This is a genomic window from uncultured Dialister sp., from assembly GCA_900314595.1.
Classification (GTDB): domain Bacteria; phylum Bacillota; class Negativicutes; order Veillonellales; family Dialisteraceae; genus Dialister.
In genome coordinates this window covers 57672-102299 of record OMVW01000005.1, presented here as the reverse complement: position 1 = coordinate 102299, position 44628 = coordinate 57672, and the positions used below count along the sequence as shown (strand labels likewise).

Annotated in this window: 34 protein-coding genes (1 of these 34 cut by a window edge); 28 read left to right on the top strand and 6 right to left on the bottom strand. The window is 49.1% G+C overall.

The annotated features are described in order from the left end of the window. Nucleotides 1–228 precede the first annotated feature (228 nt). The 6 genes from QZN42_RS03475 to QZN42_RS03450 all read left to right on the top strand — a co-directional run bounded on the left by QZN42_RS03475 (nucleotide 229) and on the right by QZN42_RS03450 (nucleotide 8333). Nucleotides 229–1164, top strand: coding sequence for a ketopantoate reductase family protein (locus QZN42_RS03475; RefSeq protein ID WP_296954341.1), 936 nt, complete (start codon nucleotides 229–231; stop codon nucleotides 1162–1164). After that, nucleotides 1161–2102, top strand: a complete 942-nt coding sequence (locus QZN42_RS03470; RefSeq protein ID WP_296954340.1) for a TIM barrel protein — start codon at nucleotides 1161–1163, stop codon at nucleotides 2100–2102. Before QZN42_RS03475 ends, QZN42_RS03470 begins: the two co-directional genes overlap by 4 nt. Nucleotides 2103–2246: 144 nt before the next feature. Beyond that, nucleotides 2247–4550 (top strand): ferrous iron transport protein B, encoded by a 2304-nt coding sequence (gene feoB / locus QZN42_RS03465; protein WP_296954339.1) that lies wholly within the window; start codon nucleotides 2247–2249, stop codon nucleotides 4548–4550. Nucleotides 4551–5242: 692 nt separating this feature from the next. Continuing rightward, a complete protein-coding gene (locus tag QZN42_RS03460; protein WP_296954338.1) occupies nucleotides 5243–6409 on the top strand; it encodes an ABC transporter substrate-binding protein in 1167 nt (388 codons plus the stop codon). A gap of 348 nt (nucleotides 6410–6757) precedes the next feature. Further along, nucleotides 6758–8020: a DNA repair protein gene (locus QZN42_RS03455; protein WP_296954337.1), complete on the top strand. Its 1263-nt coding sequence runs from the start codon at nucleotides 6758–6760 to the stop codon at nucleotides 8018–8020. After that, complete coding sequence (locus QZN42_RS03450) at nucleotides 8013–8333, top strand: YolD-like family protein (protein ID WP_296954336.1); 321 nt, start codon at nucleotides 8013–8015, stop codon at nucleotides 8331–8333. Before QZN42_RS03455 ends, QZN42_RS03450 begins: the two co-directional genes overlap by 8 nt. A gap of 392 nt (nucleotides 8334–8725) precedes the next feature. On the opposite strand, the gene QZN42_RS03445 is transcribed toward QZN42_RS03450, so the two are convergent. Both QZN42_RS03445 and nifJ read right to left on the bottom strand, forming a co-directional pair. Further along, on the bottom strand, nucleotides 8726–9184 hold the full coding sequence (locus QZN42_RS03445) for a hypothetical protein (RefSeq protein ID WP_296954335.1): 459 nt from the start codon (nucleotides 9182–9184) through the stop codon (nucleotides 8726–8728). Between the two features lie 316 nt (nucleotides 9185–9500). Beyond that, the gene (gene nifJ / locus QZN42_RS03440; RefSeq protein WP_296954342.1) at nucleotides 9501–13013 is read right to left on the bottom strand and encodes a pyruvate:ferredoxin (flavodoxin) oxidoreductase; all 3513 of its coding nucleotides are present in this window, start codon (nucleotides 13011–13013) and stop codon (nucleotides 9501–9503) included. A 398-nt stretch (nucleotides 13014–13411) separates the two neighbouring features. On the opposite strand from nifJ, the gene QZN42_RS03435 reads away from it, so the two are divergent. The 7 genes from QZN42_RS03435 (at nucleotide 13412) to QZN42_RS03405 (ending at nucleotide 22139) form a co-directional block, all read left to right on the top strand. Beyond that, entirely contained in the window at nucleotides 13412–14335 is a 924-nt protein-coding gene (locus QZN42_RS03435) for a LysR family transcriptional regulator (RefSeq protein ID WP_296954334.1), read from the top strand. Between the two features lie 6 nt (nucleotides 14336–14341). After that, the gene (locus QZN42_RS03430; protein WP_296954333.1) at nucleotides 14342–14629 is read left to right on the top strand and encodes a hypothetical protein; all 288 of its coding nucleotides are present in this window, start codon (nucleotides 14342–14344) and stop codon (nucleotides 14627–14629) included. 218 nt (nucleotides 14630–14847) lie between these two features. Then, nucleotides 14848–15675 carry a diadenylate cyclase CdaA gene (cdaA, locus tag QZN42_RS03425; protein WP_296954332.1) on the top strand — a complete coding sequence of 276 codons (828 nt, stop codon included), beginning with the start codon at nucleotides 14848–14850 and terminating at the stop codon, nucleotides 15673–15675. After that, nucleotides 15672–16592, top strand: coding sequence for a YbbR-like domain-containing protein (locus QZN42_RS03420; protein WP_296954331.1), 921 nt, complete (start codon nucleotides 15672–15674; stop codon nucleotides 16590–16592). Before cdaA ends, QZN42_RS03420 begins: the two co-directional genes overlap by 4 nt. A gap of 131 nt (nucleotides 16593–16723) precedes the next feature. Beyond that, complete coding sequence (gene glmM / locus QZN42_RS03415; protein ID WP_296954330.1) at nucleotides 16724–18073, top strand: phosphoglucosamine mutase; 1350 nt, start codon at nucleotides 16724–16726, stop codon at nucleotides 18071–18073. Between the two features lie 331 nt (nucleotides 18074–18404). After that, nucleotides 18405–20564 (top strand): TonB-dependent receptor, encoded by a 2160-nt coding sequence (locus QZN42_RS03410; protein ID WP_296954329.1) that lies wholly within the window; start codon nucleotides 18405–18407, stop codon nucleotides 20562–20564. A 114-nt stretch (nucleotides 20565–20678) separates the two neighbouring features. Continuing rightward, a complete protein-coding gene (locus tag QZN42_RS03405; protein ID WP_296954328.1) occupies nucleotides 20679–22139 on the top strand; it encodes a WG repeat-containing protein in 1461 nt (486 codons plus the stop codon). Between the two features lie 55 nt (nucleotides 22140–22194). On the opposite strand, the gene QZN42_RS03400 is transcribed toward QZN42_RS03405, so the two are convergent. Further along, nucleotides 22195–23169: a diacylglycerol kinase family protein gene (locus tag QZN42_RS03400; protein ID WP_296954327.1), complete on the bottom strand. Its 975-nt coding sequence runs from the start codon at nucleotides 23167–23169 to the stop codon at nucleotides 22195–22197. Nucleotides 23170–23386: 217 nt separating this feature from the next. Between QZN42_RS03400 and QZN42_RS03395 the strand changes: the two genes are divergently transcribed. Then, nucleotides 23387–24547: an alanine--tRNA ligase-related protein gene (locus QZN42_RS03395; RefSeq protein ID WP_296954326.1), complete on the top strand. Its 1161-nt coding sequence runs from the start codon at nucleotides 23387–23389 to the stop codon at nucleotides 24545–24547. Between the two features lie 228 nt (nucleotides 24548–24775). On the opposite strand, the gene QZN42_RS03390 is transcribed toward QZN42_RS03395, so the two are convergent. Next, nucleotides 24776–25627, bottom strand: a complete 852-nt coding sequence (locus QZN42_RS03390; RefSeq protein WP_296954325.1) for a DMT family transporter — start codon at nucleotides 25625–25627, stop codon at nucleotides 24776–24778. A 101-nt stretch (nucleotides 25628–25728) separates the two neighbouring features. On the opposite strand from QZN42_RS03390, the gene QZN42_RS03385 reads away from it, so the two are divergent. The 7 genes from QZN42_RS03385 to QZN42_RS03355 all read left to right on the top strand — a co-directional run bounded on the left by QZN42_RS03385 (nucleotide 25729) and on the right by QZN42_RS03355 (nucleotide 33860). Beyond that, the gene (locus QZN42_RS03385) at nucleotides 25729–26244 is read left to right on the top strand and encodes a flavin reductase (protein WP_296954324.1); all 516 of its coding nucleotides are present in this window, start codon (nucleotides 25729–25731) and stop codon (nucleotides 26242–26244) included. A gap of 420 nt (nucleotides 26245–26664) precedes the next feature. Beyond that, complete coding sequence (locus tag QZN42_RS03380) at nucleotides 26665–28170, top strand: efflux transporter outer membrane subunit (RefSeq protein WP_296954323.1); 1506 nt, start codon at nucleotides 26665–26667, stop codon at nucleotides 28168–28170. An 18-nt stretch (nucleotides 28171–28188) separates the two neighbouring features. Next, nucleotides 28189–29205, top strand: a complete 1017-nt coding sequence (locus QZN42_RS03375) for an efflux RND transporter periplasmic adaptor subunit (protein ID WP_296954322.1) — start codon at nucleotides 28189–28191, stop codon at nucleotides 29203–29205. Between the two features lie 6 nt (nucleotides 29206–29211). Next, nucleotides 29212–30960, top strand: a complete 1749-nt coding sequence (locus QZN42_RS03370) for an ATP-binding cassette domain-containing protein (RefSeq protein ID WP_296954321.1) — start codon at nucleotides 29212–29214, stop codon at nucleotides 30958–30960. Then, on the top strand, nucleotides 30957–32066 hold the full coding sequence (locus QZN42_RS03365) for an ABC transporter permease (RefSeq protein ID WP_296954320.1): 1110 nt from the start codon (nucleotides 30957–30959) through the stop codon (nucleotides 32064–32066). Before QZN42_RS03370 ends, QZN42_RS03365 begins: the two co-directional genes overlap by 4 nt. Further along, nucleotides 32063–33181: an ABC transporter permease gene (locus QZN42_RS03360; RefSeq protein WP_296954319.1), complete on the top strand. Its 1119-nt coding sequence runs from the start codon at nucleotides 32063–32065 to the stop codon at nucleotides 33179–33181. The genes QZN42_RS03365 and QZN42_RS03360 overlap by 4 nt, the downstream gene beginning before the upstream one ends. A gap of 13 nt (nucleotides 33182–33194) precedes the next feature. Then, nucleotides 33195–33860: a TetR/AcrR family transcriptional regulator gene (locus QZN42_RS03355; protein WP_296954318.1), complete on the top strand. Its 666-nt coding sequence runs from the start codon at nucleotides 33195–33197 to the stop codon at nucleotides 33858–33860. Between the two features lie 113 nt (nucleotides 33861–33973). Here the strand turns inward: QZN42_RS03355 and speC (QZN42_RS03350) are convergent, their stop codons facing one another. Next, on the bottom strand, nucleotides 33974–36139 hold the full coding sequence (gene speC / locus QZN42_RS03350; protein ID WP_296954317.1) for an ornithine decarboxylase: 2166 nt from the start codon (nucleotides 36137–36139) through the stop codon (nucleotides 33974–33976). A gap of 557 nt (nucleotides 36140–36696) precedes the next feature. On the opposite strand from speC (QZN42_RS03350), the gene QZN42_RS03345 reads away from it, so the two are divergent. The 7 genes from QZN42_RS03345 to QZN42_RS03315 all read left to right on the top strand — a co-directional run bounded on the left by QZN42_RS03345 (nucleotide 36697) and on the right by QZN42_RS03315 (nucleotide 43568). Further along, nucleotides 36697–36978 carry a hypothetical protein gene (locus QZN42_RS03345; RefSeq protein ID WP_296954316.1) on the top strand — a complete coding sequence of 94 codons (282 nt, stop codon included), beginning with the start codon at nucleotides 36697–36699 and terminating at the stop codon, nucleotides 36976–36978. A gap of 159 nt (nucleotides 36979–37137) precedes the next feature. After that, nucleotides 37138–38769 carry an MATE family efflux transporter gene (locus QZN42_RS03340; protein ID WP_296954315.1) on the top strand — a complete coding sequence of 544 codons (1632 nt, stop codon included), beginning with the start codon at nucleotides 37138–37140 and terminating at the stop codon, nucleotides 38767–38769. Nucleotides 38770–38981: 212 nt separating this feature from the next. Next, nucleotides 38982–39791 (top strand): basic amino acid ABC transporter substrate-binding protein, encoded by an 810-nt coding sequence (locus QZN42_RS03335; protein WP_296954314.1) that lies wholly within the window; start codon nucleotides 38982–38984, stop codon nucleotides 39789–39791. A gap of 8 nt (nucleotides 39792–39799) precedes the next feature. Further along, nucleotides 39800–40447, top strand: a complete 648-nt coding sequence (locus QZN42_RS03330) for an amino acid ABC transporter permease (RefSeq protein ID WP_296954313.1) — start codon at nucleotides 39800–39802, stop codon at nucleotides 40445–40447. A gap of 219 nt (nucleotides 40448–40666) precedes the next feature. Then, nucleotides 40667–41884 carry an FprA family A-type flavoprotein gene (locus QZN42_RS03325; protein WP_296954312.1) on the top strand — a complete coding sequence of 406 codons (1218 nt, stop codon included), beginning with the start codon at nucleotides 40667–40669 and terminating at the stop codon, nucleotides 41882–41884. 2 nt (nucleotides 41885–41886) lie between these two features. Further along, nucleotides 41887–42963, top strand: a complete 1077-nt coding sequence (locus QZN42_RS03320) for an efflux RND transporter periplasmic adaptor subunit (RefSeq protein WP_296954311.1) — start codon at nucleotides 41887–41889, stop codon at nucleotides 42961–42963. Beyond that, the gene (locus QZN42_RS03315; protein ID WP_296954310.1) at nucleotides 42960–43568 is read left to right on the top strand and encodes a DNA-3-methyladenine glycosylase; all 609 of its coding nucleotides are present in this window, start codon (nucleotides 42960–42962) and stop codon (nucleotides 43566–43568) included. The genes QZN42_RS03320 and QZN42_RS03315 overlap by 4 nt, the downstream gene beginning before the upstream one ends. Before the next feature lie 130 nt (nucleotides 43569–43698). Here QZN42_RS03315 and speC (QZN42_RS03310) read toward each other — a convergent pair whose 3' ends face one another. Beyond that, nucleotides 43699–44628: the 3' portion of an ornithine decarboxylase gene (gene speC, locus QZN42_RS03310; protein WP_296954309.1), read on the bottom strand. The gene runs 1227 nt beyond the window's last position; only the last 930 of its 2157 coding nucleotides appear in the window; its start codon lies off the right edge, out of view; its stop codon occupies nucleotides 43699–43701.

Sequence of the window (44628 nt, the reverse complement as noted above, 5' to 3'; positions counted from 1 at the left end):
AGGAAGAAGACGTAGAAGGGGACTTATTTGACCCGTTCACGGGTCGCAAGCAATAATATGCAAGTGACAGAAGCACAAGCGCGTTAACGCGCAGCCGGTGATAAAAGGCCCTTGTGGCCGCATGTGAAGAACCACCAGCTATGCTGGTGGATTTCTTTTTTTTCATTTGACAGGGAAGACTTCCTATTTTAAAGTAAATTTATATATAACGGATATGGGAGGTGCGATATGAAGATACTTGTATTTGGCATCGGCGGCATCGGCGGCTTTGTGGGCGGGGCCCTGGCGAGGGTTCATAAAGAGACGTATTTCTATGCAAGGGGAAAAAATCTGGAAGCCATCCGGGCCCATGGACTTTCTGTCAAATCGAAGATGCTTGGAAATTTCAATGTCCGTCCAAAACTGGTGAGCCATGATCCGGCAGAACTGGGGAAAATGGACGTGATCCTTCTTTCCTGCAAGGGAAACGGGATCAAAGAGGCATGCCGGGAAATGGGGCCCATGATTAAGTCGGATACGGTGGTGGTGCCTCTTCTGAACGGGGTGCTTGTATCAGATCTGATGGAAAAGTGGCTGCCTCCCTGCCTTCTGGCGGATGGCACGATCCGTGTATTCTCCCATCTGGAAGGGCCGGGAGTGGTGGTACAGACGGCCGGTTTCAATCAGATCGTGATGGGCATGAAAGAGGGGCCTGCGCCAGAAGCCTTGAAAGAGGCGGCCGTTCTTCTGAATGAAAGCGGTATCCCCACGGAAGTGACCGATGACATCCGTCTGGACAGCTGGGCCAAGTATGCCATGATGGGGACCAATTCCTGCCTTTTCTGCTATTTCGACGGACCTGCGGGGAAGGTGAAATCGTCTCCGGGATTTGAGGAGGCTCTTCATGGGGCCATTCGGGAGATGATTTCTGTGGCCGCAGCCAAAGGAGTGCATCTTCGGGATGACTATGAGGAATGGCATGTGAATTTCTTTAAAAGTCTTTCCGATGATACCATGACTTCTCTGTATCGGGATCTTGATAGCGGTAAAAAAGCAGATGATACGGAAGTCCATATGATTCTGGGCCGCATGGCAGCCATGGGGAAGGAAACAGGCGTCCCGGTGCCGTATTTCACAGAAGCTTATAAGCGGGCTCTGGCAAAGGCGGCGAAAAATAATCCATGAAGCAGACTGTCAGTCATTACATGATGTCGGATGACCGGATTTCCGGTTTAAAAGAAATTCTGGACCGCCTTGGACTGGATGGCATCGAAAATCTCATTTATGGCCGAAAGCCTTCTTCGCATCCGGCCGATTCGGTGACGGTGGGCTGCCATCTGGCTTACTGGCCGGTATGGATGGATTTTTATCTGGGAAATAAAGAAAGTCTGGCGGAGGATTTTCCCACAAAGGAATCCATAGTCGAGAATTTCGGCGGCGAAACGGTGGAAGACTGGCTTGGGATGATTGGTGACAATATCCGTGCGGCCCTGGCAGAGAAGCCGGAGTACCTGGTGTGGCATGTGGCCCATTGCAGGAATAAGGAAATATGGACCCGCAGGTTTCATTACACCAGCCGGGAAGTACTTGAAAAAACGGCGGAAGTTTACAGACCGGCAGCCCATGTGGTACCGCCGGATGTGCTGGTGCTTTTTGAAAATATTTTCTGGCCGGGCCTGTACAAACTGGATCCGGCGGAGGTGGACTATTTCTTCAGCCTTCTACCCGGAGACAATGTGGGCATCATGCTGGATACGAGCCACCTCATGGCGGCTAATCCGGACCTCACGTCCGAGTCGGACGGAGCTGATTATATCTGTTCCGTTGTAAACCGGCTGGGGAGCCTCAAATCGCTGATTAAGGGGATTCACCTCTCCTGCTCTTTGTCCGGGGAGTATCAGCGGCAGACGGCGGGGAAAATTCCCAAAGCGGTGAGTGAAGAAACCATACGGAATCATATTATTTCCATAGACCAGCACCGGCCGTTTGAGACGGATGCGGCAAAAAGGATTGTGGACTGCGTAGAACCTCTTTATGTGACTCATGAGCTTTTCGGGGATGATTTTTCCATTCCTGAGGAAAAAGTGCGGCGGCAGATGCGCGCCATGGGAAATTTTATATGAATCCTGTACGGCACAGGCCGGCCGTGGTACCATACATAATAATAACAACAGAACCTGCTCTCTTTTATGAGAGCTTTCTTTTTATCGGGAGAGGACATGACTTTAAATGAATTAGGGGAAGGAAAGTCGGCCAATTTATAGACGGTGGGCGGTGAAGGAGCACTCAGGCAGCATTTTCCGGATATGGGCCTCATTCCGGGAGCAGAGGTGACTTTCATCAAATTTGCCCCGCTGGGGGACCCTATGGAACTCATGGTGCAGGGGTATGAACTGACGCTGCGCATTGAGGATGCAAAAAAGATTGAAATCGTTGATATAAGGGATGCGAGCCCTTCGCCAAAAAAGATTCCCCGGCTGAAGGCTGTCAATCATCCGGGGCTCGGGGAACCGGGAAAATTCCATGATGAATCTTCCTATCATGATGCAAAACCTCTCACCGGAAAGCTGACTTTTGCACTGGCAGGCAACCAGAACTGCGGCAAGACTACTCTTTTCAACCAGCTTACAGGGGCCAATCAGCATGTGGGGAATTTCCCGGGAGTTACAGTGGACCGGAAAAGCGGGACCATCAAGGGTCACCCGGACTGTGAAGTGGTGGACCTGCCGGGGATTTATTCCCTTTCTCCCTATACGAGCGAAGAAATCGTTTCCCGCCAGTTTATCCTTGACGAAAAGCCGAGTGCCATCATCAATATCGTGGATGCCACAAATCTGGAACGAAACCTGTACCTCACCATGCAGCTTATGGAGCTCGATATACCTATGGTCCTGGCCCTCAATATGATGGATGAGGTGGAGAAGAATGGGGGAAGTATCTTAATCAATGAAATGGAGCAGATCCTCCAGATTCCGGTCATTCCTATTTCCGCCACGAAGAACCAGGGGGTCCAGGAGCTCATAACTCATGCCATTCATGTGGCCAGATATCAGGAAAAGCCGGGAATTCGGGATTTCTGCGGACCGGAAGACCACAAAGGTGCCGTTCACCGGGCCCTTCACGGCATTATGCACCTCATAGAGGACCACGCGAAGGCATCGGGCATTCCTATCCGCTTTGCAGCAGGAAAGCTGGTGGAAGGGGACAAGCTGGTGGAAGATGCTTTAAAGCTGGATAGTAATGAAATCGATATGATGGGTCATATCATTAAACAGCTGGAAGAGGAAAGGGGTCTCGACCGGTCGGCAGCTATGGCGGATATGCGTTTCCTCTTTATCCGCCGGCTCTGTGAACGGACTGTAGTGAAACCGGCAGAAAGTCTGGAACACGCCAGAAGCCGGAAGATGGACAGGCTTCTTACGGGGAAATACACGGCCATTCCCATTTTCATCCTCATCATGGGTCTCGTTTTTTACCTGACTTTTAATGTGATCGGCGCGTTTTTTCAGGATCTTCTGGCAGAGGGGATTGAAACGCTTACAGGAATGGTGGACGAATCCCTTACTGCTGCCGGCGTCAATGAAGCAGTCAAATCGCTGGTGGTAGACGGGATTTTTACCGGTGTAGGCTCGGTTCTGTCCTTTATTCCTATCATCATGGTGCTTTTCTTCTTCCTTTCCCTTTTGGAAGATGGCGGATACATGGCCCGGGTGGCTTTCGTCATGGATAAACTTCTCCGGAAAATCGGTCTCTCCGGACGAAGCATCGTACCCATGCTGATCGGTTTTGGCTGTTCTGTGCCGGCGGTCATGTCTTCCCGTACTCTCCCTTCGGAAAGGGACCGCAAAATGACGACCATGCTCATTCCATTCATGAGCTGTTCCGCCAAAGTGCCTATTTATGCTTTCTTTACGGCCGCTTTCTTCCCTGAAAAAGGCGGGCTTATCATGACCATCCTGTACCTCACGGGTATCCTGGCGGCCATTATAGTGGCACTCCTTTCAAAAAACACTTTTTTCAAAGGGGAAGCAGTGCCTTTCGTCATGGAACTTCCGAACTACAGACTTCCGGGAGCAAAGAATGTGGGACGGCTCGTATGGGATAAGGGAAAGGATTTCCTGCAGCGCGCCTTTACGGTGATTTTCGTAGGAACCTTGATTGTCTGGTTCCTCCAGAGTTTTGATCTGACCCTTAATATGGTGGAAGACAGCAAAGACAGCATCCTTGCCCTCCTGGGCGGCTGGATCGCGCCGGTATTTTCACCACTGGGCTTTGGAGACTGGAAAGTGGCAACCTCCCTCATCTGCGGCTTTATGGCCAAGGAAAGCGTAGTGGCTACCCTCTCTGTTCTGTATGGCGGAACGGCCGGCATTGAATCGTCGCTGACAGGATTTTCCGTATTTACCCTTCTTATTTTCTGCCTCCTCTATACGCCCTGCATCGCCACCATTGCCACGGTAAAAAGGGAAAACGGCAGCCGCTGGGCCATTCAGATGGTCGTTTTCCAGTGCGTTGTGGCCTGGATTGTTTCCTTTATCATCCATACGGCAGGGCTGGCGCTGGGAATGTAAGCTTAAAAGTGAGAAGTGAAAAGTGGTAAGTGTTAAGTGATAAGTGAAGATGGGCGCCAAAATAAAAGGGCGCCCATTTTGCGTGGGTGCTCTTAGACATTAGTCCCTCTCCCATATCGAATTTGTTTTTTAAAAATCATCCATTACAGGCCACAGGCCCGTGCGCGGAGCGCACTATATAAGATTGGCCGGTGAAACCGGCCATATCCGCCACTTACCACTTCACACTTATCACTGAATGAAAATTATTTCATAAAAAGGTCTTGACAATAAAGAGTTCATAGGCTATTATATTGACATCGTCAGATAACCAAACAATCTGAAAAGCCAGGATCGAGACAAAAGGTCTGTTGTTTAATCTTCAGAGAGCCGGTGTATGGTGTGAACCGGTAGATGGCAGCATTCATAATATCCCTCGAGAGCTCTTTCACTGAACTAAGTAAGTGCGAGCGTTCATTCACGTTACGAATAGGACTACAGAGTATAATGTAGGGTGGTACCGCGATTTCGCCCCTATCTTCTTTTGAAGGTAGGGGCTCTTATATTTCCGGTGCCAGACTTGAAGTCCGTAAGTGATAAGTGGGAGTGGTACCGCGCTCATGCGCCTCCGCTGATGGGAACATCGGTGGAGGCTTTTTCTATGGCTCATTCAGATTGCTGGGAATTTAATTTTTTTGAAAGAGGGAAGAACTATGCAGAAGAAATGGTTAAAAGGTATGGCAGCAGCTATGGCTGCATGTGCAGTAGTCGGTGTTTTTGCAGGCTGCGGCGGTGGAGAAAAGAAAGCAGCAGCATCCGGTGCAGCTGCCGGCGGACAGACTGTTAAACTCGGTTTCGTTACCGCTTACACAGGCCCTGGCGCTGCTTACGGCGTAGCTATGAAGGAAGGCGTGGATCTGGCTGTTGAAGAAATCAACAAGAATCCGAATACCAAAGTCAAGATCGACCTGAAGACTTATGATACCAAGCTCGTCAAGGCAGAAGCCATCAATGCATTCAAGAAGTGCATTGAACAGGATAAAGTCCTTGCTATCGAAGGACCGATGACCTCCGGTGAAATGTTTGCGGCAGGCCCGATTGCCCAGCAGTCCAAAGTCGTTGCTTTCGGTACCGGTACCACAGCACCGGGAATCACTGATATCGGTGATTATATTTTCAGAAACGCAATTCCGGGCAAACTGGCTATTCCGGTTACCATGAAGAAAGCTCATGACAAACTGGGCTTCAAGAAAGTCGCTCTCATGTACTCCAACAACAACGACCAGATGGTGGGCGAATCCAAGATTTACCAGGAACTGTACAAAGAAATGGGCCTGGAAGTAGTCGATGTGGAAACCTTTGCCGATAAAGATACCGATTTCTCCGCACAGCTTACAAAGATTCAGGCTTCCAACCCCGATGTCATCTGCGTAGCAGGTCTCTATCAGGAAGGTGCCCTCATCGTCAAGAAGGCAAGAGAAATGGGCCTGAACCAGCCAATCGTCGGCAACAACGGCTTCAACAGCCCGGCTTATATCCAGCAGGGCGGCGCTGCTGCTGACGGTACGCTCGTGGCAACTCCGTGGGATGCTGAAAGAAAGACTGATAAAGCACAGAACTTCAGAAAAGCATTCGTCGCTAAATACGGCCATGAACCGGATCAGTTCGCTGCCCAGGCCTATGATGCCATGTATGTACTCCATCAGGCAGTTGAACAGTCCGGCACTACTACCGACCGCAAGAAATTCCGTGATACCCTGGCCAAGATTAAAGACTTCGAAGGCGCTACCGGCAAATTCGAATTCGACCAGAACCGCGATCCGAAGATGGATCTCGCCGTACTCCAGGTTAAAGGCGGCAAATGGGTTCCGTTTGCTTGATCGGGCGGCCTGATTTTCAGAAGTAACTACCCTCCCGGGGAAGGCATTTTTAAAAGATGCCAGGGCAGGTGGTTTCTTCCTTCCTTCAGCCGACCGTGACTGCTTTGCAGGGCTGAAAGATGGAACGGGTGGATGACCACCCGAAATAAATAATGGGGGGCAGACCGGGAGAGGAATATTTCCTTCACCGGAATGCCGGATAGTTTTTCCCACACGAAGAGCAATGCATCCCTACGCATTGCTCTTTTGTGTTGGGGAAATTCTAATGAAATACGTCTTGATTATACAGAACAATTATTCTATAATAACTACAGAACATTTATTTGAATTTCAACCGGTGGAGGGCCTATGGAGAATAAAGTCTATATGTGTATCGACCTGAAAAGCTTCTATGCCTCCGTAGAATGTGCGTCCCGGGGGCTGGATCCATTTGAAACGGATCTGGTAGTGGCAGATCCTACGAGGGGCCCCGGGGCCCTTTGCCTGGCCGTGAGTCCCGCACTGAAGGAAAAAGGGGTCAGGAACCGATGCCGGCTTTATGAAATCCCATCAAAGTTCAAATTCATCATCGCACCTCCCCACATGCGGATGTACATGGAAGTATCTGCCGATATTTACAAGACCTATCTGAAATATTTCGCAAAGGAAGACGTCTATGCCTATTCCATCGATGAATGTTTCATCCATGTGACACCCTACCTTTCCCTTTATAGAAGGGATGGCCTTGGCATCGCGCAGATGGCCATGGATGCGGTGTATAAAAGGACAGGCATCTGCGCCACCGCCGGGGTGGGGACCAATTTATTTCTTGCCAAAATAGGCATGGATATCCTGGCCAAACATCTTCCCACGCACATCGCTTACCTTGATGAAGCCCTTTTCAGGGAAAAAATGTGGCATCACCGGCCCATTACAGACGTGTGGAACATAGGAGGCGGTATTGCGGCAAGGCTTGCGAAATACGGGGCTTACGATCTTCACGGCATTACACTCCTTCCTGAGAAACTGCTGTATAGGGAATTCGGGGTCAATGCGGAATACCTCATCGACCATGCCTGGGGCAGGGAATCCTGCACCATTGCCGATATCCACGCCTACCGGCCGGGCGGGCGGTCTCTCAGCAACGGGCAGGTGCTTTTTGAAGATTACACCTATGAAGACGCGGCGCTTCTCGTCTTTGAAATGGCAGAAACACTGATTCAGCAGCTTTTGGATGAACACCTGGTGACGAAGGGCATTTCCCTCTATGTGGGGTACTCGGGAAGACCCCGTATGGGAAGCGCCGGCACGAGAAGGCTTCCCGCCTGGACCGATGTGCCGGAAGATATATGGAAAGCTTTTGACAAACTTTATGAAGAAAAAGTCGTTCCCGGGCTGGGCATCCGCACCATCAATCTATCTGTCAATGACGTGGTGCCTGCAGGAAGCGTACCCAGGTATTTCTCCCTTTTCCGGCCGGAGGCGGCAGAGGAAAAGCAGAAAAATGTGGAACGGGTAATGATTGAAGTGAAAAAGAAATTTGGAAAGAACGCACTTCTCCGGGGGATTGATTACCTGCCGAAGGCGACGCTCCGGAAGCGCAATACACTGATAGGAGGTCATCATGAATAACAATAGAGCCCGCCAGTTCCTGCCCTTCAACGGATTGAAGGGCTATGACGAACTGCTTTATGAAGCGGGAAGAGAAAAAGAAGCGAGAAGGGAAATCACCGAAGACCATGCCTGGAAACTTTCCGGAGAACTCCAGCTGGTGGAGAGAAAGATGCCTGTCACCGTCACATACTATGATATAGATACCTACCGTACGGTTACGGGGAAAGTGGAGCAAATCGATAAAATCTTCCGGGTGCTGCAGGTGGCGGGGAGAAGGATCTATTTCGAGGATATATGGGAAGTGAAAGTCATTTCCTGCGGGGAGGGGTAGTCTTCATCTGTGCTGTTCGTGATTCGTGAAGGTGGCGCTGCTGTTGCAGCACTATATTTTATGGGGGCTTTGCGCAGGCGGGTTGTAAAAACGATAGTACTACCGACCCAGCTCCACTGCACTCTGACTCCGGAAGGGACTGAACGCTGCGAATTGAAAATTTAATACAATTTTGATAGGCGTCTTAAACAATTAAAAAGCTGTGAAGAGGAAAATCCTCGTTCACAGCTTTTTAAGGTGGATAAACAGCAAATTATATCAGGGGCCGCCATATGAATGGATGCGGCCCACCACCCCGGATCACGGACCACGGATCACGAGCCACGAATGACGGTCATGAACAACGAACAACGAAGAACGAAAAACGATCGGATATGATGGTCAGATCAGATTCAGACAATCCGGAGTGCGTTCGGTAATCTCACATATTTCAGCTGGTCCGACATATCCATGTAGAATTCCACATCCGCATAGAAGGTGTCGATGACTTCATGGAAGGGGATACCCATTTCATCCACATATTCGTATTCCAGATAGTAGGGGGCCCAGCCGGCTTTCATGAAAAAGAATTTCATGGGATTCAGGTCATCCTTATTGTGAAGATGGGCAGCAGCCAGGAGTTCTTTGCCTGTCACATTGTGGAAACCGAACCAGGAAGCGATGGAGAGGACCAGCAGTTTCAGCTTGTAGTCTTTTTCCAGCACGTCCAGTACGTCCATATTGACGTAGAGATCTTCCGCGATTTTGCGGATTTCCGGAAGCTTTGCATTGTATTCTTCTTCCGTCAGGTCGATGGAGAAGCCGTTCTTCAATTCATGAAGCATGCCTTTTCTATGAGTCTTTAAATCCATTTGGTACCTCCTTTAATACTATATTGATGTTTCTCTGTTTATAGTATACCGCACGAATCGAAAATATTAAATGCGATAAACTATAGAAATATTCTGATGGGTGTAATAAAAAATAAAGTGATAAGTGTTAAGTGGTAAGTGGCGGAGGCGCGCAAAATAAGAAAGCGCGCCTTTTTTATATAAAAAATGGACCGCTTCATAATTTGAAGCGGTCCACATTCACTTATCACTTACCACTACTCACTTACCACTACTCACTTACCACTTTCAGCTCATAATGGCTGAGGTGGCAGGAATCGCAGTGACTCTCATTAAATCATTTCTTTTCGGCCAGTGCCAGGTCGTAGGATTTCTGGATACGGACGTAGTTGGCGCGGCGTTCTCTGGCATCTCTTTCGGTCTTGGCGAAGAGTTCTTCTGCCTTGTCCGGGAAGAGTTTAGCCAGCGATGCGAAGCGGACTTCGCCCATGAGGTAGTCGCGGAAGTTTGCCTTCGGTTCGCGGCTGTCCAGATGGAAGGGGTTCTTGCCCTTTTCGAGGAGGCTCGGGTTGTAGCGCCAGTTGCACCAGTAACCACATTCCACGGCTCTCTTTTCTTCTTCGGAAGACTTGCCCATGCCTGCTTTGAGTCCGTGGTTGATGCACGGAGCATAAGCGATGACAAGCGACGGTCCCGGGTAAGCTTCTGCTTCGGAAATGGCTTTGAAGGCCTGGTTCATATCAGCGCCCAGGGCAATCTGTGCCACATAGATGTAGCCATAGGAAACGGCAATCATGCCGAGGTCTTTCTTTTTTGTCTTCTTGCCGGAAGCAGCAAATTTGGCAATGGCTGCAGCCGGGGTGGACTTGGAGGACTGTCCGCCGGTATTGGAGTAAACTTCGGTATCCAGGACGAGGACATTCACGTCTTCACCGGAAGCGAGGACCTGGTCAAGACCGCCGAACCCGATATCATAGGCCCAGCCGTCGCCGCCGAAGATCCACTGGGATTTCTTTACAAAGTGATCTTTGAGGTCCAGGAGTTCTTTGTATTCCGGATGTGCAGCCACTTCAGCGGTGAGCGCATCTTCCAGTTTGGCAGCCCTGTCTCTGGTGCCGAGGCCCACATCTTTCTTTTCGAGCCATTCATTGATAGCGGTCTTCACCGTATCATCAGCAGCGGGGAGTGCAGCTTCCAGTTTTTCAGTGAGCCGTTCGCGGAGCTTGCCTTCGCCCAGATGCATGCCGAGGCCATATTCAGCATTATCTTCGAAGAGGGAGTTAGCCCATGCAGGACCCTGTCCGAGGGCATTCTTTGTATAAGGCATGGACGGGGAGGATGCGCCGTAAATGGAGGAGCAGCCGGTAGCATTGGAAATCATCATACGATCGCCGAAGAGGCGGGTGACCATATTGATGTATGGAGTTTCGCCGCAGCCTGCGCAGGCGCCGGAGAATTCGAAATAGGTCGGTTCGAACTGTGCACCGCGGAGGTTTGTCTTGCCGAGAGGATTCTTCTTCGGCGGAAGGCTCTTTGCGTAATCCCAGAGGTTCTGCTTCGGAAGCTGGGTTTCAGCCGGCTTCATGACGAGTGCTTTTTTCGGAGCCGGGCAGGTGTTGACGCAGATACCGCAGCCGTAGCAGTCTTCGGGGTCGATCATCATGCGGAATTTCAGTCCCTTGACCGGGCCTCTGAAATCCTTCACGATAAATCCTTCCGGCGCTTTTTCCGCTTCTTCTTCGGTAACGAGGATCGGACGGATAGTGGCATGCGGGCAGACTACGGAGCACTGGTTGCACATGATACAGTTTTCCGGAATCCATTCAGGAATATTGATGGCAGCGGATGGACGTTCATACTTGGAGGTACCGGACGGGAAAGTGCCGTCTTCAATGCCTTTGAAGGTGGAAACAGGGAGGTCGTCCCCTTCCTGACGGTTCATCACATCGCATACATTCTTTACGAAGTCCGGCCGCGGAGCTCTGGCAATGGAGCCGCCGGTGGTTGCATGTTCCCACTCTGCCGGTACTTCCACTTCTTCAACGCCGGTCATGCCTGCATCGACTGCCGCATTGTTCATATCGACGATATTCTGGCCTTTTCTGCCATAGGATTTTTCGTTGGAGTCCTTCAGGTATTTCACTGCATCTTCATCAGGAATGATGTGGGTGAGGTGGAAGAAGGCAGACTGCATGATCATATTGATACGTCCGCCGAGGCCGATGTTCTTTGCGATTTCAAATGCATCGATGATGTAGAATTTCGCATGGAAGCTGGCCAGTTTTCTCTTCATGGAAGCAGGAAGCACTCTTTCGAGATCTTCTTTCTTCCAGGGGGAGTTCAGAAGGAAAATGCCGCCCGGCTTGAAGCCGCGGAGGAGGTCGTATTTATAGATGTAGGACGGACGATGGCAGGCGATGTAGTCAGCCTTGCGGATGAGGTAAGGCTTCCTGATCGGATCTTCACCGAAACGGAGATGGGAAATGGTTACGCCGCCGGATTTCTTGGAGTCGTAAGCGAAGTAGCCCTGGGCGTACATATCTGTATGGTCGCCGATGATCTTGATTGCGCTCTTGTTGGCGCCGACTGTGCCGTCGGAACCAAAGCCCCAGAATTTGCAGGAAACGAGCTTACCCGGCATTTCCGGTACCGGCACCGGAGCAAGGGAGAGGTTGGTCACATCATCCACGATGGAGAGGGTGAAGTTGTGGCGCGGATTTTCTGCTTTCAGGTGTTCATAGACAGCCATGATATCTTCCGGAATGACATCCTTGGAACCAAGGCCGTAACGTCCGCCGCATACTTTGATATTTCTGCCGGAAGCAGCCACTGCGGAAACCACATCCATGTAGAGCGGTTCGCCAATAGCGCCCGGTTCACGGGTACGGTCGAGGACAGCAATCTTCTTCACTGTTTCAGGCAGCTGGGAGAGGAAATGTTTTACGGAGAAGGGACGATAGAGATGAACGTTCAGGACGCCCACTTTTTCACCATGGGCATTGAGTGCATCAGTGACATCCTTGCAGATATCGGTGACAGAACCGATAGCGATGACTACGCGGTCTGCATCCGGTGCGCCGTAGTAGTCGAAAAGATGATAAGAACGGCCGGTAATGGCAGAAATCTTGTCCATGTATTCCTGAACGATATCAGGAAGGGCATTGTAGAAGGGGTTGGCTGCTTCGCAATGCTGGAAATAAATATCCGGGTTTTCAGCAGTACCGCGGATGACCGGATGATCCGGGTTAAGAGCGCGGGCCCTGAATTCGGAAAGGGCTTTCTGGTCGATGAGCGGAGCGAGGTCTTCATAATCCAGGACTTCTACTTTCTGGATTTCATGGCTCGTACGGAAACCGTCGAAGAAATTGATGAAAGGTACGCGGCCTTTGATGGCAGCAAGGTGTGCCACCCCGGCGAGATCCATGATTTCCTGTACATTGGCTTCAGCCAGCATAGCGCAGCCGGTAGCTCTGGCGCTCATAACGTCCTGATGATCGCCGAAGATGGAGAGTGCATGGTTGGCAAGCGCACGGGCAGCGATGTGGAAAACGCCCGGAAGCAGTTCGCCGGCCACTTTGTACATATTAGGGATCATAAGGAGCATGCCCTGGGATGCGGTGTAGGTGGTGGTGAGGGCGCCTCCCTGGAGGGAACCGTGGAAAGCACCGGCAGCGCCGCCTTCGGCCTGCATTTCAACGACCCTTACGGTGTCTCCGAAAATGTTCTTCTTCCCGTGAGCGGACCATTCGTCCACAGATTCCGCCATGGGGGAAGAAGGGGTGATCGGGTAAATCGCAGCGACTTCAGTGAATGCGTAGGAAATATACGCAGCCGCTGTATTGCCATCCATTGTTTTAACTTTTGTCACAGAACAACACTCCTTTTTCAAATACTTCCCATTTTCTTTGAAAAATACATGCTTTGCCCTCTGCAGGTTCTAAACATAAAAGGAAATATGACTTTTTCGAATCCTCCGGCGGACAGGAGAAAAATAAATATTTCCTCACAAAAGCCTCAAATTATTCCTTTTTATCGTGCTTTCCCTTGCAAGATAGCTTAAAATCCTGTACAATATTCCATGATAAATATGCATAGATATCCGGACTGTATTCTATACAATCATACGGAATAGTACGACAGGATGTGCAGTTTGCACATTCTCATTATAAAATAAAGTTATCCAATGTACAAGGATGGAAGGCGTGGGGAGTCGAAATTTTCGCCGCCGGATCTGCATGAGGAGGAATTATGGATTATCGTCATCTGAAATATTTCATGGAAGTGGCCCAGCAGAAGAGCTTTTCCAAAGCTGCCAGGAACCTTCATATTTCCCAGTCTGCCATCAGCCGTATGATCAAGTCTCTGGAAGAGGAACTGGGGGTCACTCTTTTCGTCCGTAATGCAAAGACAGTGGAAATCACTGCGCCGGGCACCATTTTCTACAATTATGCCAAGCGATGCCTTTTTGTTTTTGAACATCTGAAATCGGACTTTGAAAATGAATTCAACCTCAAGCAGGATACCATCGAAATCGGACTGCCGCCTATTACGGACGCTCATGTTTTCGCCAAACTTCTGGGAGAATTCAAGAAAAACTATCCCCAGATTGCCATCAAGCTTTATGAACACGGTTCCAAGGTCGTTGAATCCTCCGTACAGGAAGGAATCATCGATGTAGGCATCATCTGCACCATCCCGAATAAAGATTTCGAATCCTTCTTCCTCTCTGAAGATGAAATGTGCGTAGTCATGCCGAAGGGCTATCCGCTGGAAGAAAACAGGGAAGTCCCCATGAAGCTTCTGGCCGATTATCCCCTTGTCCTTTACCGGGATGACTTCAATCTCCATGATGATATCCTCGCCAACTGCAAGAAAATAGGCTTTACCCCGAAAATCGTATTTGAAACGAGCCAGCGGGAACTCATGCTGCAGACCGTGGCTTCCGGCCTTGGCGTAGCCATCCTCCCGTCCCGCCTCTGCCCCTCCAACAGTGAGGACAGCAAAGTGGTGACCCGCGTCATGACGGAACCCCGCATGACCCATCATCTCTATGCCATCTGGAAGAAAGGCCGTTACCTCTCCCGAGCAGCCCGCCTGTGGATCGAATTCACCAAGGACCACCTGGCCCTTCTCAATAACGATACCAAATTAGACGATGAAATGAGGAAATAATTTTCCATGGCCTGGAAAGATTACTGGAATAGAAATAAACCGCTCTGCATCATCTCCATCCTGCTGCTCTTCATGGTCATCTACCAGCAGTTCCTTATTACGGACCTGCAGGAGCGGATGATGAATATCGAAGCCCAGCAGTATGATGACCAGCTGAATGATATCCGATGGGAAGCGGAAACGGCCCTTTCCCAGAATGAAGAGCAGCAGAAAGACATCATCCAGCTTCAAGGCCATACCGCCAGGCAGGGATGGCGTCTCATGGAAATGGAATGGGACACTTACGGGAAATGAATTTCCTGCTTTTCAGAAAATCAGAAGTATCATGCAGGTGCCCCGGAAGGGGCGCTTTTTGTTTGCGACCCATCCTCGCTTCCTTTTACTTCCTGCATCCGGAAGCTTGAAGTGTGAAATTATTCAGAATAGTCCACCTGTCCTATTTCCATGAAAGCCTCGTTCATGTTAAAATGAGATAAACAAAAAGAAAATAATTAATACTTTATATAGGAGAAATGATAGTGAGCCAGATACAGGGACTGTTTATGACCATGAGGCTGTGGGATATACTGGATATCCTGGTGGTAGCCTTTTTCCTTTATCGCATTTATATACTGATTCGTGATACCCGTGCGACGGCCCTTCTGAAAGGGCTGGTATTCCTGGGTATTTTTACCGTGCTTGCCGGCTGGCTTCAGCTCCACGTGGTCAGCTGGATCCTCGACAAACTCATGACGGTGCTGATTGTAGCCCTGCCGGTGGTATTCCAGCCGGAACTCCGCCGGGCCCTGGAACAGATCGGGCGGGGAAAATTCTACGTTTCATCCAGAGTCATGAATGAAGTGGAATGGGATCATGTGATTGACGATGTAGTCGCTGCGACCATGACCATGTCTGCCAATAAAATCGGGGCCCTCATTGTTTTTGAAAGAAGTGTGGGACTGGACGACCGCATTGATACGGGTATCCGCATCGAAGGTCTTGTTTCCAAAGAACTTCTGGGAAATATTTTCATCGTCAATACGCCTCTTCATGATGGAGCAGTCATTATCCGTGAAAACAGGGTCATGGCTGCCGGCTGCCTTCTGCCGCTTACCAGGGACCACAGTCTTTCCACGGAACTGGGCACCCGCCATCGTGCAGCTATCGGCATGTCCGAACAGGCAGACTGCGTCATTGTGGTAGTCAGTGAAGAAACGGGCATCGTATCCTATACCTATGGCGGTCATATTTACCGCGGACAGGATGCGGAGAGCCTGAAGAACGTACTCCGCAACTTCCTGGTACAGAGCAAACCGAGAGGAGTCAGCGATGTGCTGCAGAAATGGAGGCCCACGAAATGAAATGTACCCGCGTTGAATGGTGGCTTCCGAAACTTCTCTGCCTCATAGCTGCCTGTGCCCTCTGGGTGTATGTGATGAATGAGCAGAATCCCATGATGGAAAATACTTATACCGTACCGGTGGAGACCAGGAACCTTGACCGGTCTCTCGTGGCTACCAATGTACCCTCTTCCGTCAAAGTCAAAGTGCGCATGCCCAGAAGCGACATGGTCTATATGCGTTCCGACAATATCAAAGCTTACGTGGACCTTTCAGGCATTACGGATGGTGATTATCCGAATACGCCCATCCGGGTTTCCGTACCGTCGGACGAGACGGTCATCTCCGTAACGCCCCAGAATTTCAACCTGAACGTGGATACCTACGCAGTAAAGACACTTCCTGCCAGGGTCCAGGCCTTTGGTACGCCGGAAACGAATTTCTCCGTAGACAGCAGTAAAGTCACACCGGATACCATTACCATCGCCGGCAGCTCGTCCAAAATCGCCCAGGCAGACCGGGCCGTGGTTTCCGTGAATGTAGCAGGAAAAGAAAAAGACTTCACCGAATTTGACAGTGTGAACGTACTGGACAAGGATGGAAATACGGTGACTGGTCTGGATATCATGCCCAGCCAGGTCAAAGTGGTGGTGAAGATGAAGGAAGAAATGAAACTGGGAAATCTTCCGCTGCGCATTGAAACGAAAGGGGAACCGGCCAAAGGATACAAAGTGGGCCGGGTCACCCTGTCCCCGGCAGTGGCAACTGTCAAAGGACCGATTTCCTATTTCGACAAGAATACCATGATCAATCTGTCTCCCATCGACGTGACGGGAGCCAGCAGGACCATCCGGCAGAAACTCAATGTACCGGTTCCCACCGGAGGAAGCGTTGCCGTGCCGGAGGTTACGGTGACTGTGGAAATTGTAGAAGACTGACCCTGAATCAGGCCGCCTGCGGAAATAATTACATAACCGGAGCAGAGAGGCTCCACTAGCGCGGCTTGACGGAAGGTTTATTTCGATGTATGATTGGAAAGTTACATTTAGAATTTTGGGGAGGCATTTCAATGGTTACACTATTTGGTACTGATGGAGTACGGGGACTTGTAAATTCGACGCTCATGCCGGAACTGGCTTACCAGCTGGGCCGCGCTGCAGGCGCATATTTCTGCAGGACCCGCGGAGACCATCGTTTTCTGATCGGTATGGATACCCGCATCTCCGGCTCCATGCTCACGGCCGCTCTGTCTGCAGGCCTCTGCGCCTCCGGCGTCAATGTGGACGTGGCAGGTGTCATCCCGACTCCGGGTGTAGCGTATCTGACCCGCACGGAAGGTTACGACGCAGGTGTCGTTATTTCCGCTTCCCATAACCCCTTCCCGGATAACGGAATCAAATTCTTTGACCGGAACGGTTACAAACTGCCCGATGCAACGGAAGAAGAAATAGAAAATATCCTCCGTCATGACGAGGAAATAGCCCGTCCCACAGGAGACGGTATCGGTATCATCCGGGATGTGCCCGAACTTTCCGATAAATACAGAGAATTCGTGAAGAGCACTGTCAAAGGTGACTTCAGGGGACTTAAAATCGTGACCGATTCTGCCAATGGCGCAGCTTCCGATTTCCTCCCGGCCATCCTTGCCGAACTGGGTGCAGAAGTCATTCCGATTTTCCGTACACCGAACGGCGTGAATATCAATAACGGCTGCGGCTCCACCCATATCGAAACGCTGCAGAAAAAAGTAGTCGAAGAAGGCGCTGACTGCGGCATTGCCAATGATGGGGATGCAGACCGCTGCCTCTTTGTGGATGAAAAGGGAAAAGTTCTCGATGGAGACCACCTGATGGTCATCAATGCCCTCCAGATGAAAAAAGAAGGCCGTCTGAATGATAATATGGTCGTAGGCACAGTTATGAGCAACCTTGGCTTCGGAAAAGCTCTTCATGAATACGGCTGCCAGACCGTTTCCACCCAGGTAGGGGACCGCTACGTACTGGAAGAAATGCTGAAACATAACTATTCCATCGGCGGAGAACAGTCAGGCCATATCATTTTCCCGGAATTCAATACCACCGGTGACGGTCTCATTACGGCAGTCCAGACCCTCATGGTCCTTCGTGACAGCGGCAAAAAGATGTCCGACCTTAATAAACTCATGGTTACCTATCCCCAGATCCTGAAAAACGTGGAAGTGTACAGCAAAAACGGCTGGGAAGAAAACGATCTCATCATGGATGCCATCCATGCCGGTGAGGAAGAACTGGCCGGGGAAGGGCGTATCCTCGTCCGCGCATCGGGCACGGAGCCCCTCATCCGCGTCATGGGGGAAGGCAGGGAACTCAGCCAGCTCGAACGGATCGTGGATGATATCGCATCCATCGTGGAATCCGAACTTGGCGTAGGAAATAACTGATTCTTAGAGTCAATTGAGATGAATATGGTTTGAGACGATAGCGATGATCGTGATTCGTGGTTCGTTCTTCGTGATTCGTGAAAGTGGCGCCCCTGGGGCGCCATTTTGTATTGGGAATTTAAAAATGCAGGAATCATTATACGTTTGGAGGGGGATTATTAGAAATAAAATTAATTTGATAGAATTAGATTGTGGTATATAATAAAAAGGATAAGCCTTGCAGCAAAAGAGTCTTAGATAATATTTATAATAATAATCAAATATATTAACAATTGCTCTTGAGTATGGTAAGGTTATAAATGTACTCATTTATATGTTCAGGGAGGGTTTTATGAAATTCACATGTAAGAAGACAGCAGCGCTTCTGGCAGTCCTTGCACTGTCAGGCTTTGGCGCAGCTGATGCCGCTTCTCCGGCACCGGTGTTCACACTGAAGGGGATCACAGTCACCGCGAACCGCCAGGCAGAACGGCTGCAGGACGTACCGGCCACCGTGCAGGTAGTCACTGAAAAGGAAATCCAGACAAGAAATGTCCAGAATACGGCCCAGGCAGTGGCAATGGCTACCGGTATTTCCGGCAGCCAGTCCATTGAAGGTACCGTCAACCTTCGCGGCTATGACAGCAAGAACATCCTCGTCCTCGTAGACGGCCAGCAGATGAATACAGCCTGGAACGGTGATGTGGACTGGAATATGATTCCTGTCAACAATATCAGAAAGATCGAAGTTGTTTCCGGCGGACAGTCTGCCCTTTATGGCGGACGTGCCGTAGGCGGGGTCATCAATATCATCACCAGGACCCAGAAGCAGGATGGTCTCCATGGCTCTGCTTTTGTCACCTATGGCAGCCATGCCACCGTCAATCAGGGGTATAACCTGGGCTTCAAGAAGGACAAAGTTTCCGTTGGCGCCTTCTATAACAGCAATATCACCGACGGCTGGAGAGATTATCTGAGCTCCAAATCTTCTGTACCCAAAGGATATACGCTGAGTGATCATGGCACTGATGCTAATGGTTATCCGATTATCGGAAATCGCGGCAAGAAATATGTCATGTCCGAAAATTATGGATTCAATATCGGTTATGATTTCAATGATAATCAGCGCTTGACTTATAAATTCACCCGGGCCAATTATGTATATAGATATAGTGATCCGGATACATATCTGGAAGACAAGAATGGTGAACCGGCCTGGCCTGGGAAGGATTGGAAAGACAGCTCTCGTTTCTCCAATACTACAAGTTTCTATGGTGCCAGAGGCTGGAGATCCTATAACATGCACTCTCTGACCTATAATGATCAGAAAAACAAAGTTCATGCCCATTTTGGTATGACTGATTACTTCAAAGATGGCTATACCTATCCGCTGGGTAACAGTGGCAATCTTGATAAAAACTTTGACGGTGCAGGTAAGAAGACTTCCTATCCGTCCAAGACCTGGAATTTCGACCTGAATAAGCGCTGGACCCTGGGCGCTCATACCATCCTCTTCGGCGGCGCTTACACCCAGTCCAAGTTCAGCGAAACTATTGAAGATAACATCTTTAATTGGAAATCCTGGAATAGTTCTTCTGAAAAGGGTATCAGCCAGAGACTGGGAGGCAAGGACAAGAGCTTTGCCTTCTACCTCCAGGATAAATGGGCTATTTCCCAAAAGTGGACTGCCTACGTAGGCGGCCGCTATGACCATTACAAGAAATATGACGGCTATAACCAGTATGCCGGACAGGATGCAAAGACTTTCGGCTCCGCTTCCTACGATAAATTCTCCCCGAAGCTCTCCGTAGACTACGCCTTTGATGACAATACCAATGCCTATATTTCCTATGGCAAATCCTTCAACCCGCCGATTCTGTATCAGGTATACCGTTTTGCAGACAGAAGCGGCACCAAGTATCTCACCAATCCGTCCCTGGAACCGGAAACCACGGATACCTGGGAACTGGGCCTGAAGAAAAAGATTGGCAATAAGACCGATATCCATGCAGACGTATTCTACGCAAAGACAAAGGATGACATCGGACTGGTTGTTGTTGGAAAGAGCACCAAGCAGTACCAGAACCGCGGTGACTCCAAGACTCACGGCTTCGAACTCTCCCTGAACCAGCGTCACAGTGATGCATGGTCTTCTTACATCAACTACACCTGGCAGGTCGGCAAGGTGGACGGTGAAAAGAACTATGATATTCCCCGTCATCTGCTCCATCTGGGCACCACCTACAATAAGGATGCATGGACCTTCAATGCAGACGGCATGTTCATTTCCGACCGTACTGAAGCAGGCCTGAAGAGCGGCCATTTCAAAGCCAGAGATGCTTACTTCCTCATGAATGTCAGCGCAGGCTATCAGTTCACCCAGAACTTCAGCCTCCAGTTTGGCATCAATAACCTCTTCGATCGTGAATACTACGATGAAGATATCGTATCCAACCACTACTATGTAGGCGACGGCAGAACCTATACCCTCACTGCCCGTTACTCCTTCTGATAGACTGGAAATCAAAAAAGCCGGCGCAGGCCGGCTTTTTGATTGCATCCGAAGGGTCAGGTGACTATACTTTAATCAGTGTAATTAGAACGCGCTATGACTGGAGGAAATACTATGAAATCCAAATGGAAAGCTCTTCTCTGTGCGGTCTGCCTTCTGGGCCTGCAGGCAGTTTCTATTTCAAATGCGGAAGAACCGGTGGTGCAGGAGGCGGTGGAGTCCGTCGCTTCCACTCCTGTGGGCATGTGGAAACCGTATACCGTTCCGGAAGGCACGCCGGTACTTTCTATTTCCGGTCCTGATGAAAAAATGGGCGCCGTCCTCTTTGGGGATATGGGAAATCATCTCTATCCCTTAGAGCAGAAGACACTCCCGGAATCAAACCGGAAGGAGCTGGAATCGTCGGAAAGCCGGGGCTTTTATGCGGTCGTCTCCAATGGCGGAAAAAGCGGCGTTATTAAAGAAGGCGGGGAAGTCGTCATTCCTGTGAAGTATGAAAACCCGGGGCTTCTTGGAAAAGAAATATTCCTCTGTTTTAATCAGGGACAGGCGAAGGCTCCGGATATGAATGGAAAGGAAACCGCCATGCCGGAGGATCCGGTGCCGCCTGTTTCCTCCTTCAAAGAGGGGGAACTGTACGGTTTTAAAAACGATAAGGGGGAAGTCCTCATTCCTCCGTCCTATTCAAGAGTGATTCAGGAATTCAGCGAAGGACTGGCCATCGTAAAAAATAAAGATGGAAAGAAAGCGGCCATTAATGAAAAAGGGGAAGAACTCTTCCCCGTACCCTATGATGTGGCAGAGCCTTTTCAGGGCGGACTGGCCGCATACTACGAATCCGGAAGCGAGCCCAGTGTTTTCCACGATCATGGAATTTATGAAAGCATAGTCAATAATTTTGCTTATTACCGGTACTATGCCATGGGGAAATCGCCGGTATTCGATGGTATGCGCCGGGGTTATATGGATAGAAATGGAAATTCGATCACCGGCAAAGCTTTCTTCAATGTGGCAGCCATGGCACCCTGGGGAACGGCTGTGGAAATGGACAAGGGAGACTTCATCGGCCTCATCAACAGGAAAGGCGGATACCTGCTGGAACCGGGACCCTATGAACTGACGAAGAAATATATGGATGACCTCTCCGGTCTTCTTCCTCTTAAACAGGGTAAATATGGACTGGTCTCCGTGGTGGACGGGACAGTGGTCGTTCCTTTTGAGTATGACGATATAGACTGCCTGGGTTCGGGCCGCCTGCTCCTCACAAAGGGGGACGTGAAATATTTCCTCGATATTTACACCGGAAAGGTCATCACCGAAGTTTCAAAGGATACGGAAATCCGTCCTTTCGTGGCTGCCGCTTTCACCTGGGCCGTCACGGATAACGGAAAGACCTGGCAGATGATCGACAGGGAAGGCCATATCCTGTACACGGCGCCGGCCGGACTCATTGAAGAGGCGGATATTTTCCATAACGACTATACGCCGGTCAAAGTCAAAGGGAAATGGGGCGTCATGGATTATAAAGGAAACTGGACAGCGCCTCCTGCCTGGTCAAAAATTCATATCCTGTAATTCTTTTCAGAAAATAAAAAAGCAGTGCATATATTGCACTGCTTTTTGTTCGTTTTTATTCTTCCTCGCTCCACGGCAGGTGGACGTGCATATTCGAGAATTTCGGCAGGATTCCCCGGTCTTCCACAGGATCTTTCGGTGTAAAAATGGGGAGACGGTCAGGGAAGATTTCCAGATCCAGGGGGAAGGTGGGGCCCAGGTCTCCGTCCACATTGGTGACGAGGGGTTGATCTTCCGCAATGGAAAGGTGCGCTTTTTTGAAGCTTACCACCGTGAGGAAGTCCGGTCCCATCTGCATGCCTGAAAGGAGCTTCGGCGCTGATTTGATGGCCCAGGGCCATTCGAAATCATGCATGAGGCAGAGCTTGATAAGTCCTTTATTTTTCTCTTCCGGCGGGAGGAGATTGTGGAAGCTGCCGGCAGAGTCGGTCAGCATGGCTGCAATAAGGGTAGAGGTCACTTCCACCACCCGGCCCGTGTCTGTTTCTACTTTAAAATGGTAGGATTTCTGTTTATTGAGGACGGTAGCGCCTTTCATGAAATAGGCCAGTGACCCGAAGAGGGTTTTCTCTTTGATGGTGACTTTGCCTACGGCTTCAGAAATCACGCCGGCTGCCACCACATTGATGAAGTAGCGGTCATTTACCTTTCCTACGTCGATATTCGTCTTTACCGCCGTCTCCAGCATGCGGATGGCGCCTTTGGGGGAGCGGGGAATGTGGAGGGCCCGGGCCAGATCATTGACTGTGCCGAAAGGAATGAAACCGAAGGTGGAAGGGCTCTTCACAGGGACCATACCATTGATGGTTTCATTGATGGTTCCATCGCCGCCCATGCAGATGATATCCCTTTCCGCCCTGGCCGCTTCCCTGGCAAAAGTGGTGGCATCACCCGGTTTTTCCGTGACTTTCACGTCCACTTCTTTGAACCGTTTCTCCAGGACTTCCTGCAGCAGGGGAAGATACTTCGGCGCCCGTTCATGCCCCGCCGTGGGGTTCATGATGATGGTGCACTGCCCTTCTTTTTCCATGAATGACTCCCTCCCAAATAAATAGTCATATTACTTCTATTATACCAAATGGCAACAGAAATTTGACAATCTGTTTAAAAATATTGTGACGAAACTGGCAGCCAAAAGCTAACGGCTAATCACTGACAACTAAAGACTCCCTTCTTATTTCCAAAAACCACTGGACCAATTTCACAAAGTGTGTCATGATTAATAACATGCAAAGGAGGAATTTCTCATGGAAGAAATGAGCGAACTTTTTTATAAGAATCCTTATCTGAAGGAATTTGATGCCACTGTAACTGCCTGCAAGGAAGGGAAAAAGCATTTCGAGGTCATTCTCGATGATACGGCTTTTTATCCGGAAGGCGGCGGACAGCCCGGGGACCATGGAACCCTGGGAGATGCGAAGGTGCTGGACGTTCATCGCAAAGACGGCCTTGTAGTCCATTATACGGATAAACCGCTGGCTGTGGGCAGCCGGGTGCATGGAGTGATTGACTGGCAGAGGCGTTTTGATTTCATGCAGAACCACTCCGGCGAACACATCTATTCCGGACTGGTGCACAAGAAATTCAAGTATGATAATGTGGGTTTCCACATGGACCAGATCGTTACTGTGGACTTCAATGGACCTATGACCTGGGAAGATGCTAAAGAAATAGAGAAACAGGCCAATCAGCTCATTTATGATAATGTGGAAACAAAGATCACCTTCCCGACCCCGGAAGAACTGAAAACCATTCCCTACCGTTCCAAGATTGAACTCACCGGTAAAGTCAGAATCGTGGAATTCCCGGGAGGCGATATCTGCGCCTGTTGCGGTACCCATGTGAGAAGGACCGGCGAAATCGGACTCATCAAAGTCCTTTCCCTCATGAACCATAAAGGTGGAGTGCGCATCGAACTCGTCTGCGGCAGAAGGGCCATGGAAGACTATGATACCATCCATGAACTGAACCGGGATATTGCGGTCCGTTTCTCCGTGAAGCCCTATGAAACGGTGAAAGCCATCGAAAAAGTGGAAAAAGACGTACTGGACCTCCGCCAGAAAATCAGCGAAATGAATAAACGGTACTTCACCATGAGAAGGGCTTCCATCCCGGAAGGAAAGAAAGCCGTGCTCCTTGCCGAAGAAGGTATGGGTCCCATGGAACTCCGGAAATTCTGCGAATACCTGATTGCGGAAAAAGCAGCGGAAATCATCTTCCTCGTATCGAAGAAAGATGAGAAGTCCCTGAACTTCGCCATCGGCAGCCCGAGTACGAACCTGAAACCACTTCTTAAAGTTTGGAATCAGCAGCTTCACGGCCGGGGCGGCGGCAAAGATATCATGCAGGGGTCCTTCCAGTGTGAACTTTCCGATGTGGAAGCGCTGGTGGACGGGCTGAATCAATAATGAAGCTGTCAGCCGTTAGTAATTAGTAATTAGTTTTAGCATGCAGTGCCTGGCTGCAGATTATCAGAATGACTCTCCTGTGAAATATCTGTTAAAAAGGATTTGAAAGGTCTCTGCTCTTTCAAATCCTTTTTTATATATAAAAAAAGGCGCCTCAGGCGCCTGATTTCACTAAAAACCAAGAACTAAAAACGTAACCTGCAAAGCCTCTGAAAATAATGTATATTTTCAATTTTTCCGCTTGATTCCTGCCACCCATACGCCAATAAGAATGAGCGCTGCCCCGAGAAGGGCAGTGATTCCCATTTCTTCATCCAGCACAAAGAAAGCAAAGATGGCTGCAAAGACAGGCTCCAGGGAAAAGATAAAGGCTGCCCGCTCGGGAGTCGTATATTCCTGGGCCATGGCCTGCACGGTGAAACCCCAGGCGGTGGAAAAGATGGCGAGACCCAGGACGCTTACCCATTCATTGATGGTGGAGGGACATATGGGATTTTCAAGGGCAAAACTGACGATTCCCGCAAAGATGGCTGCAAAGAAAAGCTGCCAGATGCCAAGGAGCAAAGAATCGATGCGTCGGGCAAAGGTATTTGTGAAAAGGATATCCAACGCATAGAGAAAAGCGGCACCTAAGCAGAGGATAAATCCCTGATCCATCGTGAAGCCGGTGACTCCGTTAAAGATAAGAAGTCCGGCGGTGACGATGATGGTTCCTGCTGAAACGGGAAGAGACGGCCATTTACCCGTGAAAATGGCATGAAGAAGGGGCACCATGATGACGGAGGTGGAAATCAGGAATCCTGCGGTACTTGCCGACGTACCGATGACCCCGTAAATGACACCGATAAAGACGCCGGCTATGAGAAAACCGGTGATGGCACTGTATTTGAGTATTTCTGCCGTTGTATTTCTTAATCTTTTCAGGAAAAAGGGGCAGAGGATGAGAAAGGCAAAAAGACAGCGCATGGAAGCGATGGAAACGGGTGTAAGCGTTTCCGCTCCCAGCTTCATGAGGCCGTAGGAAGAGCCCCAGAGAAAAGCGGCGCTCAGTAAAAGTAAATCGGCTTGTCTTTGTGTCATGGCAGTCTCCTTTTCAAGGTGCACTTATTTTACCATATTTTTCTTAAAGACAGATGAAATATGGTATAATTTTCATAGATTTTATAGAGAGGAGACTTACCATGTCCTTTAAAGAAATTCCCGTCGCAGAATGCGGCATCAATCCGTTTACCGACCTCACGAAGTACTGCCTTGTCACGGCAGGAAATAAAGAAAAGTGCAACCCCATGCTGGTCACCTGGGGCGGTTTCGGCATCATGTGGAGAAAGCCGGTGGCCACGGTCTATATCCGCCAGACCCGCTATACGAAGATCATTCTCGATTCCCAGGATTATTTCACCCTGTCTTTCCTGCCGGAATCCTATAAGAAACAGGAAAGCTACATGGGTTCTCATTCCGGCAGGGATGGCGATAAATTTGAAGGCAGCGGGCTTCATCCTGCATTCATCGGTGATACGGCGACAGGCGTTGAAGAAGCAGACCTCATTTTCGTCTGCAAAAAGATTTATACCCATGAAATGAAGGAAGAATTCTACACGAACCATGAAGTCTATGAAGCGTGGAATTCCGGCAATCATGCCAATAACAATCACAGCATTTACATGGGTGAAATCGTGAAAGTGCTGAAAAAAGAGTGATTAGTGGTTAGTTTTTAGTTGTTAGTGTTTAGCATAACAGGAAGATCATTTAAAACACGCAAACCGGCGGGAAGATGAGTAGATCATCAATTCCCGCCGGTTTGCGTTTGTTAGAGCTGAGAAAGGGCTTGTATGAAATTTTTGATTTGCGGTACCGCTTTCGAAGGGGCTCAGCCTTTCCATCTGTTTTCCGGAAATTGTGCACGAACAGGTGCTGATGAAAAGCTTTACTGCCTTCTATACGTATAGTACAAAATGAAGGGAAAATTTTATTAGATTTTTATTAAATTTGACAGGTTAAATAATTGAAATTCAAATTTGAATTTGATACAATGAGGCCATCAATAAGAAAAATTTTGTCCGTATTCCGGAAATACCTGACCGGATACATTCTATAGCACCGACAGGGGAGGTAAAGTGATGGACAGGAAAAAGAAAGCGGCCCTTTGCGCATGGATCCTCATGGCTGCCCTGGGCGCTTTCCCGCAGGCAGCAGGGGCAGAGGACATGGACTATCGTCAAACTTCCTGGACAAGCCTGGCAGGGAAGTATGAGAATCCATATTATATAGAAAAAAAGGGAGCGGCTCTTTCGCCGGAGCTCCTTTCCGAGTGGTGGACCCTGTTTCATGACGATACACTGGAAGAACTGATTCATCTATCTCTTGCCAATAACAGGGACCTGGTATCGGCGGGAGGAAAACTCCGGGAAGCAAGAGCGGCCGTAGGGATCAGTAAAGCATCGAGAGTGCCCTGGCTGCAGGCCGGTGCCGGATGGGCGAGGGCGGAAGCGCCGGATACGATTGTTTCCGATGTGACTCCGTCTGCCATGAAAAAGATGCCGGGCATGGGCATTGAAACCGATCATAATCTGAGTTATGCAGGAATCGATGCGTCCTGGGAATTTGACGTGTGGGGAAAGAACCGGGCAAATGTGAAATCTTCCGAATATGCCCTCTCCGCCCGGGAAGGCATGCTTTACAGCACCTGGGTGTCCATTTCAGCCGAAGTGGCCATGAATTATATTACCCTCCGGACCCTGCAGGAAGAACTGGCGGTGACGGAAGCCCATATAAAAAACCAGAAAGAAAATCTGAACCTTCTTCAGGTGAATGAGGATAAAGGACTTCTTTCCGCCCTGCCGGCGGATCAGGCTTCTTACACGCTTCATGAATCAGAATCAAAAATTCCGGAACTGAAGAAAGATATAGCCGGGACCCTCAATCGTATTTCCATACTGACCGGTACTATTCCCGGAGAGCTCAATGAAAAACTCATGAAACCGGCACCCCTTCCGGAGATAGACGCAGAGCTTTACAATGCTGTCCCCGCCGATGTGCTCCGCCAGCGGCCGGACGTGCATGCGGCAGAAATGGCCTGGCTTTCCCAGATTGCAAAAACGAAGGAAGCCAGAGCGGAATTGAAACCGAAATTTTCCATCCTGGGACTTCTGGGATTTGCCACTCTGGGAGGCAGCCTCTTTTCCGCCGGTGCCAGGACCTTTGGATTTACGCCTTCCGTGACGTATCCCCTTTTTAACGGGGGAGCTCTCAGGAAGCAGGTGGAAATCCAGAGCGCAAGGGAAACGGAAAGACAGGCAGAATTTGAAAATACAGTGCTCAAAGCGGCGGCGGAAGTCAGGAATTCCATGACTGCCGTCTCTCAGGATAAAATCAGGAAAGATTCCCTGGAACAGGGCAGAAACAAGGCAAAGGAAGCGCTGGAGCTTTCCCGGAACCAGTTCCGTTACGGCCTTTCCGATTATATGGGAGTCCTTGATGCAGAGAGACATTACCTCTCTCTTGACCAGAACTATACTCTGGCCAAAGGACAGGAACTGACAGATATGATTTCCCTTTTCAAAGCGCTGGGCGGCGGCTGGAAACCGCTGGATGAAAGAGAACTGGCAGCAGTTGAGGTAAAGTAAGGGCAGAGGTGCAGAAAAATGCTGGAAAAAATCAAGTCAAATAAAAAAATCATCGTCATCCTGCTCATCGTCATCGTTGTGCTGGGCTTTGGATCCTATATGTACAGGGAAAAGAGCGCTGAAAGGGAAGCGGCCTCCCAACTGACGCTGAAAGGGAATGTGGACCTTCGCGAAGTTTCTCTGGCTTTCAGAAACAGTGACCGTATTTCTGAAATGTATGTGGAAGAAGGGGACCAGGTGACGAAAGGCCAGGTACTGGCCAGACTGGAAACAGAAGACCTCATGCACCAGATTGCAGTGACAAAGGCCAATATAGGCGCCCAGGAAGCCCAGGTGGACAAGCTTCATCATGGTACCCGCGCCGAAGATCTGGCTCAGGCCAGGGCAAAGGTAGATGCAGCGGAGGCGGAAAGAGATTTCCTCGCTGCTGATTATCAGAGAAAACTGGATGCTTACAATGCATCTAAGGGAAAATCAGTGAGCCGCCAGGTACTGGAAGATGCACAGACAAAGCTGAAAGTGGCAGAAGCACAGATGAATCAGGCCAGAGAAGCCAATAATCTTGCTATTGCAGGTCCCAGAAGCGAAGATGTGGCAGCCGGCGAAGCGCAGCTGGAAGGTTTGAAGAATACCCTGGCACGGGAGGAGTATACTCTCTCCCAGTCTGAACTTGTCGCTCCATCGGACGGGGTTGTCCGTTCCAGACTTCTCGAACCGGGAGACATGGCTTTTCCCCAGAAACCGGTGTACCGTATTTCCCTGAATTCAAAAAAATGGGTCCGTGTCTATGTGCCCGAAACGGACCTTGGAAAAATCCATGAAGGAAGTAAGGCAGAAGTTTACATCGACAGTGATCCGAAAAACAGCATCGAGGGCCAGGTGGGCTATATTTCCTCCACCGCTGAATTTACTCCTAAAAATGTGGAAACAAGTGAACTGCGCACGGCACTTCTCTATGAAGTCCGTGTCTATGTGACGGACCCGGATAACAGACTCCGTATGGGTATGCCGGCTACGGTACAGGTGAAACTGTAAAGGGTGATGACTTTGGACAATACGATCATCTGCGCGGAGAAACTGGCCAAAGTTTTTAAATCCGGCGGAAAATTCCTGACGGCCCTGGATCATATCGACCTGACAGTCAGAAAAGGGGAACTTACGGCAGTCATCGGACCCGATGGTGCCGGTAAGACCACTCTCATGCGTCTTATCTGCGGACTGATGGATCCGACAGAAGGGAATCTCACGGTACTGGGGCTTGATTCCGTGAAAGATTCGGAAGAAATACAGAGCCGTATTTCCTACATGCCCCAGAAATTCGGTCTCTATGAAGATTTAACGGTGTCAGAAAATATGAACCTGTATGCCGATCTTCATGGGGTACCTAAAGAGAAGAGGCCGGCCCGGTTTCAAAAACTGCTGGAAATGATGGGGCTTGAACGGTTTACCGGCCGGTTTGCCGGTAAACTTTCCGGCGGGATGAAACAGAAACTTGGCCTTGCCTGCACACTGGTCCGTTCGCCGGATCTGCTTCTTCTCGATGAACCGACGGTGGGGGTGGATCCTCTTTCCCGCCGGGAGCTCTGGGAAATATTGAAAGAATTTGTAAAAGAAGAGGGGCTTTCCGTTTTTGTCAGCACTGCCTACATGAATGAGGCGGAAATGTGCTCTCATGTATATGTATTAAATAAAGGGCGCATCCTCTCTGACGGAAGTCCTGAGGATTTGAGAAATATCGGAAAAGGGCACTGTTTCGGGGTTCGCCCGGCGCATGGGGTGCCGACCCGCATCCTTCAGGCCCACCTTCTGGATGATCAGGACCATGTAGTAGATGCGGTGCCAAGGGGCGGAGAAGTTCATTTTATAACGAAAGGCACGGAACCGGTGCCATACCTGGCAGGGCAGAAGCTGGAAGCAGTGCCGGCTGAGCCGCAGCTGGAGGACGGATTTATGATTCTTCTCCATCAGGCAGAAAAAGAAATGCTCCCGCCTGCAGAAGAACAGAAGAAAGCCCTGGACAGCGGAGGAAGGCCATCGAAAGAAGTCAATATCATCGTGAAAGATCTGGTGAAGAAATTCGGCGATTTCACGGCAGTCGCCCATACGTCCTTTGAAGTGCACAAAGGAGAAATATTCGGACTTCTCGGACCAAATGGCGCAGGAAAGACGACGACTTTCAAAATGCTCTGCGGTCTTCTGCCCGAAACCAGCGGATTTCTTTCCGTGGCCGGGGTAGATTTAAGAAAGGCAAGGACAAGGGCCAGGGCGAATATCGGCTATGTGGCCCAGAAATTTTCCCTGTACAGCAATATGACAGTCCTGGAAAACCTTGAATTTTATGGCGGTGTTTACGGACTTACGCCTAAAAGGCTAAAAGAACGAATCGAAGAAGTATCCCGGCAGTTTTATCTGTCCGACCGGCTTGAAATGAAGGCGGGGGATCTTCCGGGAGGCTACAAGCAGCGTCTGTCCATGGCCTGTGCCCTTCTTCATGAACCGAAAATTTTATTTCTTGATGAACCGACTTCCGGTATCGATCCTCTGGCGAGGAGAAATTTCTGGCGCCAGATTACGACGCTTGCCGCGGAAGGGACTACGATTATCATTACCACTCATTTCATGGAAGAGGCAGAATACTGCGACCGGTTTATGATTCAGGATAACGGACATCTGCTGGCTATTGGCAGTCCTTCTGAAATCCGTAAAAAGCTGGGAAAGCCGAAAGCGGATATGGACGATATATTTATTGCTATTGTAGAAGGGGCAAGAGAGAAAGGAGAGGGTGCATGATGGAAGGCTTTACAAGACGCATGAAAGCGCTCATTTACAAAGAATTCCTCCAGCTCTCCCGGGACTCCAGCTCCCTTCTTCTGGGCATTGTCCTTCCTATCATCCTCATCCTTATTATCGGTTACGGTATTTCTCTGGATGTCAAAAATGTGCCCACTGCAGTAGTACTGGAAGATCCTTCTCCCTTTGCCCAGGATGCGGTCTCTTTCCTGAATGGTTCTGATTATTTCGAACCCACCTATGCGACAAACAGGCAGGATGCGGAAAAACTGCTCCTTGACCGAAAAGTGAATGTAATTATAGATATTCCTTCTGATTTTTCCACGGCCGTCTATGAAGGACGGGGGCGCATCCAGGTCATTCTGGACGGAGTGGAAACGGCTACGGCCATGAGTACCGGGGGTTACGTGGAAAGCGGCATTACCTCCTGGATGATGAGGAAGGGACTAGCCGGTTATGGGGGTGTAGCCATTGTAAACCGCATGTGGTTCAATGATGCCAATTCTTCCACCTGGTTCTTTATTCCGGGACTTATCATGCTCATTATGACCATCATCGGGGTCATGCTGACAGCCGTGGTCATGGCCAGAGAATGGGAAAGAGGGACTTTTGAATCCCTCTTTGTGACTCCTGTGAAACCGGTGGAGCTGGTACTGGCGAAAATGATTCCCTATTTCTGCGTAGCCATGCTGGGCATGGGCATCTGCCTCATCCTTTCCCGATATCTTTTCGAAGTTCCTATGCAGGGAGCTCTCTCGGTGGTGCTTCTGATTTCCATGATGTACCTTTTTGTGGCATTAGGGATAGGTCTCGTTATTTCCGCCATTACGAAGCGGCAGTTCCTGGCCTGCCAGTTTTCCCTCCTGATTTCCTTCCTGCCCTGCCTCGTTCTTTCCGGATTTATCTTTGACCTTAGAAATACGCCTGTCGTGGTACAGACGGTAGGGCAGATTCTCCCCTTCTCCCATTACCTTGTATGCATCCGGTCTCTTTTCCTTTCAGGAACAGATGCGGAAATGCTGATGAAGCAGGGAGGTATTCTTCTCCTTTATGCGGCCATATTTGTAACCGCCGCATTCCGTATGACAAGAAAGAAGGTGGAATGATGGAAGGTTTTGCATTAATCCTCCAGCAGCTTCTCGTCATATGCCGGAAAGAAATCCTTTCTATTTTCAAAGATCCTGCCACCCGCCGGATTGTGGTCGTACCGGTCGTGGTACTTGGATTTCTCTTCGGTTATGCAGCCAATTACAATCTGGAAGATGCGCCATATGTGGCAGTCGATATGTGTCACAGCCAGGCGTCGGCAGATTTACTCTCCCGGTTTGACGGGACCACTCTTTTCCACCGGGTGGCATCTCTTCCTTCTCCTTCCGAAATGGGAAATTATATTTCCCGGAGTGAAGCAGTGATGGCTATCGTCATTCCCCGGGATTTCCAGAAAAAACTGGATGCCGGTGAAACGGCACCTATCCAGATTATCACTGACGGAAGAAATACCATGACCAGCGGCCTTGCGTCCGGTTATGCGGCAAGAATCGTGGGTCAGTACAATCTCGACCGGGCGGGGAGGACCGCTCCGGTCACCATTGATTCCCGTACCTGGTTCAATCCGAACCAGATTACCCGGTATTTCTTCCTTCCGGGAATTATAGGCCTCATGAGTTTTGCCCAGGTCTTCCTCCTGTCCGGCCTGTCAGTGGCCAGAGAAAGGGAGGAGGGAACCTTCGAGCAGCTTCTTGTGGCTCCTGTCTCACCGGCCATCATCCTCATCGGTAAGGCAGTACCGCCAATCATTGTCGGGTTTATCCAGTGTACGATCATATTCTGTATTTCCTATTTCTGGTTCCAGGTACCCTTTGCAGGTTCTTTTGTGACCTTCTATACGGCTCTTTTCTTCTACCTTCTATCGTCTACAGGCTGCGGGCTTATCGTATCCTCTATTTCCAAAAATATGCAGCAGGTGCTTGTATATACCATCGTATTTATGGTGCCTATGGCCCTTCTGTCCGGCATCGTTACTCCCATCCGCAATATGCCGGAAGCACTGCAGATGATAACCTATATAGACCCGCTGCGGTTTGCTCTTGAGCTGATTCGCCGGATTTATCTGGAAGGTCTCACTCTGGGGGATCTATATATGAATTTCATTCCGCTTTCCTGTATCGCGGCAGTGACTCTGTCTCTTGCGGCCTATCTTTTCCGGCACAGCTTGAACTGAAAGGAGGATACGTATGGTGAAAATGAAAAAAGCCTCCCGGGAAGACGGGGAGGAAACTAGAAATAAACTCATCGAATGCGCAGGCCGGCTCATCGGGGAACAGGGCTATGACAGGACCACCAGCAAAGATATCTGCCGGATGGCGGGGGTTAACCTGGCATCTGTGAATTACCACTTCGGCAGCCGGGACGGGCTTTATCAGGCAGTACTGGAAAATGTGTACAATCATGTGCTTCCTCTTTCTGAATTGAGGGAGGTAGCCGAAGGAGCGGCATCGGTAAAAGAAAAACTGAGGGGATTCCTGCAGATTTATCTAAGGGATGCTATCCTTTCCGACAGCTGGCAGATTCGCGTGGCTATTCGGGAAATGGTGCAGCCCACGCCCCTCTATGTGGAGTATACGGCTGGAATCGTCAGTAAAAAACTGGGGCCTGTCATGAAAGTACTCAGCGAATACCTGGGAATTCTGCCCGAAGATCCCAGGGTAGCTCACTGCTTCTTCACGGTTATGGCTCCTTTCTTCCTTCTCCTTCTTTCAGGCCATCAGCAGGCGGGGTCCATCCTGTACCGTCTGTCAGGGCGGGAAGAAAACAGTCCGGACGCCCAGTTCCAGCTGACAGAAAAATTCATCTTCGGCGGACTTGACAGGATTAAGGAAGAAATAAAAAATACAAAATAAAAAACCGTCAGCCTCAGAAATGAGACTGACGATTTTTATTTCTCTGGAAACAGCCAATGGCTAATCGCTATAGGCCGATAGCTGATCGCTAATGTCTGACAACTAACAACTCATCACTTTTCCTTCAGTACATACCCGTAAGCATGTTTCTTTCCGTCAGGTCCTTCCTGTACGTAAACACCCTGAATTTCCGGAGCAAAGCCGGGGAGGGCATTGATGCCTTCTACAAGGTCCAGGAAATAGTCGACGGCTGTTTTTGACCATTTTTCACCGGGATAGACGCAGAGGACACCGGGCGGATAGGGAAGGGCTCCTTCGAGTGCGATTCGTCCTTCTGCCTCTTCCAGGTCCACCAGTTCCCCATGGCCCCGCATGAATTCATACTGGGCCTGCTGGGGATTCATGGCATAGGCAGGGAAATAATCTTTCAGGAAAAGCTTTTTCTGCAGGGTAGAGACTTCCCTGTCTTTGTAAAAGTCATGCATTTCCTGACAGAGCCGGCGGATGGTATATCCCCTGTATTTTTCTTCGTAAGCTTTGTAAATGGATGGGAGTACGTAAGACATCGGCGCATCTTCATCGATGAGCTGTTCGAAACGGATGAGCTTTGCCACCAGATCATTCATTTTCGTCGTGCTTTCGGCAGGCGTCATGAGGAAGAGGATATCGTTCAGGTCGTTCTTTTCCGGAATGATCCCGTTTTCCCGAAGATAATTGGCCAGGATATTTCCCGGAATGCCGAATTCTTCATAGCAGTCTTTTTCTGCATCGATACCGTCTGTAACGAGGAGGAGCTTCATGGGGTCGATGAAGTACTGGCCTTTGCCGTATCCTTTGAATCCGTGCCACTTTGCATCTGGGTCAAAGGCCCAGTAGTTCATATCGGAAGCCATTTTTTTCGTATCCCCTTCTTCCCATTTTTTCCCATAAACCGTGGGTGGAACGAGGGGATAGATATAATGGCAGTTCCGGAGAATCTGTTTCCTTGTCTCGATGACAAGTTTTACTGCATCCCGCCAGAGCTTTCTGCCTGCTTCTCCTTCCTGCATCTTCGCATTCACATCGAGGGCTGCAAAGAGCTGGTAAAGAGGGGAGGTGGAAGCATGCATCATGAAAGCATTATTGAACTGCTTGTGGGATACATAGCGGGCCTGCCCTTTGATGTGGACATCTTTTTTATGAATCTGGGAAGTCTGGGAAAAACCGGCCTGCTGTTTGTGGACGGACTGGGTGACAAAAATCCCCGGATCATCGGGACCTAAATCAAGGAGCAGGGGAGAGCAGTCCTTCATCATGGGAATGAACTGTTCATAACCCACCCAGGCAGAGTCAAAGAAAATATAATCACAGAGATGGCCGATTCTGTCTACCACCTGCCTTGCGTTGTAAATACATCCGTCATAGGTGCCCAGCTGGATGACTGCCAGACGGATAGGCCGCTTTGCCTTTGCTTTTTCCGGATCTTTCTCAGCCACCAGTTTCCGGATGTATTCTTCATTAAAGCAATGGTCCAGAATCCCTCCGATGGAACCAAAGGTATTTCTTGCCGTTTCCAGATAGACAGGAGTGGCTCCGGCCATGACAAGAGCTCCATGGGCGATGGATTTATGGTTATTTCTGTCGAAAAGGACGATATCTCCCGGCGTCAGGACTGCATTCAGTACCACTTTATTGGAAGTGGAAGTGCCGTTTAATACGAAGTACGTTTTATCTGCATTATAAACTCTGGCCGCATGTTTCTGGGCTGAGAGGGCCGGTCCTTCATGGATGAGGAGGTCCCCCATGGCTACATCGGCATTGCAGAGATCGGCGCGGAAAGTATTTTCTCCAAAGAAATCATAAAATGCGCGGCCTGCAGGATGTTTCCTGAAATAAGCGCCCCCCTGATGACCGGGGCAGTCAAACTGGGCATACCCGTTTTCCACGTATTTCTTTAAATCTTTGAAAAATGGCGGAAGAAGAGCATCTTCATAATGGTCGGCCGCGCTTTCAGCCTGCCTCTTGTAAAAATCCCGATCCGTACTGTTCAGATCAAAGACACGATAGACTTTATTTATGACTTCATCGGATACGGGCTCCGATTTCGTGCGGATGAGAAGCACCGGAATCCTGAAGGAAAAAATCATTTCTTTTGAAAGGACATCAGTATCCGTATCCGTCATAATGACTGCAGCCACATCGGTAAAGTCCGTATCATTCACACGCACCGATTCCCGCCCGGGAAGGGCACCGAAAAGTTCATAAGCGTGGTCGGAGTAAGCAATTTTAAGCTTGTTCATAATACCTCCTTTATATAAAGCAGGATAACCTGGAAAGTTCAACTTTAACTGCCTATATTTTATAGAAAATAAAGGGAAACGGAAATAGCCAATTTAAAGAATTTGCAGAAAATTTTTCCTTTCTGCTCCGGACCGTCCGCACATAAAAAAGAGACAGGCATTTTTTGCAGAATTCAGTTCGATATCCTGCGGATATAGACGGCATCTGGCGGGAATGCGTTTTATTTTTACATAAAAAGAAGAAAATATATCATGCAGAATTATTCTTAATTTGCATAATATAATCAGATGACAGACGCCAGCTGATGAAAAGATTTTAATGCCTGACCACGCATAACTATACAGAATTTCCCAATATTTCCTGTAAAATTCATGTCAGATCACCAATCTGATTATTTAGCATCATAAAGAAAGATTTCCTGTTAAAACGAATTGGAATATTTGCCTTTTTAAATGGCCTGCGGTATACTATATACAGCTATTGAAATTACTGATAAAAATATTGATAAATTTTTTATAGCACTAGTTACTAATACCTTGAGAAAGGAGGGAGACAAATGGAAATCGAAGAAATCATGGACCTTGAAATGTACGGCAGCATGTACCTGCTCTTTGCCATGGCTTATTTCTATCAGGAAGGAGCCAACCTTCTCGTACCGGGAAGAGTGAACATGAATTTCAAACGTGTCCTTTCCGCTTTTGCCTCCTTCTTCAAGGGTTTCATCGGGGCAAGGGGATGGGATCTTTTCGCCCTGAAACCATTCGGGCGGAAAGAAACCGGTATAAAACTGAACGACGGGGTATCTTTCACGGGATACCAGGTTTTCTCCATGGCCTGAAGCGCGTGGGGGAAACCCCATGCGGCATTGAGCCTGCTATTTCTTCCGGGACCAGAAGCTTTTTTGAGTACGCCCGGTATAAGCTCACATCTACAGAAATTTCAATCAGATGACGCCGCTGGCGTCTTTTTTTGATGAAATCCTGGAGATGTATTTTAAATGTTTTTCGTGAAAAAAGATATTCATAAGTTATTGTCTGTGATGATACCGATCCTGATTGCCCAGGTATCTACCGCCGGAGTAACTTTTATCAATACGACCATGGCCGGTCATGCAGGCGCTGATGATCTGGCAGGCGTATCGGTGGGAGCCGGACTTTTCTACCCGCTATTGGCCTCCTTCATCGGACTCCTTATGGCAGGCACTCCGATTATGGCAAACCTTCTTGGCCGGAAGGAAAGAGAATCCCTGCCTTACATCGTGAGAACCGGTGTAGTCATCGGGCTTGCCGTGTGGACCCTCTTTACTTTCGGTTATTTCCTGGGCATCGATTTGCTCATGAATTCCCTGGCTCTGGAACCTCAGGTGGAGCATATCGCCCGGTACTACCTGATGACCATGATTGGCGTGGTACTTTTCGTGGCTCTCATCATTCCGCTGCGCTGCCTCACTGATACGGCAGGCTCCACTTCTATTTCCATGAAACTTTTCATGGCAGCCCCCTTCGTGAACGGAGCATTCAACTACATCTTTATTTACGGTCATTTCGGTATGCCGAGGCTTGGCGGGATTGGTGCCGGTATTGCGACCATGCTGACCTATGCGGTACTTTTCGGACTTTTCTTTGTAGTCGTTCTGAAGTCAAAGGATCTTTTCGGAAATAAAATTTTCTCTTCTTCGAAAATCCGACTGGCCGATGTAAAGGAATATCTTGTAGTAGGTGTACCCAGCGGTCTTTCCATTTTCATGGAAATGAGCCTTTTCTCCCTGATCATCGTATTCCTTTCCCGCTATGGCACGGATGCCCTGGCAGCATACCAGATTGCAGATAATTTTGCGTCCCTGGTCTATATGCTTCCGGTTTCCTGCTCTATGGCCCTGACCATCCTGATTGCGACTGAAGTGGGCGCAGGAAATATGGAAATGGCCCGCCGTTATAAAAAGGCAGGCTTCATCGTGGCTCTCACAGGAGCGGCCATTACAGCATCGTTTACCGTACTTTTCCGCAGCCATATCGGTTCCGTATATACGGACGATGCGGCAGTAGCGATGATTGCGGGGCAGTTCCTGATTTACAGTGCAGGCTGGCAGCTCTTTGATGCTGTATCTACTCCTATTCAGGGCATTCTTCGCGGGCTCAAAGATACCCGCGTATCCTTCGTACTGATGGTCCTTGCTTACTGGGGCGGCTGTTTCCCCATGAGTCTTTTCCTTGATGCCCATACATCTCTGGGAGCTGACTCTTTCTGGCTGGGACTTGACTTTGGCGTATTCTGTTCTGCAGCCCTTATGGTGGTCCGCCTCCTCTGGGTAGAAAGAGAACTCTCCGGAAAGCCTGTCCTCACCTGGAACAAAGTACTTGCCTTCATCTCCGGCCGGCAGCCCATGCCTGCCGATTCTCCGGCTGCCCCGTCTCCCGTGGTTCTGCAGCAGAATATCAGGAAAGCAGAAGAACTTGTGGCCCTTCTTACTGAAACGGAAGAAAAGCTTTCTGTCCTTATGCAGACCATGAAGGAAGCGGAAGTGGACATTTTCGTCGAAGCGCGCAGGGTACTTCCCATCCGTATGGCCCTTCTTACAGATATGCATCTTTCCATCATAGGCCATGCCACAAGGGCATATGTGCCATAGGTTCGCTCATCTTTTGAAAACTGTGAAAGGAAATCCCTTCTTTTCACAGTTTTTTATTTTTCAGCAGTGGAAATTCCTTATCGTCTGTAAGAAATTAGAACAATCATACATTTATTATTTTAATGAACAACTTGTATTGTAATTTAAAAGAGAGTATAATAAATAGCATCTAAAAAGAGATAGTTCAGATTTTTTATATAAGGGGGGTAATTATGAGGAAGTGGCTTTTAGCGGGAGCGGCTCTTCTGGCTGCGGGCGGTCTTTTTATCGCCGGCTGCGGAGGAGGAGCACCGGCTGCATCATCTTCATCTGCAAAGCAGATCCATGTGGTAACCCATGCAAACTGGAATCCTTTTGAATATCTGAAGGAAGGTAAAATCGTAGGTTTCGATATCGACCTGATCAATGAAGCGGCTAAAAGGGCAGGCCTTTCCACGGAAATTACCGATGCCGGCTGGGAAGCTATCTTTGAGCAGATCAGAAATCATTCGGCAGATGCCGCTATTTCCGGCATTACCATTACTGATGAGCGGAAACAGTCCTATCTTTTCTCCAAACCCTATTTTATTTCCCGGCAGGCCATCATCGTTCCCGAAGGGAGTGATGTCAAATCAGCGAAAGACCTGCTGAATGGAAAAACCGTGGCTGTGCAGAATGGTTCTACCGGACAGATTGCTCTGGAAAAGCTGATGGGCACCAATAATCCTTCCATCAAAAAGACACCCATGTCCATCCAGATGATCATCGGCGGGCAGGTAGACGCTCATGTAGGCGATGAGACGTCTCTCAAATCCATCCAGGCCCAGTACCCGGCACAGCATCTGAAAATCATTTATGATGACGAAGCTTTTACGCCGGAATATTTCGGGATTCTTTATCCTAAGGACAAGGGAGCAGAGCTGCAGGGTAAACTGGACAAAGCCCTTGCGGAAATTGTCAAAGACGGTACGTATGCAAAACTGTATGAAAAATGGTTCAAGACGAAACCGGCTGATGATATACTGCAAAAACTTGGAAAGTAGGAAGCTCTATGTTTGACCTGAAATTGTCCATTCTGGAAGAGTATGCGCCTTTCTTTGTTTCCGGGACCATCCTCACCATCAAACTGTCTGTGGCAGCCATTATAGTTGGATTCTTTCTCGGCCTCTTTCTGGCACTGGCAAGGCTTTCTTCCAGGAAATGGCTCTCTCTTCCGGCAGTATGTTTCATCGAGAGCATCCGCGGGACGCCGCTCCTTCTGCAGATCCTGGTGGCCTATTTCGGCATTATTCCTCTTCTCATGAGGAAACCGGATGGGGAAATCGCCTCCATGCTGGCTCTTTCTATCAATGCGGGAGCCTATATAGCTGAAACTATACGGGGCGGAATCCTGTCGGTGGACGGGGAACAGCTGGAAGCGGCTGAGGCCCTGGGGCTTTCTCATTTTCAGAGTATGCGTTACGTCATCCTTCCCCAGGCACTTAGGGATGTGGTACCGGCTCTGGGAAATTCTTTCGTGAGCCTCATCAAGGATTCTTCTCTTGCATCTACTATTGCCACACCGGAGCTGATGTACTGGGCGAATGCGGCCAATGCACAATATTACAGGGTGTGGGAAACCTTTATTACCACGGGTATCATTTACCTGATCCTGACTCTGGTGACAAGCCGGATTCTCTCAAGACTGGAAAATCGATAATTTCAAACTTTACAGTTCAATTAAGGGCCCGTATCCTTTGAGAGCGGGTCTTTTGTTTTGGAATTCTGCGGCTTACGCGATGTTTTCGGATTGAACATGAACATAAATATAAAATTGACTGACAGTCTTTTTATGAAAAATTAAACACTTTTCCGTCCTTTTTCGTGCTATACTAAAGAGGTAAAACTGTCTTTAGTTATCAGATATAAAGGAGTCACTATGCATAATGAACAGAAAGTAACCGATCATATTTACTGGATTGGCGGCAATGATTTCATTCTGCCCCGTTTTGAGGGACTCATTCATATTTCCCGGGGCGTTTCCTATAACAGCTATTTCATTGATGATGAAAAGACGGCAGTCCTCGATGCGGTGGATAATTCCATCCGGGATATCTTTATGGAAGATTTGAAGTTCCTTCTGAAAGGGCGGAAACTGGATTATATTATTGTAAATCATATGGAACCGGACCATTCCGGCTCCCTTCTTGCCCTGGCCGAAGCGTATCCGGAAGCAAAAATTGTGACTTCTGCCCAGGCACAGAAGATGGTGGCCAATTATTTCCATGTGGATTTGAAAGACCGTTTCATTACATCAGATGAAAAACTGGTCATCGACCTTGGTCTTCACAAGCTTCACTTCGTAAAGGCGCCCATGGTTCACTGGCCGGAAGTAACTTTCACCTATGAAGAAACAGAGAAAGTCCTTTTCTCAGCCGATGCTTTCGGCACGTTCGGCGTACTGAACGGTTCCATCTTTGCGGATGATGTGGATTATCGGGAAGAATATCTTCCGGATCTCCGGAAATATTATGCCAATATTGTGGCCCGTTACGGGGCCCAGGTGCTGATGGCGCTGAAAAAAGCGGCAAAGCTGGATATTCAGTATATCTGCTCTCTCCATGGACCGGTCTATCGCACGGAAGAAGATAGAAATATGATTATTTCCACCTATGCCAAATGGGCTTCCTGGACGCCGGAAGAAAAGTCCGCAGCCATTTTCTTTGCTTCCGCGTATGGAAATACGTCTCTCACGGCCCAGGTCCTGGCAGGGAAACTGGCAGCAAGAGGTGTGAAATACCTGAAACTCGTGGATCTCTGCAGTGAATCCATTACGGAAGCTTTCCCTGAAGTACTCCGGAAGAGCCATATCGTCCTTGCCGGCATTACCATGAACATGACTTTGAATCCCGTGATGAATGCATTCCTGGACCTTTTTGAAGAAATGGGTGTGGCGAATCGTACGATCGCAATCATTGGTAACAGCAGCTGGGCGCCCAATGTGAGCGGTAAAATCATGAAGGATAAAGTGGAAAAACTGAAAAAATGCAGAATTCTCGGCGAACCTGTCCATATTGTTTCTGCTCCGTCTGATGACGGAAAACTGGATGAAATGGCAGATCTTATCGCAGCAGATGTGAAAGCGGGTCAGAATTAATCATGAACGTAAAAAAATGTCTCATCCCTGCAGCTGCGTTCTGCCTTTCAGCACTGATACTTTCGGGGTGCGGCAATAAACCTTCGGTCCATGTGATGAAGGCGGAAGTCAGCCGGGAACCTTTTACCATTGAGACAAAGGCAATCCCTGAAGCCCTCCATACGGCACCGGTTATTCCTCTTGTATCGGGAAATCTTATTTCCAATCCTCCGGATGTGGGAACCCTGGTCAAAGCAGGGGATGTGCTTTTCCAGATTGATTCGGCCCAGTATGAATCCCAGGCATCGGCAATCCGGAGCCAGATTACCGCAGCTTCTGCTGCTTCTGTGGGGACTTATGCATCACCTGTGGATAACAGTCTCGAGGCTTCCCTGCTGAAGCAGGGGATTATTACCCGGGCTGAATATGAGAGAATCAAAGGGAGAAAGGGTGGAGCCGCTCCGGCACCCTCCGGCGGGTCAGGCCAGGCGCCGGCCCAGCTCATTGCAGCTCTCCAGACACTGGAAAGGACTATTGCGAACTGCACTGTCCGCGCACCTATCAGCGGCATAATTTCCCAGGTTTATATAGGGGATACCCATCTGGCCCTTACAGGAAAGCCGGCCCTTGTCATCCGCCAGGATTCTCCGGTTACCGCATCTGTAGAGATTCCGGCCAAGATGGATACCATCATGGAAAAAGCGAAGGATGAAAAGACCCTGACTGTTTCCATGAGTGACGGAAATGATATCTGGTACGGAGAACTGAAAAAACAGCCCAATGAAAATAGGGAGAAATATACTACCTACAAAGTGCAGGTGGATAATACGGATGATGAGATAACAATCGGCAATGAATACAGCATTCGTATTGAAAGCGGACAGAATGTGCCCTGCTATATGATTCCGAAAGCTGCCCTCATCGGGGAGGATCAGGTGGCAGTGGTGAATGAAAGCAATCTCATCGATATCCGCCATGTGGCAGTAGCTTCCGATACAGGCGGCTTTGCTCTGATTATGGATGGCCTTTCTGATGGAGACAGGGTAGTAACAGATCCTCCGAAGGGCATCGATATGGGAATGCAGGTGGATGTGCAGTGAAATGGCAGAGAGAAGATTACCTTTCTGATGCTGTGAGAGTGGCACAAAATCTCATAGGGAAAATTCTTGTCAGAAAGTCTCCTGAAGGTTTGACTGCCGGGCGCATCGTTGAGGCTGAAGCGTACGGAGAAATTTATAAGGGTCATAAAGATGACGGGGCTCATGTCTTTAAGGGGCTTACCCCGAGGACGAAAGTCATCTTCGGTGAAGGAGGACATGCTTATATTTACCTTATATATGGCATGTACTCCTGCCTGAATATCGTCTGTGGTCATGAAGGAGAAACCGGCTCCGTTCTCATACGGGCCCTGGAGCCTCTGGAAGGAATTGACCTGATGAAAAAAAGGCGGCGCCAGGAAAAACTGAAACTGCTCACCAGCGGACCCGGGCGCCTGACTATGGCCATGGCCATAGATAAGAGTTTCTATGGACTTGACCTGACGGGGGATACCCTTTATGTGGAAGACCGGAATGACGGTCCTTTTGAAATAGAAGTAACGAAACGGATCAATATCGATTATGCGGTTTACGGTAAAGACTTTCCCTGGCGGTTTACGCTCAAAGGAAGCCCTTATGTAACGAAAAATCCTTTTCCCACAAAATAAAAAGGTTCGTGAAAAACAAATTGTTTTTCACGAACCTTTTTTCATTTCGAAATTTTAAAGTGAGAACCGCTGCTCACGGACCACGAACCTCAGATTTGGAATCTCAGGAAGGGATGCAGGATGGAGAAACTTATTTCTTCTCTTTCAGCACATATCCATAGGCGTGCTTTCTGCCGTCATCGCCATCTTCTACATAAACGCCCTGAAGTTCCGGCGAAAAACCGGGGAAAGCATTTATGGAGTCCACGAGGTCCATGAAATAATCGATGGCAGGCTGTGTCCACTGTTCACCGGGGTGGATGCAGATGACCCCGGGCGGGTAGGGAAGGGCTCCTTCCAGGGCAGTACGGCCGAGAGCATGGCACAGCTCGATGAGTTCGCCGTTTCCACGGAGATATTCTCCTTCCGCATCTCTCGGGCTCATGGCATAGAAAGGAAGATACTCCCTCTGGAATAGTTTTTTCTGCAGGGCAGAGACATTCCGCTCTTTGTAGAAATTGTGCATTTCCTGACAGAGCTGACGGATGGTATATCCCTCATAATGAGCCTCATAGGCTTCATAGACCTGGGGAAGCACTTTTTGCATGGGCGCATCTTCGTCGATGAAACTTTCAAATTTGACAAGCGCATCGACCAGGCGGTTTAATTTTTCTTCCGATTCTGCCGGAGTAATAAGGAAAAGGATATCGTTCAGGTCACTCTTCTCCGGGATGATATGGTTTTCACGGAGATATTCGGCCACCAGTGCGCCCGGAATGCCAAACTCTTCATAAATCCCTTTTTCGATATCGATGCCCGGAGTAATGAGCATGAGTTTCATGGGATCAAGGAAGTACTGATTTTCCTGGTACCCTTCAAAGCCGTGCCAGCGCTCACCGGGCTTGAAGGTCCAGTACCTTCTGTCGGCCGCAATCTGCTTATTATTGGCATCCTCCCATTTCTTCCCGGCTACTTTGTCCGGAATGAAAGGATAGAGATAGTGACAGCGTTTCAGGATCTGTTTCCTGACTTCTATGGCCAGCATAAGGGCATCGCTCCAGAGCTTGATCCCGCCCAGTCC

Excerpts from the sequence above, each read along its gene's own strand:
- QZN42_RS03390 (WP_296954325.1), bottom strand. The coding sequence starts at position 25,627 with ATGACACAAAGACAAGCCGATTTACTTTTACTGAGCGCCGCTTTTCTC.
- QZN42_RS03430 (WP_296954333.1), top strand. The coding sequence starts at position 14,342 with ATGGCCTGGAAAGATTACTGGAATAGAAATAAACCGCTCTGCATCATC.
- QZN42_RS03355 (WP_296954318.1), top strand. The coding sequence starts at position 33,195 with ATGGTGAAAATGAAAAAAGCCTCCCGGGAAGACGGGGAGGAAACTAGA.
- QZN42_RS03345 (WP_296954316.1), top strand. The coding sequence starts at position 36,697 with ATGGAAATCGAAGAAATCATGGACCTTGAAATGTACGGCAGCATGTAC.
- QZN42_RS03325 (WP_296954312.1), top strand. The coding sequence starts at position 40,667 with ATGCATAATGAACAGAAAGTAACCGATCATATTTACTGGATTGGCGGC.
- QZN42_RS03460 (WP_296954338.1), top strand. The coding sequence starts at position 5,243 with ATGCAGAAGAAATGGTTAAAAGGTATGGCAGCAGCTATGGCTGCATGT.
- QZN42_RS03370 (WP_296954321.1), top strand. The coding sequence starts at position 29,212 with ATGACTTTGGACAATACGATCATCTGCGCGGAGAAACTGGCCAAAGTT.
- cdaA (WP_296954332.1), top strand. The coding sequence starts at position 14,848 with ATGATAGTGAGCCAGATACAGGGACTGTTTATGACCATGAGGCTGTGG.
- glmM (WP_296954330.1), top strand. The coding sequence starts at position 16,724 with ATGGTTACACTATTTGGTACTGATGGAGTACGGGGACTTGTAAATTCG.
- QZN42_RS03450 (WP_296954336.1), top strand. The coding sequence starts at position 8,013 with ATGAATAACAATAGAGCCCGCCAGTTCCTGCCCTTCAACGGATTGAAG.
- QZN42_RS03385 (WP_296954324.1), top strand. The coding sequence starts at position 25,729 with ATGTCCTTTAAAGAAATTCCCGTCGCAGAATGCGGCATCAATCCGTTT.
- nifJ (WP_296954342.1), bottom strand. The coding sequence starts at position 13,013 with ATGGATGGCAATACAGCGGCTGCGTATATTTCCTACGCATTCACTGAA.
- QZN42_RS03455 (WP_296954337.1), top strand. The coding sequence starts at position 6,758 with ATGGAGAATAAAGTCTATATGTGTATCGACCTGAAAAGCTTCTATGCC.
- QZN42_RS03330 (WP_296954313.1), top strand. The coding sequence starts at position 39,800 with ATGTTTGACCTGAAATTGTCCATTCTGGAAGAGTATGCGCCTTTCTTT.
- QZN42_RS03420 (WP_296954331.1), top strand. The coding sequence starts at position 15,672 with ATGAAATGTACCCGCGTTGAATGGTGGCTTCCGAAACTTCTCTGCCTC.
- QZN42_RS03360 (WP_296954319.1), top strand. The coding sequence starts at position 32,063 with ATGATGGAAGGTTTTGCATTAATCCTCCAGCAGCTTCTCGTCATATGC.
- QZN42_RS03445 (WP_296954335.1), bottom strand. The coding sequence starts at position 9,184 with ATGGATTTAAAGACTCATAGAAAAGGCATGCTTCATGAATTGAAGAAC.
- QZN42_RS03335 (WP_296954314.1), top strand. The coding sequence starts at position 38,982 with ATGAGGAAGTGGCTTTTAGCGGGAGCGGCTCTTCTGGCTGCGGGCGGT.
- QZN42_RS03435 (WP_296954334.1), top strand. The coding sequence starts at position 13,412 with ATGGATTATCGTCATCTGAAATATTTCATGGAAGTGGCCCAGCAGAAG.
- QZN42_RS03470 (WP_296954340.1), top strand. The coding sequence starts at position 1,161 with ATGAAGCAGACTGTCAGTCATTACATGATGTCGGATGACCGGATTTCC.
- QZN42_RS03405 (WP_296954328.1), top strand. The coding sequence starts at position 20,679 with ATGAAATCCAAATGGAAAGCTCTTCTCTGTGCGGTCTGCCTTCTGGGC.
- QZN42_RS03365 (WP_296954320.1), top strand. The coding sequence starts at position 30,957 with ATGATGGAAGGCTTTACAAGACGCATGAAAGCGCTCATTTACAAAGAA.
- QZN42_RS03340 (WP_296954315.1), top strand. The coding sequence starts at position 37,138 with ATGTTTTTCGTGAAAAAAGATATTCATAAGTTATTGTCTGTGATGATA.
- QZN42_RS03475 (WP_296954341.1), top strand. The coding sequence starts at position 229 with ATGAAGATACTTGTATTTGGCATCGGCGGCATCGGCGGCTTTGTGGGC.
- QZN42_RS03320 (WP_296954311.1), top strand. The coding sequence starts at position 41,887 with ATGAACGTAAAAAAATGTCTCATCCCTGCAGCTGCGTTCTGCCTTTCA.
- QZN42_RS03400 (WP_296954327.1), bottom strand. The coding sequence starts at position 23,169 with ATGGAAAAAGAAGGGCAGTGCACCATCATCATGAACCCCACGGCGGGG.
- QZN42_RS03410 (WP_296954329.1), top strand. The coding sequence starts at position 18,405 with ATGAAATTCACATGTAAGAAGACAGCAGCGCTTCTGGCAGTCCTTGCA.
- speC (WP_296954317.1), bottom strand. The coding sequence starts at position 36,139 with ATGAACAAGCTTAAAATTGCTTACTCCGACCACGCTTATGAACTTTTC.
- QZN42_RS03380 (WP_296954323.1), top strand. The coding sequence starts at position 26,665 with ATGGACAGGAAAAAGAAAGCGGCCCTTTGCGCATGGATCCTCATGGCT.
- QZN42_RS03375 (WP_296954322.1), top strand. The coding sequence starts at position 28,189 with ATGCTGGAAAAAATCAAGTCAAATAAAAAAATCATCGTCATCCTGCTC.
- QZN42_RS03395 (WP_296954326.1), top strand. The coding sequence starts at position 23,387 with ATGGAAGAAATGAGCGAACTTTTTTATAAGAATCCTTATCTGAAGGAA.